This is a genomic window from Microvirga roseola, assembly GCF_020866965.1.
Lineage (GTDB): Bacteria > Pseudomonadota > Alphaproteobacteria > Rhizobiales > Beijerinckiaceae > Microvirga > Microvirga roseola.
This window is the reverse complement of sequence record NZ_JAJATX010000003.1, coordinates 56,107-112,761: the sequence shown is the minus strand read 5'-3', so window position 1 is coordinate 112,761 and position 56,655 is coordinate 56,107. Positions and strand designations below refer to the sequence as shown.

Sequence of the window (56,655 nt, the reverse complement as noted above, 5' to 3'; positions counted from 1 at the left end):
AAGAGCTCGGCCGGCTGGCCGGCGTGCGCCACAAGGGCAGCCATGAATGGACCCAGCGCTTCGAGGATTTCTCCTATCTCCTCGACCAGCATTTCTACCGGGAGGAGCACGAGCTCCTGCCCCTGGCGCAGCAGATCATCGGCCCCGAGGACGCCCAGGATCTGCTGCACGACTTCGCGGAGGAGAAGATCGAGGAGATCCGCGAATCCCGGCCCGGCCTCTTGGGGGCGGTTCCGACCGGCCTGATCGTGGTCGCTCTCCCCGGTGCGGCGGTCGGCGTAGTGGCTTTCACGGCCTGGCGCAGGGGCTCCCTCAACGACCTCATGGTGCGGCCGCCGGTGCGGCGCTATCTGTCCCGCGCTCCGATGCTCAACCGTGTCACGGATTTTTTCCGCAGCGGCGACAGGGGTTCACGCCGGCACGAAACCGATGTGCTCAAGGACATCGCCAAGCGGACCCGCTGCCCGGTCCACGACGTCTCATCCCGCCTGCAGCTTCCCATCGGCCGGACCTATGCCATCGTCGCCAACCTCGAACGCCAGGGCCTCGTGCGCTCCGGCTACGGGGAGGGAGGCAGTCACGAGAAAATGGTGGCGATCACCACCCGCGGGCGCGAGGCGGTGCAGCACTGAGAGGGAGCCGGCGGCTCCGTCGGAATGTCAGGGGAAAGAAGGACTTGGTGGAGCTGAGGGGATTCGAACCCCTGACCTCTGCAGTGCGATTGCAGCGCTCTCCCATCTGAGCTACAGCCCCGGTCTGGAAAAAGACCAAGCGGCGGACTTTTAGGCCCCGGGGCTCCCCTCTGTCAATCGGCCGGAAGGGCGCGCGCTTCGTCTTTTTGGCGGATAAACTTGGCCTTGGAGGGGCTTACGGGTTGTTCCCGGCGTCCTGCAACGCTACATGAGCAACGCCCCATCCTGACAGGTTTCCCATGCGCTCTCTGCTCGAAGTCATCCTGCTGGCCCTGCAGCTCTACACCTATCTCATCATCGCCTCGGCGATCCTGAGTTGGCTGGTGGCCTTCAACGTCGTGAACATGCGCAACGATTTCGTCCGCTCGATCGCCAGCTTCCTCGATGCGGTGACGGAGCCTGCCCTACGGCCGATCCGGAGCATCCTGCCCAATCTCGGCGGCATTGATATTTCGCCGATCATCCTGATTCTCATCATCATCTTCCTCCAGAACATTCTCATCAGGATCGCCCAGCAATATATCCCGCCGGCCCTGCTCTGAAGGATTGCGCCATGCCCTGGCGCAGCCGTCCCGACGGGCTCGAGGTTCGCGTCCGGGTGACGCCGAAGGGAGGGCGGGACGCAGTCGACGGGGTCGAGACCCTCTCCGACGGGAGGCCGGTGCTGAAGCTGCGGGTGCGGGCGGCTCCCGAAGACGGGGCGGCGAACGAGGCCGTCAGGCGCCTTCTGGCCAAGACCCTGAAGGTCCCCGCCTCGGCGGTGAGCCTGGAGACGGGCGCGACCGCCCGGCTCAAGACGTTTTCGATTGCGGGCGAGGCCGAAGCCCTGGCCGCCGCGCTCGCCGCTTTGACAGGACGGACGAACCCATGAGCGCCAACATCATCGACGGAAAAGCCTATGCGGAAGGGCTTCGCGCCCGGATCGCGGATGCGGTCCGCGCCCTCTCTGGCCAGGACGTGACGCCGGGGCTGGCGGTCGTCATCGTCGGCGAGGACCCGGCGAGCCAGCTCTACGTGAAGAACAAGGCCCGCCAGACCGTCGAGGTCGGGATGCGCTCCTTCGAGCACAAGCTGCCGGCCTCCACCAGCGAGGCGGAGCTTCTGGATCTGGTGGCAAGGCTCAACGCCGATCCGGCGGTCGACGGCATCCTGGTGCAGCTGCCGCTGCCGAGGCAGATCGATGCCCAGAAGGTGATCGAGGCCATCGATCCGGCCAAGGACGTGGACGGATTTCATCCGATCAACGCGGGCCGCCTGTTGACCGGCGTGCCGGGCCTCGTCTCCTGCACGCCGCTCGGCTGCCTCCTCCTCATCCAGTCCGTCCGCCGGGATCTCGCCGGGCTCGACGCCGTGGTGGTTGGGCGCTCCAACATCGTTGGCAAGCCGATGGCGCAGCTTCTGTTGGCCCAGAGCTGCACGGTGACCGTCGCCCATTCGAGGACGAAGGATCTCGAGCAGGTCTGCCGCCGGGCGGATATCCTAGTGGCCGCCGTCGGGCGGCCCGAAATGGTGCGGGGCGATTGGGTGAAGCCCGGCGCCACCGTGATCGACGTCGGCATCAACCGTGTGCCGAATCCGGCTGCGGGCGAGGGCAAGACGAAGGTGGTCGGCGACGTGGCCTACCAGGAGGCTTCGCAGGTCGCCGCGGCCATCACGCCCGTCCCGGGCGGCGTCGGGCCGATGACCATCGCCTGCCTTCTGCACAACACGCTGGAGGCAGCCTGCCTTCGGCGCGGGCTTCCCTTTCCTGCGCTATAAGTCAGCCGCGCTCACGGTTTTTCGGCCAGTTCCTTAAGCGCATTGGCCTGCTTGCGCATGAGCTGACGGATGAAGGGGGAGAACAGACGGGCCACCGCTCGGATGAACAGGCCTCCGAACACCGCTGTCAGGCTCTGATCGAGGTGTGTAACTCCCGAAGAGGAGCCTGAGAGACGGCAATCCAGGGTCATGGCCGTGGAGCCCCGCGTCATACGGACCCGCAGGTGCGACGAAGGCTCGTAGGCCAGGATCTCGCCGTCGTATTCGTTGACCTGACGGCCCTCGCGGATCCGCTGCTTGAAACGCGTCCCCACCCCGTGCGGCTCCGGGGTGAGATAGATCCGCTCCTCCGTCCCCTGCGCCCATTGCTTCACCTTGTCCGGATCGCTGAGATGAGCGAATACGCGCTCCCGGGGCGCCTGGATTTCGATGGAATGCGTGAGGATCATGGGCGGCTCGACTGCTTGACCGCCGAATTGAAACACTATTTCGAGACTATTTCCAGCATGACGGGAGGATCGCCGGACGGCGGCTCAAACGCCATCTCGTCGCAAGTGCTCCACCAGCTGCCGCGCCGAGGGGGGCAGCTCCTTCAAGGACCTGATGCACAGGGTCAGGTCGCGGGCGGCCCAGGCATCCTCCAGCGCGACGATGGCGATGGCCGTGGTGCGGGCGGCGCGCTGGGCCGTGGTTTCGGGGACGATGCCGACGCCGACGCCCGCCTCCACCATGCGGCAGACCGCATCGAAGCTGCGCAACTGCACCCGCAAACGCAAGGGGACGCCGATGCGGGCCGCCTTGCCCGCCAGGAACCGCTGCAGGGCGCTCGCCCGATCGAGGCCGACGAAGTCGTGCTCCAGCACCTCGGCGAAGGCGATGCCGGGACGGGCGGCGAGGGGATGGCCCTGCGGTACGACCAGCACGAAGCGGTCGCTGCGGAAGGGGTAGGTCTCGAGCCGGCCGGTATCGACCGTGCCCGCTACGATGCCGATATCGCCCACGCCCTCGGCGATCAGCCCCACGATCTCGTCGCTCAGGCGCTCCTCGAGATCGATGGAGACCTGCGGATGGCCGGCGAGGAAGGCCCCCAGCGCCTCGGGCAGGAATTCGGTAAGGGCGTTGGTGTTGGACAGAATCCGGATCTGGCCGGCAAGGCCCCCTGTGAAGGAGCCCAGATCGTCCCGCAGGCGCTCGGCCTGGGCCAGCATGGCCCGGGCATGCTGGAGCAGGGTGCGGCCTGCGGGGGTGGGCGTCACGCCCTGGCGGTTGCGCAGGAGAAGGGGCGCACCCAGCGACTTTTCCATGTTGCGGATGCGGGTGCTGGCGGCGGCGAGCGCCAGATGGGCCCGCTCCGCCCCGTGGGTGATGCTGCCCGCCTCCACCACGTGGCGGAAGAGGCTCAGATCGGTTAGGTCGAACTGCATGGGACTCCCTTCGTCGTTCGCGAAGGTAGATAAGAATAATTACAAATTGCGTAGAGGGCGAGCTTAACGCACATTTCGCCGCTGACGAAGTGTGCCTGCTGTCGCCCTGTCGTGCGGAAGGCGCATTGCGGTGTTGCCGCGCATCCGATAGGAACCGTTCCAAACTAGGCGCGACACACGGTCGCCGATCAGGAGTAAACCCATGGCTGAGGCGAAAACGGCCCCCAGGCCGCTGTCCCCGCATCTTCAGATCTATCGGTGGAGCTGGACGATGGCCATGTCCATCTTCCACCGCATCACGGGCGGGGCCCTCTATGTCGGCATCGCCCTCCTTGCCGTCTGGCTCGTGGCCCTGGCCTCCGGTCCGGACGCCTTCGAGGCCGTGCAGGACTTCTTCGGCTCGCCCCTCGGGCTCCTGATCCTGTTCGTCTACAGCTGGATCCTGATCCACCACATGCTCGGCGGCATCCGCCATCTCGTGTGGGATTTCGGCTACGGCATGGAAGCCACCCAGCGGATCAACATGGCCCGCTTCACCCTCATCGGCTCGGTCACGCTCACCATCGTGCTCTGGGCCGCCGCCTTCCTGCTCGGCTAACGGGAGACGCACCATGGTTGACAATCGCTACGACACCAGCCGCTCCATGCGCACCCCGCTCGCCCGCGCGAAGGGTCTCGGCGCAGCCGGTCACGGCGTGGAGCATTGGTGGCTCCACCGCATGACGGCGGTCTCCAACATTCCGCTCATCATCGCCTTCGTCTTCATCGTCGCGACTCTCGCCGGCAGCAATTATGCGGAGGCGATCGCCATCGTCTCGCATCCTCTGGTGGCGATCATCCTGATCCTCGCCGTGCTCTCGGTCACGAACCACATGCGGCTCGGCATGCAGCTGCCGATCGAGGACTACATCCACCAGAAGGGGTGGCTGCTTGCGGCGACCATCGCGAACAACTTCTACGCTGCGGTCATCGCGGTTGCCTGCCTCTACGCCATCGTCAAAGTCAGCCTCGGCCGCATCGTTTAAGGAACATCATCATGGCTCAAGCAACGAACGGCGCAGCCATCAACGGCAAGGCCTACACGATCGTCGACCACACCTTTGACGTGGTGGTGGTGGGCGCGGGCGGCGCAGGTCTTCGCGCCACCGTCGGCTGCTCGCAGGCCGGCCTTCGCACCGCCTGCATCACCAAAGTGTTCCCGACCCGCTCGCATACGGTGGCGGCTCAGGGCGGCATCTCCGCATCGCTCGGCAACATGGGCCCGGACGATTGGCGCTGGCACATGTACGACACCGTGAAGGGGTCGGACTGGCTCGGCGACCAGGACGCCATCGAGTATCTCTGCCGCAACGCGCCCGCCGCCGTCTATGAGCTGGAGCACTGGGGCGTTCCCTTCTCCCGCACGGCGGAAGGCAAGATCTATCAGCGCCCCTTCGGCGGCATGACCACCGAATACGGCAAGGGCACCGCCCAGCGCACCTGCGCCGCCGCCGACCGCACGGGCCACGCGATCCTGCACACCCTCTACGGCCAGGCGGTGCGCAACCAGACCAACTTCTTCATCGAGTACTTCGCCCTCGACCTCATGATGAACGACGAGGGCCGCTGCATCGGCGTCGTCGCCCTCAACATGACGACGGGCGAGATCCACCGCTTCCGCGCCCACATGACGATCCTCGCCACGGGCGGTTATGGACGCGCGTATTTCTCGGCGACCTCCGCCCATACCTGCACGGGCGACGGCAACGCCATGGTGCTGCGCGCAGGCCTGCCCCTGCAGGACATGGAGTTCGTGCAGTTCCACCCGACCGGCATCTACGGCGCGGGCTGCCTCATCACCGAAGGCGCGCGCGGCGAGGGCGGTTACCTCACCAACTCCGAGGGCGAGCGCTTCATGGAGCGTTATGCTCCCTCCGCAAAGGACCTCGCCTCCCGCGACGTGGTCTCCCGCGCGATGACTATGGAGATCCGCGCAGGCCGCGGCGTGGGCAAGAACAAGGACCACATCTATCTCCACCTCGACCATCTCGACCCGAAGATCCTGCACGAGCGCCTGCCCGGCATCTCGGAGAGCGCGAAGATCTTCGCGGGCGTGGACGTCACGAAGGAGCCGATCCCGGTCCTGCCGACCGTCCACTACAACATGGGCGGCATCCCCACGAACTATCACGGCGAAGTGCTGACGCTCAAAAACGGCAACCCGGACACGGTGGTGCCGGGCCTGATGGCGCTCGGCGAGGCGGCCTGTGTGTCCGTCCACGGCGCGAACCGTCTCGGCTCCAACTCCCTCATCGACCTCGTGGTCTTCGGCCGCGCGGCGGGCCTGCGCTGCGCCGAAATCGTGGAGCCGAACGCCAAGCACTCCGACCTGCCGAAGGGCGCTGACGAGCTGGCACTCTCGCGCCTCGACAAGTTCCGCTATGCCAACGGCTCGACTCCCACCGCCGAACTGCGGCTCGACATGCAGAAGACCATGCAGAACAACTGCGCCGTCTTCCGCACCGGCGAGGTGCTCGAGGAAGGTAAGCAGCTCATCCACCAGGTCTGGAACAAGGCCGCCGACGTGAGGGTCACGGACCGCTCGCTGATCTGGAACACGGACCTGATCGAGACGCTGGAGTTCGACAACCTGATCGGCCAGGCCGTCGTCACCATGGAAGGCGCGGCCAACCGCCAGGAATCCCGCGGCGCCCATGCGCGCGAGGACTTCGCGGACCGGGACGACAAGAACTGGATGAAGCACACCCTCGCCTGGCTCGACGACACCACCCACAAGGTGACGCTCGACTACCGTCCGGTGCACACCTACACCATGTCGAACGAGATCCAGTACATCGAGCCGAAGGCTCGCGTGTACTAAGGAAGAACGCAACGATGGCTCAGTTCACGCTTCCCAAAAACTCAAAATACACCGAAGGTAAGACTTGGCCGAAGCCGGTCGGGGCTAACAACCTTCAGGAATTCCGCATCTACCGCTGGAATCCGGATGACGGCGCGAATCCGCGCATCGACACCTATTACATCGACCGGGACGATTGCGGGCCGATGGTTCTCGATGCGCTTCTGTGGATCAAGAACAACGTCGATGCGACGCTGACCTTCCGCCGCTCCTGCCGCGAGGGCATCTGCGGGTCCTGCGCCATGAACATCATGGGCAAGAACACGCTCGCCTGCACCCTCGGCATCGAGGATTGCGCGTCGGATTCGATCAAGATCTATCCGCTGCCGCACATGCCGGTGCTGAAGGATCTGGTGCCGGACCTCACGAGCTTCTTCGCCCAGCACGCCTCCATCGAGCCCTGGCTCCAGACGGAGACGGCGGCGCCGGAGACCGAGTGGCGGCAGACGCCGGAGGAGCGCTCCAAGCTCGATGGCCTCTACGAGTGCATTCTCTGCGCCTGCTGCACCACCTCCTGCCCGAGCTACTGGTGGAACGGCGACCGGTTCTTAGGTCCCGCGGCTCTGCTCCAGGCCTATCGCTGGCTCATCGACAGCCGCGACGAGGCCACCGGCGAGCGCCTGGACAACCTGCATGATCCGTTCCGGCTCTACCGCTGCCACACGATCATGAACTGCGCCAACACCTGCCCCAAGGGCCTGAACCCGGCGAAGGCCATCGCCGAGGTCAAGAAGATGATGATCGCGCGGGCCGTGTGACGCTTCCCCGCAACACCTTCTCGAAAAGGCGCCTCGTGCGCCTTTTTTTATGGGCCGCTATCCCATATGTCGAAATTCGGATCTTTCCGCCCTAGGATCCTATTCCGGCGTCTGGAGAAAGGTGCCGCTAGAGGCCGCCGACGACGGCCAAGGATGACGAGGACAATGATGAGAAGCTCGCTCTGGATCGTGACCGCAACGCTCTGCTCCGCCCTGGCGCTCGGCGCATGCTCCTCGAGCCGCCTCGGAGGTTTCGGCGGCTCCCCGACCCGCGGCGCCATGGCCGCTCCCCGCGCCTCCGAGCCCGTCGAGGCGGTGCCGTCCGGGCCGGTCGAGGCCTCTCCGCTGCCGCCCATCGACGGTCAGCCGCTGCCCCCGGTCGCGGGAGCGCCCATGGCCCCGGGCATCATGGATGCGCCTCCCGGCACCGACATCGCCGGTCTGCCCCCTGCCGCTCCCCCTCCGGTCGTCGCCGCTCCGGCTCCCGCCGCTCCCACCAGCCGCACCGCCATGGTCGGCACTTGGACCGCCCGCGAGGCGTCCGGCGGCACCTGCCGCGTCCAGCTGTCGAGCTCTCCTGCGCTCGACCTCTACCGGGCTTCCACCTCTGGCTGCTCCAACCAGGACCTGTCCAAGGTCAACGCCTGGGACTACCGGGACGGCGAGGTCTATCTCTACCAGACCGGCGGCTCGGTCACGGCGCGCCTGCGCGGCTCGTCCTCCTCGCTCAGCGGCGCTCTCTCCAAGTCCGGCGCACCGCTGAGCCTTGGACGATAAGACATTTGAGCCTTGGACGATAAGACATTTGCGCTTGGGTGAGGGGAGCGGTATCGGTCAGTCCGTGACCGAGCCTCATCTCACCTCTCCCCATTCCATCACGGCCCGATACGACGCCCTCGTGGCGTCGGGCGCCATCGAACGCGACCCTGCGCAGGTGGCGCTGCTGAAGCGCCTGGAGGCGCTGGCAGGAAGCCTTGGCTCCTACCGGCTCGCCCGCAAGCCGAGCGCTCTCGGCTGGCTCTTCGGCAAGAAGAATCCCGCGCCGCCCAAGGGGCTCTATGTCTGGGGCTCCGTCGGGCGCGGCAAGACCATGCTCATGGACCTCTTCTTCGAGGCGCTGCCGGTGAGGCGCAAGCGCCGGGTCCATTTCCACGCCTTCATGGCGGACGTTCACGAGCGCATCCACGCCTACCGGCAGAAGCTTAAAGCAGGAGAGGTCAAGGGAGACGATCCTATCGGCCCCGTGGCCGATGCCCTGGCGGACGAGGCCTGGGTCCTCTGCTTCGATGAGTTCACGGTCACGGACATCGCCGACGCCATGATCCTGGGGCGTCTCTTCACGGCGCTCTTCTCCCGCGGGGTCGTGGTGGTGGCGACCTCCAATGTGGAGCCGGGCCGGCTCTACGAGGGCGGTCTCAATCGCTCGCTCTTCCTGCCCTTCATCTCTCTCCTGCAGGAGCGGATGAATGTGGTGAAGCTCGAATCCCGCACGGATTTCCGCCTTGAGAAACTGGCGGGAAGCCCGGTCTTCTATGCTCCGGCCGACGCGCAATCCCACGAGGCTCTGACGAAGGCCTTCAAGCGCCTCACCGGTCGCGAGCACGGCAAGCCCCTGACCCTGACCGTCAAGGGCCACCCGGTCGAGGTGCCCGAAGCCGCGAGCGGCGTCGCACGCTTCTCCTTCGCGGATCTCTGCGCCAAGCCCCTGGGTGCGGCCGACTACCTCGCCGTGGCGGAGGAGTTCCACACGGTCGTCCTCGAGAACATCCCGAAGATGACGCTTGAGCGGCGCAACGAGGCCAAGCGCTTCATCATGCTCATCGACGCACTCTACGACGCCCACGTGAAGCTGCTCGCGTCCGCGGAAGCCGAGGCGCCGGATCTCTACCAGGCCGATACGGGGCGGGAGGCCTTCGAGTTCGACCGCACCGTATCCCGCCTCATCGAGATGCGGTCCGAGGAGTACCTGTCGCTCCCGCATGGAAGGATCGACTCGGCCGATGAGGGGCAAACGACGGGGCTCGTCGAGACATGAGGCGGCCCCGCGGCATCCCTGCCCGCATGGCGGAGGCTGCCGTTCCGGCCGATACCCGGCTTCTCGCCATCGCCGCCGATCAGCTCAAGCGGTTCGGGCCGCGCCATGTGACGGTGGTGAGCATTGCGGATGCGGCCGGCATGACCCATGCCAATGTCTACCGCTACTTTGCATCGAAAGCCGCGCTGATCGATGCCGTCGCGGAGCAATGGCTCCGGCGGCTCGAGGCCATCATCGCCGAGATCGCGGATGCCCCCGATCCGGCCGACGACAAGCTGGAGCGCCTGCTCCAGGCCTGGGCCCGCACCCACCGGGAGCTTCTGGAGGAGGATCGGAACCTCTTCGACGTCTATTGCGCCGCCACGGAAACCTCCCGTCCCCTGATCCGGCGGCACCGGGCCCGGATGCGGCAGCTGATCGAGCGGGTCCTGGACGAAGGCATCGTGACCACCAAGTTCGACCCGCGGGACCGGGAGAGGGCTCTGGCCTTCATCAGCGATGCGGTTTACCGCTTTATCAATCCCCTGACCGTCCGCCTGGATGCGGAGGTGCCGCAGTATATTCTCGGCCAGCGCTTGGCCGCCATGATCCGCGTGATCCTGCGGGCGCTCGCCAATGGCAGTGTCTAGGCCTTGTTACAAATTCTCGAAAATGTAACATGAATTTTCGGAATGGTTAGCATCAGCTAACCCCATGAAGTTCAAGCGCAAACGGAGAGGGTCGGGCCTTCTGGGGGGCTCTCGATGGCCTAAACCCTTGCCGTTTAACCTTTTGTTGGCTTGAAGCGGTCCCATTTCTCGTGTCAAACAGCGCCACCTTTTAGGAAGGCTTGCGCCTCATCAACACCCAAGGACAAACCATGGCCCGGAAAAAGATCGCGCTCATCGGCGCTGGCCAGATCGGCGGAACCCTCGCCCATCTCGTCGGCTTGAAGGAACTCGGCGACGTCGTTCTCTTCGACATCGCGGAAGGCATTCCCCAGGGCAAAGGTCTCGACATCGCGGAATCCGCGCCGGTCGACGGGTTCGACGCCAAGTACAAGGGCGCCAACGACTATGCCGCTATTCAAGGCGCTGACGTGATCATCGTCACCGCCGGCGTGCCGCGCAAGCCCGGCATGAGCCGCGACGACCTCATCGGCATCAACCTGAAGGTCATGGAAGCCGTCGGCAACGGCATCAAGCAATATGCCCCGAACGCCTTCGTCATCTGCATCACCAATCCCCTCGACGCCATGGTGTGGGCGCTCCAGAAGTTCTCGGGCCTGAAGCCTGAGAAGATCGTCGGCATGGCCGGCGTCCTAGACTCGGCCCGTTTCCGTCACTTCCTGGCCGAGGAGTTCAACGTGTCGGTCGAGGACGTGACCGCCTTCGTGCTCGGCGGCCACGGCGACGACATGGTGCCCCTGGTGCGCTACTCCACCGTCGCCGGCGTTCCGCTGCCCGACCTCGTGAAGATGGGCTGGACCTCCCAGGAGAAGCTCGACGCCATGGTCGAGCGGACCCGCAAAGGGGGCGGCGAGATCGTCAACCTGCTCAAGACCGGCTCGGCCTTCTATGCGCCGGCTGCTTCCGCCATCGCCATGGCCGAGAGCTATCTCAAGGACAAGAAGCGCGTCCTGCCCTGCGCTGCCTATCTCACCGGCCAGTATGGCGTGAAGGACATGTTCGTGGGCGTGCCGATCGTGATCGGCGAGAACGGCGTCGAGCGCATCGTCGAGGTTTCGTTCTCCGCCGAGGAGAAGGCCATGTTCGAGAAGTCCGTTGCCTCGGTGCAGGGCCTCGTGGACGCCTGCAAGCAGATCAACCCGGCTCTGGCCTAAACCTGACACGTCATGGCCGGCCTCGTGCCGGCCATCCAGGTCTTCAACCGCTGACGCGGAGAGAAACGAATGAACATCCATGAATATCAAGGCAAAGCCATCCTGAAGGAGTTCGGCCTGCCCGTCTCCAATGGCCGCGCCATCTTCTCCGCCGACGAGGCGGAAGCCGCCGCCAAGGAACTCGGCGGCCCGCTCTGGGTGGTGAAGTCCCAGATCCATGCCGGCGGCCGCGGCAAGGGCAAGTTCAAGGAGCCTGAGGCCGGCGAGAAGGGCGGCGTGCGCCTCGCCAAGTCCGTGGACGAGGTGAAGCTTTTCGCCCAGCAGATGCTCGGCAAGACGCTCGTCACCGTGCAGACCGGCGAAGCGGGCAAGCAGGTCAACCGCCTCTATATCGAGGACGGCTCCGACATCGAGAGCGAGTTCTACCTCTCCATGCTCGTGGACCGCGCCACGGGCCGCGTCGCTTTCGTCGTCTCGACGGAAGGCGGCATGGACATCGAGCAGGTCGCCCACGACACCCCTGAGAAGATCCTGACCTTCTCCATCGATCCCGCCACCGGCGTGATGCCCTATCACGGCCGCAACGTCGCCAAGGCGCTCGGCCTCGAAGGCTCGCTCGCCAAGGAGGCGGGGGATCTCGTGACCAAGCTCTACAAGGCCTTCACCGCGAAGGACATGGAGATGCTCGAGATCAACCCGCTCATCGTCACCAAGGACGGCCACCTCAAGTGCCTCGACGCCAAGATCTCCTTCGACTCCAACGCCCTCTACCGTCACCCCGAGGTGATGGAGCTGCGCGACATCACCGAGGAGGACGAGAAGGAGATCGCGGCCTCCAAGTATGACCTCGCCTATATCGCGCTCGACGGTACCATCGGCTGCATGGTCAACGGCGCGGGCCTCGCGATGGCGACGCTGGACATCATCAAGCTCTACGGCGAGGAGCCGGCGAACTTCCTCGATGTCGGCGGCGGCGCATCGGAGGAGAAGGTGACGGCGGCCTTCAAGATCATCACCGCCGATCCGAACGTGAAGGGCATCCTCGTCAACATCTTCGGCGGCATCATGAAGTGCGACGTCATCGCCCGCGGCGTTCTCGCCGCCGTGAAGGCGGTCGGCCTACAGGTTCCGCTGGTGGTGCGCCTCGAAGGCACGAATGTCGAGGAAGGCAAGAAGATCATCCGCGAATCCGGCCTCAACGTGATTCCGGCGGACGACCTCGACGACGCCGCCCAGAAGATCGTGAACGCCGTGCGCGGCGGAAAGTAAGGTTTCGAGCTGATGTCCATTCTCATCGACAAGAACACCAAGGTCATCTGCCAGGGCTTTACCGGCAAGAACGGGACCTTCCATTCCGAGCAGGCCATCGCCTACGGCACCAAGATGGTCGGCGGCACCTCGCCGGGCAAAGGCGGCTCCACGCACCTGAACCTGCCCGTGTTCGACACGGTGCGCGAGGCGCGCGAGAAGACCGGCGCCGACGCCTCGGTCGTCTATGTTCCGCCGCCGGGCGCTGCCGACGCCATCTGCGAGGCGATCGACGCCGAGATCCCGCTCATCGTCTGCATCACGGAAGGCATTCCGGTGCAGGACATGGTGCGTGTGAAGCGCGCCCTCGACGCCTCGAAGTCGCGCCTCATTGGCCCCAACTGCCCCGGCATCGTGACCGCCGGCGAGTCTAAGATCGGCATCATGCCGGCCAACATCTTCAAGCCCGGCTCGGTGGGCATCGTGTCGCGCTCCGGCACGCTCACCTACGAGGCCGTGTTCCAGACCACCAACGAGGGCCTCGGCCAGACGACCGCGGTCGGCATCGGCGGCGATCCGGTGAAGGGCACCGAGTTCATCGAGATGCTCGACATGTTCCTCTCCGATCCCAAGACCGAGTCGATCGTCATGATCGGCGAGATCGGCGGCTCGGCCGAGGAAGAGGCGGCCGAGTTCATCGCCCGCGAGGCCAAGAGGGGCCGCAAGAAGCCGATGGTCGGCTTCATCGCCGGCCGCACGGCTCCCCCCGGTCGCCGCATGGGCCATGCCGGCGCGATCATCTCCGGCGGCAAGGGCGGGGCGGAAGACAAGATAGCCGCCATGGAGGCTGCGGGCATCCGCGTGTCCCCGTCTCCGGCCCGCCTTGGAAAAACCTTGGTCGAGGTTCTCAAGGGCCGATAACCGACAAAGGGCCGCCCCGGCACAGGGGCGGCCAACTCTCTTTTGGGTAGACATTTGCCATGGCACGCCAAGACGCCAACGAACAATTCCTCAATACCGCTTTCCTCTATGGGGCGAACGCGTCCTATATCGAGGAGCTTCACGCCCGTTACGAAAAGGATCCTGCTTCGGTCGACGCCGAGTGGCAGGCGTTTTTCGGCGCGCTGAAGGATGACAAGCAGGCGGTGGAGAAGGCAGCCAGCGGCCCCTCCTGGGAGAAGCCGAACTGGCCGATCCCTGCCAATGGCGAACTGATTTCCGCCCTCGACGGCAACTGGGCGCAGGTCGAGAAGGCAGTCGGCGACAAGATCAAGGCGAAGGCGCAGGCCAAGGGCGCCGAGATCAGCCAAGCCGACGTGCAGCAGGCGACCCGCGATTCCGTGCGCGCCATCATGCTGATCCGCGCCTATCGCGTGCGCGGCCACCTGCATGCCAAGCTCGATCCCCTCGACATCAATCCGCGCCCGAGCGACGAGGAACTGCATCCCTCCCATTACGGCTTCACGGAAGCCGACTGGGACCGCAAAATCTTCCTCGACAACGTGCTCGGCCTCGAGTTCGGCACGATCCGCGAGATCGTCGGCATTCTCGAGCGCACCTACTGCCAGACGCTCGGCGTCGAGTTCATGCACATCTCCGATCCGGTGGAGAAGGCCTGGATTCAGGAGCGCATCGAGGGGCCGGACAAGGAGATCACCTTCACCAACCAGGGCAAGCGCGCGATCCTCAACAAGCTCGTCGAGGCGGAAGGCTTCGAGAAGTTCCTCGATGTCCGCTACACCGGCACCAAGCGCTTCGGCCTGGACGGCGGCGAGTCGCTCATCCCGGCCCTCGAGCAGATCATCAAGCGCGGCGGCAATCTCGGCGTGAAGGAGATCGTGCTCGGTATGGCCCATCGCGGCCGCCTCAACGTGCTCACGCAGGTCATGGGCAAGCCTCACCGGGCGCTGTTCCACGAGTTCAAGGGCGGCTCCTTCGCCCCGGACGACGTGGAAGGCTCGGGCGACGTGAAATACCACCTCGGCGCGTCCTCCGACCGCTCCTTCGACGGCAACAACGTCCACCTGTCGCTCACCGCCAATCCGTCGCACCTGGAGATCGTGGATCCGGTGGTGCTCGGAAAGGTTCGCGCCAAGCAGGACCAGCACGGCTGCACGCCTGAAAACCGCGGCGCGGTCATGCCGCTCCTGATCCACGGCGACGCGGCCTTCGCGGGCCAGGGCGTCGTGGCGGAGTGCCTGGGCCTGTCGGGCCTGCGCGGCCACCGCACCGGCGGCTCGATCCACTTCATCATCAACAACCAGATCGGCTTCACCACCGATCCGCGCTTCTCGCGCTCCTCGCCCTATCCGTCGGACGTGGCGAAGATGGTCGAGGCACCGATCTTCCATGTGAACGGCGACGATCCGGAGGCGGTGGTCTTCGCGGCGAAGGTCGCGACCGAGTACCGTCAGCGGTTCCAGAAGCCTGTCGTGATCGACATGTTCTGCTACCGTCGTTTCGGCCACAACGAAGGCGACGAGCCGGCTTTCACCCAGCCGCTCATGTACCGCAAGATCCGCCAGCATCCCTCGATCGTCGAGATCTACTCCAAGAAGCTTGTCGCCGAGGGCGTTCTCACCGAGGCCGAGATCGAGGAGGTCAGGAGCAGCTGGCGCTCGAAGCTCGATGCCGAGTTCGACATCGCGAGCAACTACAAGCCCAACAAGGCCGACTGGCTCGATGGCCGGTGGTCGGGCCTCAAGGCCGTGCGCGAGGACCAGGACGATCCGCGCCGCGGTCAGACCGGCGTTGCGGTCGAGACTCTGCAGGGCATCGCCAAGGCCCTGACGAGCGTGCCGGAGGGCTTCAACGTTCACCGCACGATCCAGCGCTTCCTCGACAACCGCAAGAAGATGATGGACACCGGCCAGGGCATCGACTGGGCCATGGCCGAGGCGCTCGCCTTCGGTTCGCTCCTGCTGGAAGGCCACCGGGTGCGCCTCTCCGGCCAGGATTGCGAGCGCGGCACCTTCTCGCAGCGCCATTCCGTGCTCACCGACCAGGAGAATGAGGAGCGTTATACGCCCCTCAACCATATCGCGGAGGACCAGGCCCGCTACGAGGTCATCAACTCGATGCTCTCGGAAGAGGCGGTGCTCGGCTTCGAGTACGGCTACACCCTCTCCGAGCCGAACGCGCTCACCATGTGGGAGGCCCAGTTCGGCGACTTCGCCAACGGCGCCCAGGTGGTGTTCGACCAGTTCATCTCGTCGGGTGAGCGCAAGTGGCTGCGCATGTCCGGTCTCGTCTGTCTGTTGCCGCACGGCTACGAGGGCCAGGGGCCGGAACACTCCTCCGCCCGTCTGGAACGCTTCCTCCAGATGTGCGCCGAGGACAACATGCAGGTGGCGTACTGCTCGACTCCGTCGAACTACTTCCACATCCTGCGCCGCCAGCTGAAGCGCGACTTCCGCAAGCCGCTGATCCTGATGACGCCGAAGAGCCTGCTGCGCCACAAGCGCTGCACCTCGACGCTTGCCGAGATCTCAGAGGGCACCTCGTTCCACCGTGTGCTGCAGGACGATGCACAGCGTGGGGCCGAGGGCGTCAAGCTGGTGAAGGACGACAAGATCCGGCGCGTCGTGATCTGCACGGGCAAGGTCTATTACGATCTGCTCGAGGAGCGCGAGAAGCGGGGCATCGACGATGTCTACCTTCTGCGCGTCGAGCAGCTCTACCCGTTCCCGGCGAAATCGCTGGCCCTTGAGCTGGCGCGCTTCAAGAAGGCCGACGTGGTGTGGTGCCAGGAAGAGCCCAAGAACATGGGCTCCTGGACCTTCGTCGAGCCTTATCTCGAATGGGTGCTCAAGACCGCAGGCTCCAAGGTGGACCGTCCGCGCTATGTGGGCCGCCCTGCCTCCGCCGCCACCGCCACCGGCCTGATGTCCAAGCATCTGGCTCAGCTGCAAGCTTTCCTCGACGAGGCCTTCGCGGGTTAAGCCCCGCGGAGGTTCTCAACCGTTCCAACGGGCGATCTCGCCCCGAAACCGTAAGACGACCATGGCAACCGAAATCCGCGTACCCACCCTCGGCGAATCCGTTTCAGAGGCCACCATCGGCCGCTGGTTCAAAAAGCCCGGCGATCCCGTGAAGGCCGACGAGCCCGTGCTCGAGCTCGAGACCGACAAGGTGACGCTCGAGGTCAATGCTCCCGCGAGCGGCACGCTCGGCGAGATCATCGCCAAGGACGGCGAGACCGTGAGCCCCGGCGCGGTGCTCGGCTCCATCACCGAGGGCGGGGCAGCCGCGGCTCCTGCTGCGGCTCCCAAGGCGGAGGCTCCGAAGGCGGCTGCTGCTCCCGCGCCCGCCGCTCCCGGCGCCGCGAAGGATCACGGTCCGGCCGTTGCCCGCCTTGCGGCGGAAAGCGGCGTCAATCCGGCCAATGTCGGCGGCACGGGCAAGGACGGCCGCGTGACGAAGGGCGACATGCTCGCCGCCATCGCCACGGGCGGCGCTGCCGCCTCCGCACCTTCCGCACCGGTCCAGATGCGCGCCCCCTCCGCTCCGGTCTATGCGGAGCGTGAAGAGCGCGTGAAGATGACGAAGCTGCGCCAGACGATCGCGCGCCGCCTGAAGGATGCCCAGAACACCGCCGCCATGCTCACCACGTTCAACGACGTGGACATGAGCGCGGTGATGAACCTGCGCAGCCAGTACAAGGATGTGTTCGAGAAGAAGCACGGCACGAAGCTCGGCTTCATGGGCTTCTTCACCAAGGCGGTAATCCAGGCGCTCAAGGACGTTCCCGCGGTCAACGCGGAGATCGACGGCCAGGACCTCGTCTACAAGAACTATTACCACATCGGCATTGCGGTCGGCACCGAGAAGGGCCTCGTGGTTCCTGTGGTGCGCGATGCGGACCTGCTCTCGGTCGCCGGCATCGAGAAGACCATCGCCGATTTCGGCCGCCGCGCCCGCGACGGCAAGCTCTCCATCGACGAGATGCAGGGCGGCACCTTCACCATCACCAACGGCGGCATCTACGGCTCGCTCATGTCGACGCCGATCCTCAACGCGCCGCAATCCGGCATTCTCGGCATGCACCGCATCGAGGATCGCCCGGTGGTCCGCAACGGCCAGGTCGTCGTGCGCCCGATGATGTATCTCGCGCTCTCCTACGATCACCGCATCGTCGACGGCAAGGAAGCCGTAACCTTCCTCGTGCGGATCAAGGAGGCGCTGGAGGATCCGGCCCGCCTCGTGCTCGACCTGTAAGAAACACTTCAATCCGCGTCATGGCCGGGCCTGTCCCGGCCACCCACGCCTCCAAACCGAAAGACAAGACGTGCATGCCCGGATCAAGTCCGGGCATGACGTTAAGTGGAGACAAGAAATGTCCTACGATCTCATCGTCATCGGCACCGGCCCCGGCGGCTACGTGGCCGCCATCCGCGCCGCCCAACTCGGCCTCAAGACCGCCGTCGTCGAGAAGCGCAAGACCCATGGCGGCACCTGCCTCAATGTCGGCTGCATTCCGTCAAAGGCGCTGCTGCACGCCTCGCACATGTTCGAGGATGCGCGCGACCACTTTGCTGACCTCGGCATCGGCGTCAGCGCGCCGAGCCTGGATCTGAAGAAGATGCAGGCCTTCAAGCAGGAAGGCGTCGACGGCAACACCAAGGGCGTCGAGTTCCTGCTCAAGAAGAACAAGATCGACGCCTTCATCGGGGCAGGCCGCATCGCCGCTCCCGGCAAGGTGGAGGTGACGGCGGAAGACGGCTCCAAGCAGACGCTCGAGACCAAGAACATCCTCATCGCCACGGGCTCGGACGTGACGCGCCTACCCGGCATCGAGATCGACGAGAAGGTGGTGGTGTCCTCCACCGGCGCGCTGGAACTGGAGAGCGTGCCGAAGCGCCTCGTCGTCATCGGCGCGGGCGTGATCGGCCTGGAGCTCGGCTCCGTGTGGCGTCGTCTGGGCGCGGAAGTGATCGTGGTGGAATATCTCGACCGCATCCTGCCGGGCATGGACGGCGAGGTCGCCAAGAACTTCCAGCGCATCCTCGGCAAGCAGGGCTTCCAGTTCAAGCTGGGGGCCAAGGTGACGAAGGTCGAGAAGACGGGCAAAGGCGCGATACTGACCTTCGAGCCCGCCGCCGGTGGCGCTGCGGAAACCATCGAGGCCGACGTGGTGCTCGTCGCGATCGGCCGCGTGCCCTACACGCAAGGCCTCGGCCTCGACGAGGTCGGCGTCGCGAAGGACAATCGCGGCCGCGTCGTCACCGATGCCCACTTAGCCACCAACGTTCCCGGCATCTACGCCATCGGCGACGTGATCGCAGGCCCCATGCTCGCCCACAAGGCGGAGGACGAGGGCGTGGCCGTGGCCGAGATCCTCTCCGGCAAGGCGGGCCACGTGAATTACGACGTGATCCCGAGCGTGGTCTATACCTTCCCCGAAGTCGCCTCCGTGGGCAAGACCGAGGAGGAGCTCAAGACCGCAGGCATCGCCTACAACGCGGGCAAGTTCCCCTTCACGGCCAATGGCCGCGCCAAGGTGAACCGCACCACGGACGGCTTCGTGAAGATCCTGGCCGACGCCGCGACCGACAAGGTGCTCGGCGTTCATATCGTCGGGCCGGAAGCCGGGAACCTCATCCACGAGGCGGCCATCGCCATGGAGTTCGGCGCTTCTTCCGAGGATATGGCCCGCACCTGCCACGCGCACCCGACGCTTGCGGAAGCTGTGAAGGAAGCCGCTCTCGCAGTCGAAAAGCGCGCCATCCATATGTAACATGGATTCATGGCAAAGCTTCACTTCATCTACTCGGTGATGAATGCGGGAAAGACGACCCATCTCCTGCAGGTTCGCTACAACTACATCGAGAACGGTGGCAACGTGCTGCTGTGCACGAGCCTGATCGACGACCGTTTCGGCGTCGGCAAGGTGAAATCCCGCATCGGCCTTGAGGCCGATGCGATCCCCTTGAAGAAGAGCGACGACATCGGCGCCCTCGTCTCGGCGGAGCATGCCCAGAAGCCGGTGACCGTCGTGCTCATCGACGAGGTCCAGTTCATGACGGCGGACCAGGTCCGCCAGCTGGCCTGGATCGTCGACGAGCTGAAGATCCCGGTCATGGCCTATGGGCTGAAGAACAACGTGTACGGCACGCTGTTCAGCGATGCCATCGCCACCATTATGGCGCTGGCCGAGGATTTCCAGGAGATCAAGCAGCTTTGCCATTGCGGCCGCAAGGCCACGATGATTCTGAAATACGATCCCAACGGCGAGGCGGTCCGCTCGGGGCCTGTCATCGAGATCGGCGGCGAGGGCCGCTACGTCTCCGTCTGCCGCCCGCACTGGACGAAGGGCGATATCGGTCCCGCCGCCCGGCAGCTCCTGGCGCCCGCGGTGGCGGCGGAGTAGGGCGGCGGCAGCTGATTGGAAAAGCAGCCTTGCTCACCCGAGGGCTGGTTTTAAACAGGCCTCAGGAGAAAAAGTCGCAGACAAGCAGGAACGTTTCAGAAGGCCGGTACGGTTACGTTATAATAGTATGACGGAGGAATCGAAAATAGGTCTTTCCTGCTCAGAGCGAATCCTTTTAATGAACAGAATTCCCCGCGTTCTGCACTACTGCTTCGGTCTCACGCCCGATTTCGGTGGCCGTCCCTGGAGCATGGTGCATTACGCATGTGTCGCCAGCGCGATTCACCATCTCAGACCTGATCGTATTTTCTTCTACTGTGAGCACCAGCCGAAAGGGCCATGGTGGGACCTGACGCGGGCGCTCGTGGAGGTTATCCCGGTAAAGGCGCCGACTGAGGTGTTCGGCAATTCCATTCATCATTATGCCCACCGCGCCGACGTTCTGCGTCTCGATAGACTGCTAGAGCACGGTGGCATCTACCTAGACGTTGATGTCATTGTGCACCGTAGCTTTGACGATTTGCTCGGTCATTCGGTTGTCCTGGGACAGGAGGGCGTCGACGGCGCTTACGGCCTCGCCAATGCCGTCATCCTTGCAGAGCCTGACGCGCCTTTCCTGCACCGGTGGCGTGACGAATACCGTTCATTCCGCAACGACGTGCCGGGTGGAAGATATTGGGCGGAGCACTCTGTCGCTCTGCCCAAGCGCTTGGCGCAAGCTTACCCCAGCGACATCATCACCCTTCCGCACAATGCCTTCTACTGGCCTTTATGGGATGAAGAGGCGCTTCGCACATTGTTCACATCTACCTCGCAAGATGAGGTGCAAGGCCTCTACGCCAACCATCTCTGGGAGTCGCTTGCCTGGAATGCCTATCTCGCAGGCCTTACACCTGGGCATGTACGGGCCAGTAACAGCATCTTCTCTCAGTGGCTGCGGCCTTATGTTGCTACTCTTTCCGACAACTATGGAGTCTTGTAGCCAGCCCGCGGATGCGCCGCATTGAACGCATCCATGAGCCGCGCTGCATCCACCTTCGTGTAGAGCTGCGTGGTCGAGAGCGAGGCATGACCGAGAAGCTCTTGGATGCCGCGCAGGTCGCCGCCCTTGGCCAGAAGATGCGTGGCGAAGGAGTGGCGCAGGGCATGAGGCGTGGCGCTGTCGGGGAGACCTAGAGCGCCGCGGAGCTCCTCGACGGCCAACTGGATGATGCGCGGGGAAAGCGGTCCGCCGCGCGCGCCCACGAAAAGCGGCCCCTCCGGTGAAAGCGGGTAGGGACAGAGATGGAGATACTCCTCCACTGCCCGCTGGATCGGCGGGATCACGGGGACGCTGCGCATCTTGCCGCCCTTCCCGGTGACCGTGATCGTGTCGGTTCCATGGATCGGCGCATCGCGCCGCTGGAGGCCGAGCGCTTCGGAAATGCGCAGGCCCGCCCCGTAGAGAAGCGAGAGGACGGCGGCATCCCGCGCCAGGATCCAGGGCTTGCGGCTCTCGTCCGCCCGCGTCTCCCTATCCGTCACGGCCACCGCCGAGGAGGCGGAAAGGGGCCGGGGCAGGTTCTTGTCCACCTTCGGGGTGCGAATCGCCGCAAAAGCCGAGGCCGTGCCATGGCCCTCCCGCTCGAGGTGCCGGGCGAAGGAGCGCAGAGCCGCGAGCTGGCGCATGAGGGAGCGGCTTCCCACCGCATCCATGCGCCGGGCGGCGAGGAAGGAGCGGATGTCGAGAGGCTTCAAGCCGAGCACCGCCTTCACGCCCGGCGGCTCGCCTAAGTGATTCGTCAGGAAGGCGAGAAACTGCCTCAGGTCTCGGGCATAGGCCTCGACGGTCTTGGGGGACAGCCGTCGCTCCTTGGCCAGCGAGGCGAGCCAGGCCATCGTTTCCCGCTGCGTATCCGCCGCACCGGGAAGGGCGAGCTCTGCGGCCATTTTCGAATCGCTGCTTGACATGGTCCCGCTTTATGCAAGGCAGGACCCATAACAGGCACAGGTTAACTCCTTCCGAATGACAGCCCGCATTGCCGATGTCCTCATCCCGCTGGCGCTGGACACGGCCTATTCCTATGCCGTGCCGGATGGCCTCGCCCTCGAGGAGGGGGACGTGGTGCAGGTGCCGCTGGCCACCCGCGAGGTGGCGGGCGTCGTCTGGGGCTTGCGGGAAGGGCAGGGGGGAAACCTCAAGAAGGTGACGGAGGTCATCGACGCGCCGAGCCTGTCGCCCACGATGCGCAAATTCCTGGACTGGGTGGCCTGGTATACTCTGGCGCCCAAGGGTTCGGCGCTCGCCATGGGCCTCAAGCTTCCCGACGGCGACCGTCCGGAGGTGGTCCGAGTCGGGGTAAAGCTCTCCGGCGCTTTGCCCAAGCGCATGACCCCGGCCCGCCAGCGCGTCATCGCGGCGGCCGAGAGCGGGCTGGTGCGCCTCAAGCGCGAACTCGCCCAGGAGGCGGGCGTCAGCGTCGGAGTCGTCGACGGGCTGATCGACGAGGGGACGCTCGAGACGGTCGCTCTGCTCCAGGAACCGGTGGCCGAAAGGCCCGATCCCGATTTCGGCAAGGCGGGCCTCTCGGACGGGCAGCAATCGGCCGCCGACACGCTCGTCGCCGCCCTGGCCGAGGAGCACCCGCCCGTCATCCTGCTTGAAGGCGTCACCGGGTCCGGCAAGACGGAGGTCTATTTCGAGGCGGTGGCCGAAGCCGTGCGTAAGGGCAGGCAGGCGCTGATTCTCATGCCCGAGATCGCGCTCACCGCCCAGTTCCTCGACCGGTTCTCGGCCCGGTTCGGGGTCAAGCCCGCCACCTGGCATTCGGGCGTGACCGGCCGCAAGCGCGAGCGCCTTTATGCCGGCATCGCATCGGGCGAGGTGAAGGTGGTCGCGGGCGCCCGGTCGGCCCTGTTCCTGCCTTACGCCGATCTCGGTCTCATCGTGGTCGATGAGGAGCACGAGACCGCCTACAAGCAGGACGACGGGGTGCATTACCACGCCCGCGACATGGCGGTCGTTCGGGGCAAGATCGAGAATGCCCCCGTGATTCTGGCGTCCGCCACGCCCTCCATCGAGAGCCGGGTCAATGTGGAGCGCGGGCGCTACCGCCATGTGCGCCTTCCCGAACGGTTCGGCGGGCGCTCCCTCCCGCAGATCCGGACCGTGGACCTGCGCAAGGAAACCATCCCGAAAGGGCGCTGGCTCTCGCCCACGCTCGTGACCGCCGTCGAGCAGACGGTGGAGCAGGGTGAGCAGGCGCTGCTCTTCCTCAACCGGCGCGGCTATGCCCCGCTCACCCTCTGCCGGTCCTGCGCCCACCGCTACGAATGTCCGAACTGTTCGGCCTGGCTCGTGGAGCACCGCTTCCGGCGCTCCCTCGTCTGCCACCATTGCGGACATGTGGAGCGGGTGCCTCAGGCCTGCGTCGAGTGCGGCAGCATCGATTCGCTGGTCCCCTGCGGGCCGGGCGTGGAGCGGATCGCAGAAGAGGTGGCTGAGCTCTTTCCCGACAGGCGCTGCATCGTGCTCTCCAGCGATATGCCCGGCGGCACGGAGCGGCTGCGGGCGGAGCTCGCCGCCATCGCGGCAGGCCAGTTCGACATCGTCATCGGCACCCAGCTCGTCGCAAAGGGGCACAACTTTCCGCTCATGACCCTGGTCGGGGTGCTGGACGCGGATATCGGCCTGACTTCCGGCGATCCGCGGGCGGCCGAGCGCACTTTCCAGCTCCTCCAGCAGGTCACGGGCCGCGCCGGGCGCGGCGAGAAGCCGGGGCGGGCCCTGGTCCAGACCTGGCAGCCGGACCACCCGGTCATCGCGGCCCTGGTCTCGGGGGACGCCGAGCGGTTCTATCGAGAGGAGACCCGGGTCCGCGAAATGGCGGGCCTGCCCCCCTTCGGGCGGCTCGCCTCCCTTATCGTTTCCGCTACGGAGCGGGAGGCGGCGGAGGGGCACGCCCGCGCCATGGCCCTTGCGGCGGAGCCGCCGCCCGGGGTCGCCGTGCTCGGCCCCGCCGAGGCCCCGCTCGCCCTGATCCGGGGTCGCTATCGCTACCGGCTGCTGGTCAAGACGGAGCGTGAGGTCGACCTTCAGGGATATTTGCGCGACTGGATGACCCGCTGCCCGAAGACCCGAGGCAACACCCGGGTCGCCATCGACGTGGATCCTCAGAGCTTCCTGTGATCCGAGCGCGTCTTAACCCTGAATCCCACCTCTGCCCGAGATGTTATCGCGCGTAGCGCTCAGGTCGCCTTGCGCCTGCTGAAAACCCATGTTAGTGCACCCCCGCCTGACGGGCGGGACAGTCCTCGCCTGGGCTCACTTCCATCGACCTGACGGGTTTCCCGAAAGCCTTGGCCCCAAGGCTTCTCCGGTCAGAGATCCGTAACTTGAGAGAGACGATTACGTGGCGCAAAGCGGTTCCCAAGAAGGACCCCTCCTGTCGGGCGTGGCACAGCGCTACGCGTCGGCGCTGTTCGAGCTCGCCCGGGAAGCGAATGCCGTGGACGCCGTCGCCGGCGATCTCGATCGCTTCGGCCAGATGATCCGTGGCAGCGAGGACTTGCAGCGTCTGGTCCGCAATCCCATTTTCACGGCTGAGGAGCAGTCCCGCGTAGTGGATGTCCTCCTCGAGAGGGCTGGCATCTCGGGCCTGGCGGGCAATTTCATCCGCCTCGTGGCTTCCAAGCGCCGCCTTTTTGCTCTGCCGGACATGATCCGCGCCTATCAGAACCTGGTGTCCGACGCCAAGGGCATCGTACGGGCTCAGGTGATCCTGGCCGAGGCGCCTTCCGACACCGTTCTCAACGAAATCAAGGCGGCGCTGCGCGACGTCGCCAAGGCTGACGTCTCCGTGGACGTCAAGATCGACCCGAGCCTCATCGGCGGTCTCATCGTGAAGATGGGCTCCCGCATGGTGGATGCTTCGGTGCGCACCAAACTCAATTCCATTCGTCTAGCGATGAAAGAGGTCCGCTGATGGACATTCGAGCCGCTGAGATCTCCGCGATCCTCAAAGAGCAGATTAAGAATTTCGGCACCGAAGCCGAGGTGACCGAGGTCGGTCAGGTCCTGTCGGTGGGCGACGGCATTGCCCGTTGCTACGGCCTCGACAAGGTCCAGGCCGGTGAGATGGTCGAGTTCGAGAGCGGCGTGCGCGGCATGGCCCTCAACCTCGAGACCGACAATGTCGGCGTCGTGATCTTCGGCTCCGACCGCGAGATCGCCGAAGGCCAGACCGTGAAGCGCACCGGCGCCATCGTGGACGTGCCGGTCGGCAAGGGTCTGCTGGGCCGCGTGGTCGACGCTCTCGGCAACCCCATCGACGGCAAGGGCCCGATCCAGGCCACCGAGCGCCGCCGCGTAGACGTGAAGGCTCCTGGCATCATTCCGCGCAAGTCGGTGCACGAGCCGATGGCGACGGGCCTGAAGGCCATCGACGCGCTGATCCCGGTCGGCCGCGGTCAGCGCGAGCTGATCATCGGCGACCGCCAGACCGGCAAGACGGCGATCGCCCTCGACACGATCCTGAACCAGAAGCCGCTCAACCAGGGCAATGACGAATCGCAGAAGCTCTACTGCGTCTACGTCGCCGTCGGCCAGAAGCGCTCCACGGTCGCCCAGTTCGTGAAGGCTCTCGAGGACAACGGCGCTCTGGAGTATTCCATCGTGGTCGCCGCCACGGCTTCGGACCCGGCTCCGATGCAGTTCCTGGCGCCCTTCTCGGGCTGCGCCATGGGCGAGTTCTTCCGCGACAACGGCATGCACGCCGTGATCGTGTACGACGATCTGTCCAAGCAGGCCGTCGCCTATCGCCAGATGTCGCTCCTGCTCCGCCGTCCTCCGGGCCGCGAGGCTTACCCGGGCGACGTGTTCTACCTCCACTCCCGTCTGCTCGAGCGCGCTGCAAAGCTCAACGACAGCCAGGGCTCGGGTTCGCTCACCGCTCTGCCGGTCATCGAGACGCAGGCCAACGACGTGTCGGCCTACATCCCGACCAATGTGATCTCGATCACCGACGGCCAGATCTTCCTTGAGACGGACCTGTTCTACCAGGGCATTCGTCCTGCCGTGAACGTCGGCCTCTCCGTGTCGCGCGTGGGCTCCTCGGCTCAGACGAAGGCGATGAAGAAGGTCGCGGGCAAGATCAAGGGCGAACTGGCGCAGTACCGCGAGATGGCGGCGTTCGCCCAGTTCGGCTCCGACCTCGATGCCACGACCCAGCGTCTGCTGAACCGCGGCTCGCGTCTGACCGAGCTCCTGAAGCAGCCGCAGTTCTCGCCGCTGAAGATGGAAGAGCAGGTCGCCGTGATCTATGCCGGCGTGAACGGCTACCTCGACAACCTGCCCCTCAACCGGGTGCGTGCGTTCGAGGACGGTCTGCTCTCGCTCCTGCGCAGCAAGCACGCCGACATCCTGGAGGCCATCCGGTCCTCGAAGGACCTGTCGAGCGACTCCGAGGCGAAGCTCAAGGACGTCGTCCAGAACTTCGCCAAGTCGTTCTCGTAAGATCCAACCGGGTTTCCGGAGAGGGTAGGGCCGCTCGATGCCGAGCTTAAAAGACCTTCGTAACCGCATCGCCTCGGTCAAGGCGACGCAGAAGATCACCAAGGCCATGCAGATGGTGGCCGCCGCGAAGCTGCGCCGCGCGCAGAGCGCGGCGGAAGCCGCGCGTCCTTACGCGGAGCGCATGGAAGTGGTGCTCGGCAATCTCGCGTCCGGCATCACAGTCGGTCCCGAGACGCCGCGTCTCCTCGCCGGCACCGGTTCCGACCGTGTTCACCTGCTGATCGTCTGCACCGCGGAGCGTGGTCTCTGCGGCGCGTTCAACTCCTCGATCGCACGTCTTGCCCGCGAACACACCAACCGGCTGATGGCCGAGGGGAAGACGGTCAAGATCATCTGCGTCGGCAAAAAAGGCTACGACATCCTTCGCCGCCAGTTCGGCCAGCAGATCATCGAGTTCGTGGACCTGCGCTCTGTGCGTCAGATCGGCTTCGAGCAGGCGGACATGATCGCCCAGAAGGTGCTTGGCCTCTTCGAGCAGGGCGAGTTCGACGTGGCGACGCTGTTCTACTCGCGCTTCCGCTCGGTGATCGCCCAGATCCCGACGGCGCAGCAGATCGTGCCCGCCCAGATCGAGACGACCGCCGCATCGTCCGATGCGGTCTACGACTACGAGCCTGATGAAGGCGAGATCCTGGCGACGCTGCTGCCGCGGAACCTGACCGTGCAGATCTTCCGCGCGCTCCTGGAGAATGCCGCCTCCGAACAGGGCGCGCGCATGAGCGCCATGGACAATGCGACCCGCAACGCAGGCGAAATGATCAAGAAGCAGACGATGACCTACAACCGGTCGCGTCAGGCGATGATCACCAAGGAACTGATCGAAATCATCTCGGGCGCCGAGGCGCTCTGACGACATCCGAGAGGAGCCTCACATGGCTAACACCGCTACCCCCGCCGGCAAGGCCGGCCACATCACCCAGGTCATCGGCGCGGTCGTCGACGTGCAGTTCGAAGGCCACCTGCCTGAGATCCTGAACGCCCTCGAGACCACCAACCAGGGCAACCGTCTGGTGCTCGAGGTGGCGCAGCAGCTTGGCGAGAGCACCGTGCGCTGCATCTCGATGGACACCTCCGAGGGCCTCGTGCGCGGCCAGGAGGTTTTCGACACCGGCGCTCCGATCTCCGTCCCCGTCGGCACCGCCACCCTCGGCCGCATCATGAACGTCATCGGCGAGCCGGTGGACGAGGCCGGCCCGATCGTCGGGGAGGGTACCCGCGCCATCCACCAGCCGGCTCCTTCCTACGCCGAGCAGTCGACCGAGGGCCAGATCCTCGTCACGGGCATCAAGGTCGTCGACCTGCTCGCTCCGTACGCCAAGGGCGGTAAGATCGGTCTCTTCGGCGGCGCAGGCGTCGGCAAGACCGTGCTCATCATGGAGCTCATCAACAACGTCGCGAAGGCGCACGGCGGCTACTCCGTCTTCGCCGGCGTCGGCGAGCGCACCCGCGAAGGCAACGACCTCTATCACGAGATGATCGAGTCGAAGGTGAACGTGGATCCCCGCGAGGCCGGTTCGGCCGCCGGCTCCAAGTGCGCCCTCGTCTACGGTCAGATGAACGAGCCCCCAGGCGCCCGCGCCCGCGTCGCGCTCACCGGCCTGACCGTCGCCGAGAACTTCCGCGACCAGGGCCAGGACGTGCTGTTCTTCGTGGACAACATCTTCCGCTTCACCCAGGCGGGCTCCGAGGTGTCGGCCCTTCTCGGCCGTATTCCTTCGGCCGTGGGTTACCAGCCGACCCTGTCCACCGACATGGGCGCCCTGCAGGAGCGCATCACCACCACCACCAAGGGCTCGATCACCTCAGTGCAGGCCATCTACGTGCCCGCCGACGACCTGACCGACCCGGCCCCGGCCACCTCCTTCGCCCACCTCGACGCCACGACCGTGCTGTCGCGCTCGATCGCTGAGAAGGGCATCTACCCGGCCGTGGACCCGCTCGACTCGACCTCGCGCATGCTCTCGGCGGCCATCGTCGGCGATGAGCACTACAACGTCGCCCGCCAGGTCCAGCAGGTGCTGCAGCGCTACAAGGCGCTCCAGGACATCATCGCGATCCTGGGCATGGACGAGCTCTCCGAAGAGGACAAGCTCACCGTCGCCCGCGCCCGCAAGATCGAGCGCTTCCTCTCCCAGCCCTTCCACGTGGCGGAAGTCTTCACGGGTTCGCCCGGCAAGCTCGTCGCGCTCGAAGACACCATCAAGGGCTTCAAGGGTCTGGTCGAAGGCCAGTACGATCACCTCCCCGAGGCCGCCTTCTACATGGTCGGCACCATCGAGGAAGCGGTCGAGAAGGCCCAGCGCCTCGCAGCCGAAGCCGCTTAATCTGTTCGGCATTGTCCCGAGGCGTGCCTGCACGCCTCGGGACTGCTTTATCAAGCCTGTCTCCAACGATCCCGGCCCGCTCCTCCCAGCGGACGGATGACGAGAAGCTCAAATGGCCACCTTCAGTTTCGAACTCGTCTCTCCCGAGCGTGTGCTGTTCTCAGGCGACGTCGATGCGGTCGTACTGCCCGCCACCGAGGGCGACATGACGGTTCTCGCCGGCCATGCGCCGACCATGACGGCTCTCAAGACCGGCTTCCTCGTCATCACGAACACGCCCGGCAACGGCCGTCGGGTCCTGGTACGCGGCGGCTTCGCCGACATCAATCAGAACGGCCTCACCGTCCTGGCCGAGCGCGCCATGCCGGCCGAGGAGTTGACGCAGGAAATCCTAGATCACGAGATCCTCCAGGCCGAGATGGCCTGGGACGCCACCAGCGACCCGGCCGCCAAGCACGCGGCGGAAGCGGCCATCGCGCAGCTCCGCGAAGCCAAGGCGGCGCTGAACATGTAAGTGGAAACAACCCGGCCCCGAGCCGGGTTTTTCTTTTCATGGACCATGCAGACCCGCTCATCCTGACACTTGCCTTCGACGAGCGCTCCTTCGCCTTCTTCGATGCACAGAGGCGACGCTATTTCCCGCCTAAGCGGAACTTCATCCCGGCGCACCTGACGCTGTTTCACAACCTGCCGGGCGAGCATCTTTTCACGATCCGGCAGGACATCGAGGCGAGCGCCGCGCTCCAGCGCGCGTTTCCGCTCGAAGTCACAGGCCTGCGCCCCCTCGGACGCGGCGTCGCCTATGGGCTGACATCACCCGAACTCGCCGAGATGCGCCGCTCTCTCGCGCTGAAGTGGAACGATTGGCTCAAGCCCCAGGACCGTCAGATCCATCAGCCCCACGTGACGGTGCAGAACAAGGTCCACCCCGCTGCCGCCAGAGCCCTTCTGGAAGAGCTGGGCGGGAGCTTCCAACCGTATCAGGTCACCGGTGTCGGGCTTGACCTGTGGTGGTACCGCGGCGGTCCGTGGGAGAAGGTGCAGGAATTCAGATTCGTCACCACCGATACAGAACCCCTCTCCCGGGCGGGAGAGGGGCAGGGGTGAGGGATTGCGGTTAAGGTGAAGCTCCGTCCCGAATGGGCGACGAGGCAGAGATCACGGCGTCCCATTCGGCAACGGCCTGCCCTCACCCCGGCCCTCTCCCAAACGGGAGAGGGAGTTCGTGCTTACTCCCCCATTGCGATCAGGTTCGCATTGCCGCCCGCAGCCGCCGTGTTGATCGTCACCGTCTGCTCGGTGGCGAATCGCAGGAGGTAGTGCGGACCGCCCGCCTTCGGGCCGGTGCCGGAGAGGCCGTGGCCGCCGAAGGGCTGAACACCGACCACCGCGCCGATCATGTTCCGATTGACGTAGACGTTGCCGACCGACAGAGCCTCGACGACCCGCGCCACCGTGGCGTCTATGCGGGAATGAACGCCGAGCGTCAGGCCGTAGCGCGTGCCCTCGATGGCCTGAAGGATCTCCTCCAGCCGGCCCGCCTTGTAGCGCACCACATGGAGAACCGGGCCGAACACTTCCTGGGCGAGATCGTGCGGCTTGTTGAGCTCGAAGATATGCGGCGCCACGTAGGTGCCGGCGGCCGGGGCCTCGCCTGCGTAATGGACCTTCGCCTGCCGCTTCATCGCCGCGATATGCGCGTCGAGCTTGTCCTTCGCCTCGCGGTCGATGACCGGTCCCACATGGGTCGAAATCTCGCGCGGATCCGCAATCTTCAGCTCACGGGCGTTGCCGGCGATCATCTCGATCATCCGGTCGGCGACATCCTCCTGCACGCAGAGCAGGCGAAGCGCCGAGCAGCGCTGGCCAGCGGAACGGAAGGCGGAAGTCACGACATCGTCCGCTACCTGCTCAGGAAGGGCAGTCGCGTCCACGATCATGGCGTTAATGCCCCCGGTCTCCGCAATCAGCGGCACGACGGCGGCATCCTTGTTCGCGAGCGTGCGATTGATGATGCGCGCCACTTCGGTCGAGCCCGTGAAGACCACGCCTGCCACGTCCTTGTGCTCGACAAGGCGCGCTCCGACACGCCCATCCCCTGGCACGAGGTGAAGGGCGGTCTTCGGCACGCCGGCCTCGTGCAGGATGCGCACGGCGAGATCCGCGATCAGCGGCGTCTGCTCGGCAGGCTTCGCCACGACCGCATTGCCCGCCATGAGCGCTGCGCCGACTTGGCCGAGGAAGATGGCGAGCGGGAAGTTCCAGGGCGAGATCGCCACGAAGACGCCGCGCCCGCGCAGCCGCAGCACGTTGCTCTCGCCGGTCGGCCCCGGCATCGTCTCGCCAACCCCGAAGAGCGTGCGGCCCTGAACGGCATAGTAGCGCAGGAAGTCCACCGCCTCGCGAACCTCGGAGAGGGCATCGTCGAGGGTCTTGCCGGCTTCCAGCTGCAGCAACTGCAGCAGCGCTCCGCGGCGCTCCTCCAGGAGATCGGCCGCGCGCTGCAGCGCCTTGGCGCGGGTGTCGGCCGCCGTCCGGTTCCAAGCCGTGAAACCGGCGCGGGCCGCAGCCATGGCGCGGTCGGCGACTTCCGGCGAGGCCTCCGTCACCTGTCCCGCGACGGTGCTGCCGTCGATGGGGCTTGCGACCGGGCGCGACGTACCGGGGGTCGCCTTGCCGTCGATCAGAGGCTCGGCCCTGAAGCCCTGCTGTGGGCTTTTTGCGATCTCGGCGAGCAGCGCGTCGAGCGAGGCTCGGTGCCCGAACTCGACGCCTCGCGAATTGGCGCGATTCGGGCCGTAGAGATCACGCGGCAGCGGCAGCTTGGGATGCCGCGCCTTATCGGCCGAGACGATAATGTCGGCAGGCCGTTTCAGCAGCGCCTCGACAGGAACGTTAGGGTCGGCCGCAACCGAGACGAAGGAAGAGTTCGCACCGTTTTCCAGCAGGCGGCGCACCAGATAGGCGAGGAGATCGCGATGACCGCCGACCGGCGCATAGGCACGGCAGGCAAGACCCGGCTTGTCCTCGAGCAGGCGCGCATAGAGCGCCTCGCCCATGCCGTGCAGGCGCTGGAACTCGTAGCCCTCCGTGCCGCCCGCCCGCTCGATGATGGAGGCGACGGTCAGCGCATTGTGCGTGGCGAATTGCGGGTAGATGCGCGGGCGAAGCGACAGCATCTTCTCGGCGCAGGCCATGTAGTGGAGATCCGTCATCGCCTTGCGGGTGAAGACCGGATAGTCGTCGAGCCCGCGCTCCTGGGCCCGCTTCACCTCCGTGTCCCAATAGGCGCCCTTCACGAGGCGCACCATGAGCTGGCGATCATAGCGCTCCGCCATGGCGGCGATGGCGTCGACCACGGAGCCCGCGCGCTTCTGGTAGGCCTGAATGGCAAGCCCGAAACCCTTCCAGTCGGTGAGGGACGGATCGGCGAGCACGGCCTCGATCACTTCGAGGGAGAGTTCGAGCCGGTCGGCCTCCTCCGCATCGATGGTGAAGTTGAGGTCGTAGGACTTCGCCTTGCGCGCCAGCCCGATCACGAGCGGCACGAGCTCGCGCATGACCCGCTCCCGGCTCGTGGCCTCGTAGCGCGGGTGGAGCGCGGAGAGCTTCACCGAGATCCCGGGGCGGTTCGGCAGGGGCTCATTGCCGGCGGACCGCCCGATGGCGTCGATGGCGGAGGCATACGAGTCGAAGTAGCGGCGGGCATCCTCGGCGGTGCGGGCGCCTTCGCCCAGCATGTCGAAGGAATAGCGATAGACCCGGCCCTTGGAGGAGCCGGCCCGCTTCAGGGCCTCCTCGATGGTCTGGCCGAGCACGAAATGATTGCCCATGACCCGCATGGCCTGGCGTGTAGCGGTGCGCACGGCGGGAAGGCCGAGCCGCTTGGTGAGCTGGCGCAGGATGCCCTCCGGCGTCTCGCCGGGCTGGATCACCCGCGCCGTGATGCCGAGAGCCCAGGCCGAGGCGGAGACGAGGAAAGCGTCGGACTTGGCCTCGTGACCCGCGAAATCGGCCTGCCCCAGCTTGTCCTCGATCAGGCGGTTGGCGGTGGCCGCATCCGGCACCCTCAGCAGGGCCTCGGCCAGCACCATGAGGGCGAGGCCCTCCTTGGTGGAAAGCGCGTATTCCCGCAGCATCTCCTCGACGCCGCCAAGCCCGCCGCCCTTGGCGCGGATCGCCTCGACCAACCGGGCGGCCTGCTCGTCGACGCGCTTCTCCCGCTCCGGCGAGAGCCGGGCAGTGGCGAGAAGGCGGGCCGCGAGGGCCTTGTCATCCTCTGCGAAAGGAGGGTTGAAGGGCAGGGTCGCGCCAGAAACGGGGCTCATCGGGAATATCCTCTGGGTGTTTTACGGAATATATGGGGGCGCAGACCGTGTTTCGATGGCAAAATATGCGCTCTAGCCTTAATAAGAGCGGCAGAAACATGGGAAAGCCGCGATAATGGCGGAATTGGACCGGATCGATCGCAAGATCCTCAAGCAGCTCCAGAGCGACGGCCGTATCGCCACCGTAGATCTGGCCGAAAAAGTCGGATTGTCGCCGACCTCCACTAGCGAGCGGGTCAAGCGTCTCCAGCGGGAGGGATACATCGCCGGGTATGGTGCGAGGCTCGATCCGCACCGGCTCGGTCTCGAGCTCCTGGTCTTCGTGGAGGTCTCTCTCGACAAGACGACGCCCGACGTCTTCGAAAAGTTCGCTGCCGCCGTGAAGCGCGCACCTGAGGTTCTGGAATGTCACATGGTGGCGGGCGGCTTCGACTATCTCGTGAAAACCCGCGTAGCCGACATGGCCGCCTACCGCCATTTCCTGGGGGAAATCCTTCTGGCCCTGCCGGGCGTGAAGGAAACCCGCACCTATGCGGTGATGGAGGAAGTCAAAAGCGACGGGCTGCTGCCGGTGTGAAGAGTCACCCCCGGCACAGGGCCGGGGATGACAAGGGGAGGCGCTTAGTGGGTGGCGTGCTTACCCTCCGGGATCGGCTCGCCCCGCGTCTTCCAGAGGCTCCAGGCGACGCCGGAGACCAGGATGCCGAAGGTCACGGCAAGCGACACCACGGGCGGGATCTTGGCGAGACCCAGCATGTCGGCTACGAAGATCTTGGAGCCGATGAAGATCAGCACCACGGCCAGCGCGTACTTCAGATAGTGGAAGCGGTGCACCATGGCGGCGAGGGCGAAATAGAGCGCGCGCAACCCCAGGATCGCGAAGATGTTCGACGTGTAGACGATGAACGGGTCGGCGGTGATGGCGAAGATCGCCGGCACCGAGTCCACCGCGAAGATCACGTCGGCGATCTCGATGAGCACGAGCGCCATGAAGAGCGGCGTCATGAACCAGACGAGCTTGCCCGTCTTCGGGTGGGTCTTCTTGACGAAGAAGTGCTCGCCGTGATGCTCGTCCGTCACGTTGAAGTGGCGGCGCATGTACCGCAGCACCGGGTTCTTCGCGATGTCGTAATCCGTGTCGGAGAAGACGATCATCTTGATGCCGGTGCCGATCAGGAACACGGCAAAAAGATAGAGAACCCAGGAGAACTCGGAGATCACCGCTGCGCCGAAGCCGATCATGATCGCGCGCAGGACGATGACGCCGAGGATGCCCCAGAAGAGCACCCGGTGCTGATAGAGGCGCGGCACGGCGAAGAAGCCGAAGATCATGGCGATGACGAACACGTTGTCCATCGCCAGGGCCTTCTCGACGGCGAAGCCCGTCAGGTAGTTCATGCCGGGCTCGGGGCCCAGGTACCACCACACCCAGCCGCCGAACGCGAGGCCGAGGGCGATGTAGAAGGCGCTCATAAAAAGACTCTCCCGGACGCCGATTTCCCGGTTGTTGCGATGAAACACACCGAGATCGAGGACGAGGAGAGCGATGACGAGGGAGAGGAAGGCAAGCCACATCCATAGGGCCTTGCCGAGCCAGCTGATTAGCAGGATCTCGAACATGATGACCGAACCCACTGGTTGAACCGACGTCGGTTCCGACATCACGAACGCCTTTTCGTCCGTCAGAGGGCCCGGTCACCGACGCCATCCGACGTGGGGAGGCCCCTAGCAGGCGTCAAGGGGCATCCGCCGGAAACCCTTCCTGCTCAAATCTGCGTCAGATGTCGCTTCTGAGGGCAGCGGTGCGATGGCAAGAGGCTTGACCCTCCATGCCGTTATGCTTGCATGATGAGGAACAGAGCAAAGGCGCAAAAATGCGCCACAAAATCCGGCTTCGAGACGGCCGGACAGAGAACAGAGGTGACGGTGATGGTTTCGGGTCGTTCGACGAAGAGCGGATGGGTCAGGGGAATCCTTGTGGGGGCGGCGGTCGTTCTGGGCTCCGCAGCCGCCCAGGCCCAGACCCCGGTGCGGTTCTCCCTCGACTGGCGCTGGGAGGGACCGGCTGCCCCCTTCGCGGTCGCCCTGGACAAGGGCTATTTCAAAGCCGAGGGTCTGGACGTCACGATCGATCCGGCGGCGGGCTCCCGCGAGCCGATCTCCCGGGTCGCCTCCGGCACCTACGACGTCGGGTTCGGAGACGTGAACTCCCTGGTGCGCTTCCGGGACGAGAACCCGGAAAGCGGCATCAAGGCGGTGATGGTGATCTATGACCGCCCGCCCTTCGCTCTCATCGGCCGCAAAAGCCGGGGCATCACCAAGGAGGTGTCGAGCCTCCAGGACAAGACTTTCGGCGCGCCGGCGGCTGACGGCGCCTATGCGCAATGGCCGATCTTCAAGGCGGTGAACAAGATCGACGATGCCGGCATGAAGTTCGAGAACGTGGGCTTCCCCGTCCGCGAGCCGATGCTGGCGCAAGGGGAAGTCGATGCGGTCTTCGGCTTCTCGATGTCATCCTATATCAACCTGAAGTCCCGCGGCGTGCCGGCGGACGATATCGTCGTCATGCTCATGAGCGATTACGGCGTCGATCTTTACGGCAACACGATCATCGTTTCGGAGAAGTTCGCTAAGGAAAAGCCGGAGGCCGTGAAGGGCCTGCTGCGCGCCATCATGAAGGGCGTGCAGGACACGGTGAAGGACCCGGCAAGCGCGGTCAACGCCGTCATCAAGCGCAATGACGTGGCCAAGAAGGACGTGGAACTGGAGCGCCTGAAGATGGTGCTGGACCAGAACATGCTCACGCCCTGGGTCAAGGAGAATGGCTTTGGCGGCATCGACAAGGAGCGCTTCGCCAGGGCTCTCGACCAGATCGGCCTGACCTTCACGTACAAGGCAAAGCCCAAGGTGGAGGACGTGTTCACGGAAGAGTTCCTCCCCGCCGCGGACCAGCGGAAAGTGAACTGAACCTGTCGAGCCCGGCCGCACCTGTGGTTGGGCTTCTTTCTTTCTGCCCGGGCGGCACGTTTCATGAAATCCTTTGTCGACATTCACGACGTGACCCACGTCTATGCGCGGGCCGAGGACGGCTTACCGGCGGTCAGAAACCTGACGCTGAAGGTCAATGAGGGCGAGTTCGCCGCCATCGTCGGTCCTTCGGGCTGCGGCAAGTCCACTCTCATGAAACTTGCCACCGGACTGCAGTTTCCCCGCGAGGGGACCGTGATCGTGGACGGCAGGGAAGTGGGAGCGCCGGTTAAGCTCGCCGGCATGGCGTTCCAGAACCCCACCATGCTGCCCTGGCGCACCACCCTCGACAACATTCTCCTGCCGCTCGAGATCGTGGAGCCGCATCGTTCGCGGCTCAGAAGGCACAAAGCTGAGTATGTGGCCAAGGCGGAGGGCCTGCTGGCTCAGGTGGGCCTGAAGGGACAGGGCCATAAGTTTCCCTGGCAGCTCTCCGGCGGCATGCAGCAGCGTGCCTCCCTCTGCCGCGCGCTCATTCACGAGCCGAAGCTCCTGATGCTGGACGAGCCCTTCGGAGCACTGGACAGCTTCACCCGTGAGGAGCTGTGGTGCGTGATGCGCGATCTCCACGCGGCGCAGAAAGTCACGATCATCCTGGTGACGCATGACCTGCGCGAGGCGGCGTTTCTGGCCGACCGCATCTTCTGCATGAGCGCGCGTCCCGGCCGCATAGTGGCCGAGAGGGAGGTGGAGTTCCCGAGACCGCGCGACCTTGAAATCACCTACACCCCAGAATTCGCCGCCCTCGTTCATGAATTGCGCGGCCACATCGCGCAGGCGCGTCAGGCGGCCTGAGATTTCTCATGAAAACCAAGAACCAGCTTGCCCTTGCGCCGTGGGTTTTCACCATCGGGTTCTTTGTGCTCTGGGAGGCGATCTGCCGGGGACTGAAGATCTCGAGCTTCATCCTGCCGGCCCCCTCGACGATTCTTCTGGCTGTCTGGGAGTACCGTAGCCAGCTCGCCTATCATGCCATGCACACCCTCTGGATGACGCTGGCGGGCTTTGCTCTTGCGGTCGGCTTCGGCCTTCTGCTCGGGATGCTGCTCGGCTCCTCGCGGCTCATCAACGCGGGCACCTATCCGCTGCTGGTGGGCTTCAACTCGATCCCGAAGGTGGCGGTGGTGCCGATCCTCGTGTTCTGGTTCGGTGTGGGCTGGGTGCCGCCGGTCATGACAGCCTTCCTGATCTCGTTCTTCCCCATCGTGGTGAACGTCGCCACCGGCATCGCGACCGTGGAGCCGGAGATGGAGGACGTGCTGCGGGCGCTCGGCGCCTCGAAGGGCGACATCGTCTTCAAGGTCGGCGTGCCGCGCGCCATGCCCTACTTCTTCGGCTCGCTCAAAGTGGCGATCACGCTTGCCTATGTGGGCTCCGTCATCGGCGAGCAGAACGCCTCGAATGTCGGCATCGGCAACCTGCTCACGCGGGCTTCCGCTGCCTTCGAGGTGCCTCTCGTCTGGGCCTCTCTCCTGGTGCTCGCGGTGCTCGGCGTCATCATGTATGCGATCACGGCCTATGCGGAGCGCTCGATGACCGGATGGGCGCAGCGCTCGCAGATGGCGGCCTAGCGCCGGAGTGACAGCGGATTGTCCGAGAGCGCCGCCGCATCCGGCTGGTCGACGGCGGGTTGGCCCAGGAAGGCGTTCCAGAGCTTCTCCACGCTCTCCCGCTCCAGATCGTCCACGATGAGAACGATGCGGCTGCGCCGGTCGTCGCTCGGCCAGCGCGGCAGCACGGCCGGCACATGGATCACGTGCTGCACGCCATGGATCACCACCGGATGATCGGGATCTTCGGCCAGGGCGACGAGCCCCTTCACCCGCAGGAGCTTTGCGCCTTGCGACGAGCGCAGGAGGTCGAGGAACATGTCGAGCGTGCCCTGGCGGATCGGCTGATCGCTCGTGAGGCAGAAGGCGCGGATGCGTTCGTCGTGGCGGTTCACGTCGTGATGATGGTGGTGATCGTGACCGTGATGATGATGCCCGTGCTGGTGGGCATGGCTTCGGTGCTCCGCCTCTTCCACGGCCTCTGTCTTCAGCCATTCGGCCACATCGGCGATCTTGCCTTCGAGGTCGAACAGTCCGCCGGCGATGACGGCCTCGGCCGGAGCATCCGGCTCCAGCAGGATCGCGCCGGGATTGAGCTGCTGGAGCCTCTCGCGCAGTTCCGATAGCTTTGCGGCATCCTCCACGAGATCCGCCTTCGTGATGACGATCCGCTCGGCTACCGCCGCCTGTTTCACGGCCTCCCGGTGGGAATCGAGGGTCGCGGCCCCGTTCACCGCGTCGATGACGGTCACCACTCCTTCCACGGCGTAGCGCATGGAGAGATAGGGGTGGTAGAGCACCGCATGGAGGATCGGCGCTGGGTCCGCGAGGCCCGTCGTCTCGATGACCACGCGCTTGAACGGCATGATCCGCCCGTTATCGCGCTTGCGTAGGAGGTCCTCCAGCGTCGCGATCAGGTCCCCGCGCACGGTGCAGCAGAGACAGCCGGCGGACAGCAGCACCATGCCCTCGTCGACCGTCTCCACCAGCAGGTGGTCGAGGCCGATCTCCCCGAACTCGTTGATGATGACCACCGTGTCCTGCAGGGCCGGATCCTCCAGAAGCCTGTTGAGCAGGGTGGTCTTTCCTGCGCCGAGGAAGCCGGTGAGGATCGTCAACGGCAGGGGCGGGGGAGGGGCGAGGGGCTTGTCCGTCATGTCTCAATCCGCAATAGGCACGAGGGGCGCATCCTTATGGCGGCGCTGGTCCAGGAGAACGTTGGTGACGATGGCCGTCAGTACAAGGACTCCGCCGATGATCTGCAGCGGTCCCATGCTCTCGCCGAGAATGAGCGTCGAGGAAACCGCTGCGACCACCGGCTCGGTGCAGTAGATGATTCCGGCCGCGACCGCCGTGATGCGCCCGAGCGCCAGGAACTGCAGCACGAAACCGAAGAGATAGCCCCCGATCGTCATGGCGACGGCGAAGGGAGCGGCCGCCAGGGCCGAGGGAGGAACGAGCTGGCCGGCAGTCCAGCTGATAAGGGCGGCCGTCGGCAGGACGAGGAGGTGGATCCAGAATACCTTCGCCACCACTCCGGTCCGGCGGCAGCGTGCGGCGGCGAAGAATTGCGTCGCCGTTGCGATGCTCGCCCCGAAAGCCAGCGCTAGGCCTCGCCAGTCGAGATCCCCGAAGGCCGGGCCGACCACCAGGGCGACGCCGATGGTCGCGACGGCCACGACGCCGAGCAGGGCCGGGGTGAGCCTTGTCCCCTCCACCAAGGGGCTGGCCAACACGATGAGGATGGGGAAGGTATAGAACACCACCGCCGCCACGGTGACCGGAATGTAGGCCACGGACGAGAGATAGCAGATGCCCACGAGCGCAGTGGCGACGCCGAGCAGGAGCAGCGTGCCGCGCTCCTCCCGGGCCATCTTGAGGGAGCGCCGGGTGACCAAGGCGACGACGGCGACAAGCGCCAGCATCAGGAAGACCCGGTAGACCACGATGGCCGACCCGCTCGCCCCGGCAAACGACGCCATGCGGGCATAGACGATGTTGAAGCCGTAGAGGCTCGCCGAGGCGAGAGCGAACAGCAGGCCGGCATTGGGGGAGGAGCGCGTCATGTCCGGATTCGGTTGTGAGGCGGCACCGTTGGCGCGGATGGGCCCGAAAAGCAAGGGCGGTCGCGCCCTGAGGAGTCCTCTCCGCCGTCAACCATTCCAGCAAGAAAGAGCGCCTTGTCCCAGCGGTAGCTCCCTGTTCGGAGAGTAGCCAGGCCTGAAATCCTCCGCACAAGCTTGACCTTAAGCCGCAGGATCATGCGGTCTGGTAGATGAGCGAAAGGACATCCCGTGGGTACACCACTTCCCGCAGGGCCTGTTTTCAGGATCAGTTCCGTCGATGGATATTCGAACGAGCGCAGCGTCGCGACGCTGAAGGACGGCACTTTCGTCGTCACCTGGGTCGACAGCGTTAGGGTTGAGGTCGCGAAGGGCGTCTTCCAGACCCAGACCACCGTTCGGGGTCAGGCCTTCTACGCCAACGGCGATAAGCTCGGGGAGGAGTTCGTCGTCAGTCCGCCCAAGGCAGGCACGTCCTCCGCTCATCGCGGGCTCCAGGTGACTGCTCTCAAGGATGGCGGGTTTGCCGTCTCATACAGCCATACACCGGATGGCGGCTTCGTGAATGAAGACGTCTGGCTGCGTGTCTATGAAGCGGATCGGAGCGCCAGCGCTGAGATCGTGGCGACGCAAGACGCTACGGGCTGGCAGGGACTGCCTGTGATTACGGCTCTGAATGATGGCGGATTCACGCTGTCCTATCTTTCCAACGTCGAGGGCGTCGGCAGTAGTGTTCTCCAGACCCAGCGATATGACGCCAATGGAGCGCGGCTCGATACCGGCAAGACCGTCGTCAGTCCTTCAGCCGACTTCCAGAATATCGTCACCCTGAGGGATGGCAACGTCGTCATCGCTTATGAGAATTTCGACAGCGGGGAACTGGAAGCTCATATCTACAGGCCCGACGGCTCGGAGATCACGCAGGCAGGTGGCTTCATCATGCCGAACACCTTGGATGGCTATCAGCTCAGTCCCTCTCTGGCAGCGCTCGCGGACGGACGGTTCGTCGCCGTGTGGACCCAGAGCATTCCGACTGGGAATGATACATCCGCCAATTCGATACGCGGGCGCATCTTCAATGCGGATGGAACGCCTGCCGGTGATGATTTCCATATCAACTTCAAAACCGAAGGCGCGCAGAGGCTTGCTACAGTGGCTGCCCTACCGAATGGGGGATTTGCGGTCGCCTATGACGACATGGAAACGACGTCCATAGGCAGCGTCCGGGTCGCCGTGTTCGGCTCCGACGGCGTTCGCGCCGGAGATGAAATCGTGGTCTCTTCGAGCGGGCAGGTCAGGATCAAGGGCGCTTCGATGTCGGCTCTGTCAGATGGCAGGCTGCTGATCTCCTGGACGCAGCTCGATCAGTCGAACAAGCCCTATATCGCCGCCCAAGTCCTGGACCCGCGCGTCGAGGCCCTGAACTGGGCCGGCTCGGACGAGGAGGACAATTATGTCGGAACCCGCTTCGACGACATACTGAAGGGCGAGGCGGGAAAGGACCGACTCTACGGCAGCAGCGGTTCCGATCTTCTCGACGGCGGCAGCGGCGCCGACCGTCTCGACGGCGGCACGGGGAACGTCATCTTCTTCATCGACAGTACCGCGGATGCGGTGATCGAAACGGCCGGCGGCGGATCCGATACGGTCTATGCCCGCACGACCTATTCCCTCGCCAGCGGAGCCGAAATTGAGACCTTGAGGCTGTCGGGCGTGTCGAGCAGTTCGTCCGCGAGCCTGGCCGGTTCGGATACGGCCAAAAAGATCGTCGGCCATGCAGGCCGCAACAGCCTGAAGGGGCAGGGCGGCGAAGACAAGCTCTGGGGCGGAGCGGGCAACGACTCGCTGACCGGCGGCACGGGCAAGGACGTCTTCGTGTTCGACGCCAAGCTCTATTCGGCCAAAACGAACAAGAAGAAGAACCTCGACAAGATTGCCGACTTCAGCACCCGTGACGATACGATCTGGCTCGACAACAAGGTGTTCATGAAGGTCGGCTCGGGCTCGGAGAAGCGGCCGAAGAAGCTGAAGAAGACCTATTTCGAGGTGGGCTTCGAGGCCGACGACCGGAACGACTACATCATCTACGATAAGAAGAAGGGCATCCTCTCCTATGACGCCGATGGCTCGGGCTCGAAGGATGCGGTCGAGTTCGCCCGGCTCAAGAAGGGCGCGGTGCTGAAGTACACCGACTTCTACGTGATCTGACGGCCGCCACATCTCAGAAACGCAAAAGCCCCTCGCCTCATTCAGGCGAGGGGCTTTTCATTGCCTCTCGAGGAAGGTCCTCTTTGTAAAGGCTCAGTTCGTCTTGGTCGACTTTGCGGAGGCATCCGCCTTCTGCGATTTGGGCTTCGCCGCGGCCTTGTTCGTCACCGGCTTCACGCTGATGCTGGCGCGCGGCTCGTTCTTCTTGGTCGTGGCCTTCGAGGTTGTCGCTTTTGCAGGGGCGGCCGAAGCTTTCTTCTTCGTCTGCGTCTTAGGCTTTGTCTTCGCCTTGCGAGCTTTTTCGGCAGCCGCCTCTGCCTCGGCCTGGGCTTTCAGCTCGGCTTCCGTGGGTGGGTTGAGGCCGATCCAGACGCGCTCCGGCTGGACGGCCGTGCGGGGGCCGAGCACCGTGCGCACGGGCTTCTGGGTCTCGCCGGCGAAGGCCATCACGTCGGAGGAGAAGAGATTGGGCACGCCCGTATTTTCCTCAGCCACAGTCGGGCTGTCCTCCTCCTTCGGCATCGGGCCCTTGCGGTCGCAGATGACCGAGCGCATGTCCGGCGGCGTGTGCGTGGACGAGGCCGGCAGGGCCGTCAGCTCCGGATTGGTGAAGTTCAGCTTGGTGTTGAAGCCCCGGTCGAAGAGTTCGGCCGCCTGCATCGTGCGCTCGTTGGCGGACGGCGCACCGAGCACGATCGTGATGAGATGGCGGCCGTTGCGGGTGGCGCTTGCCACCACATTGAACCCCGAGGAGCAGATGAAGCCCGTCTTCATGCCGTCCGCGCCGGGATAGCGGCCGATCAGGCCGTTGGTGTTGCGCATGATCCGGCGGCCGAACTGCACCGCTCCGATGTGGAACAGGTCCTGATGCTCCGGAAAATCGCGCAGCAGGGCGCGAGCCAGGATGGCCATGTCGCGCGCGGTCGTCTGGTTGCGTTCGTCCGGCAGGCCGTGCGGGTTGGCGAAGCGGCTGTCCTTCATGCCCAGCCGCTGGGCGTGGGCGTTCATCAGGCTGGAGAAGCCGTCGATGGAGCCGCCGATATTCTCGGCGATGGTGGCGGCGACATCGTTCGCCGACTTCACCATCATGATCTTGAGCGCATTATCGAGGCGGATCTGGGTGCCCGGCTTGAAGCCCATCTTGGAAGGAGGCAGGGCTGCGGCGCTCTCGGTCACGGTCAGGAGCGTATCCATGCTCATCCGACGGGAGCGAATCTGGTCGAGCGCCACGTAAGCGGTCATCAGCTTGGTGATGGAGGCCGGGTACCAGGGATCGGTCGCGCGCTCCGCGTGCAGAACCCGGCCGGAATCGACCTCGACCACGAGGGCGGGGCCGCCGGCCAGCGCTGAGCCGCTGACAAGCGCGGCCAGAGCAAAAAATGTCACGCGGAGGGCTCGGCTTACGTTCATACGGAACGACTCCTTGCTTCGTTCGACGGTAGGAGAGGGGATCGAACAGCCCCGCTTAGGCCAGCAGGGTTATTTTTAGGTACCAACCGCAGGCTTGGCTAGGGCGGAACCGTGTATTGTTCGTTATCATCAGTCCTTTGTAAGGAAATCCGTGGCAAGAGAGTGGCAAGAGCGGCGCGCTTTGAAGATCGGCTATGAATCTTTCCCTTCTCTGGATCCCCGTGACCCTTGCCGCTGCGGCGGCGCAGACAGGGCGCAACGCTACGCAGCGGCGGCTGACCGAGACGATCGGAACCGTGGGCGCGACCCAGGTGAGGTTTCTCTACGGCTTTCCCTTCGCGCTCCTGAGCCTGACCGGCGTGACGCTTGCGACCGCTGAGGACGTCCCGGGGCCGAACACGGCCTTCTTCGCCTATGTCCTCGCCGGCGCGCTGGCGCAGATCCTCGCCACCGCCCTCATGCTGTCCGCCATGCGGGAGCGCTCCTTCTCCGTGGTGACGGCCTATACGAAGACCGAGCCGGTGCAGGTGGCCGTGTTCGGGCTCCTGATCCTGGGCGATCCCCTGACGCCCGCCATGGCGGGCGCCATCCTCATCGCTACCGCAGGTGTTTTCCTGATGTCGGTCAAGCCCGGCACGAAGCTCACCGCATCCGGTCTCCGGCCCGTCCTCTTCGGGATCGTTTCCGGCGCCTTCTTCGCCCTTGCCGCCATCGGATTTCGCGGAGCCATCCTGTCGCTCGGGGAAGGCACGTCCCTGATGCGGGCCACCACCACCCTGGCCTGGGGACTCGGGCTCCAGACGGCGATCCTGCTCGCCTGGCTCGGCCTTTTCGACCGCAAGGCGCTGCTCGCAAGCTTCAGGGCTTGGCGCCCCTCTCTGGGTGCGGGTTGCCTCGGGGCTCTCGCCTCCCAATTCTGGTTCCTTGGCTTTGCGCTCACCACGGCCGCGAACGTACGCACGCTTGCCCTCGTGGAGGTCCTGATGGCGCAGGCCGTGTCCCACCGTTTCCTGGCGCAGGCCACCACACGCCGGGAGATTGCCGGCATGGTTCTGATCGTGACGGGAGTAGGGCTCCTCCTGATGGCGCACCGATAGCTTGTGACGGAGACAGGTCGATGTTATCGAATGACATTGCATTTGTGGTGTCGGCCTTGGAATTCATTCGATGACCGCTGCTCCTTCCCCCGCGCCGTCGCAGCCTGCCTACCGGATCCTGGAAGCCGGCGATCCCGCTCCCTGGTTCCACCAGAACTCCACGAGCAATCCGAATTTCGCCTTCGACACGGTGGCCGGGCGCTACATCGTGCTCTGCTTCTACGGCACCGGCTCGGACGAGGCCGGGCGCGGCGCTCGCTTCGTTCCAGGAGCAGCACCGCGCTCTCTTCGACGATGACAAGATTGCGCTCTTCGGGGTGAGCTGCGATCCCGCCGACCAGTCCGAGGGCCGCGCCAAGCAGATCGTCCCGGACATCCGCCATTTCTGGGACTTCGGCGGAAAAGTCGGACGCCTCTACGGAACGCTGCCGCACGACGCAAAACCCGGCTCCGCCGGCATTCCCGTCCGGCGGTTCTGGATGGTGCTCAATCCGACTCTGCGTATCCGCGCGGTCTTTCCCTTCGAGGAGGACGGCAGCGACCGGGACGAGGTGATGGCTTACCTGCGCGCCCTGCCGCCCGTCGACCGGTTCGTCGGCTTCGAGGTGCCGGCTCCCGTCATCATCATCCCGGATGTGTTCGAGCCGGAGTTCTGCCGCCACCTGATCTCGCTCTACGAGCAGCACGGGGGCGAGGAATCAGGCTTCATGCTGCGCGAGATCGACGGCAAGACGGTTCCCATGCAGGACCGCAGCCACAAGAGCCGCAGGGATTACACGATCACGGATCCGAACCTGATCCAGCAGGTGCAGAGGCGCATCATCCGGCGCGTGAACCCGGAGATCGAGCGGGTCCACTTCTTCAAGCCGACCCGCATGGAGCGCTACATCGTATCCTGCTACGCGGCAGAGGACGGCGGCCATTTCCGCGCGCACCGGGATAATACCACCAGGGGCACTGCCCACCGGCGCTTCGCGGTCTCTATCAACCTGAACGGCGATTTCGAGGGCGGCGAGGTGAGTTTCCCCGAATACGGCTCGCGCGGCTACAAGGCGCCTCCGGGTAGGGCCGTGGTGTTTTCGACGCCGCTGCTCCACGCGGTGTCCAAGGTCACGAGCGGCCGCCGCTTCGCCTTCCTGCCCTTCATCTACGATGAGGAGGCGGCCAAGGTCCGCGAGGCGAACAACGCCTATCTCGGAGAGGGCGTCGCGGCCTATAAGGCTTAACCGCCCGTCTTGCGGAACGGCGAAGCGAGGTCCATTCTCAAGGACAAAGGAATCTTGAGGAGACATCCATGACAGCCTGCATCGTCGGCTGGGCCCATACGCCCTTCGGCAAACTCGACGCGGAATCGGTCGAGTCGCTCATAATCCGCGTCACCAACGAGGCGCTGGAACATGCCGGGATCGGGCCGGAGGATGTGGACGAAGTGGTGCTCGGCCATTTCAACGGCGGCTTCTCCCCTCAGGAGTTCACGGCCTCCCTGGTCTTCCAGGCAAGCGACAAGTTCCGCTTCAAGCCGGCGACCCGAGTCGAGAATGCCTGCGCCACGGGTTCGGCGGCCGTGCACCAGGCCATCAAGTCCATCGAGGCGAAGCGCGCCAAGACCGTGCTCGTGGTCGGCATCGAGCAGATGACGCGGACCCCGGGCCCTGAGATCGGCAATGTTCTCCTCAAGGCCTCCTACCTGCCGGAGGACGGGGAGACCCAGGGCGGCTTCGCCGGGGTCTTCGGTCAGATCGCCGGCCGCTATTTCCAGCGCTACGGCGACCAGTCCGATGCGCTCGCCATGATCGCCGCCAAGAACCACAAGAACGGCGTCGATAATCCCTATGCGCAGATGCGCAAGGATCTCGGCTTCGACTTCTGCCGCGCCGAGAGCGAGAAGAACCCTTATGTGGCCGGGCCTCTCAAGCGCACCGACTGCTCGCTCGTATCGGACGGGGCGGCGGCCATCGTCATCACCGACACCGAGACGGCCTTGCGCATGCCGCGCGCGGTCGCCTTCCGGGCGGCGGCCCATGTGCAGGACTTCCTGCCCATGTCGAAGCGCGACATCATCCAGTTCGAAGGCTGTGCGGAGGCCTGGCGGCGGGCGCTGGCCCAGGCAGGCGTCCAGCTCTCCGACCTCTCCTTCGTGGAGACCCATGACTGCTTCACCATCGCCGAGCTCATCGAGTACGAGGCGATGGGCCTGACGGCTCCGGGCCAGGGGGCGATTGCGGTCAAGGAAGGCTGGACGAACCGGGACGGCAAGCTGCCCGTGAACCCTTCAGGCGGCCTCAAGGCCAAGGGGCACCCCATCGGCGCGACCGGAGTTTCCATGCATGCGCTCTCCGCCATGCAGCTCTGCGAGGAGGCCGGCGGCATCCAGGTGAAGAACCCGGTGCTCGGCGGCATCTTCAACATGGGCGGCGCGGCGGTAGCGAACTACGTGAGCGTGCTCGAGCGGATCAAGTGACCAAGCGCAAGGTGCCCGGCCATCCCCGCCGAGGCTGAGCGAGGGAAAGGGCGCCTAGGCCCCTTATTCCCCCGGCGCCTTGGCTCGGATGGCCAGGGCGTGCAGTCCTCGATCGAAAGCCTCCTTCAGCGTCGCGTTGACAAGGCGGTGACGCTCGACCCGGCTCTTGCCGGAGAAGGCTTCCGATACGATATGAATGCGGAAGTGAGTTTCGCCGCCCTCCCGCCATCCGCCATGGCCGCGATGCTGCTCTGATTCGTCGGTGACGGTCAGTTCGACCGGGTGCAGGCGCTGCTGCAGAGTCTGTGTGATCCACTGAGTGAGGGTCATGCTGAAAAATGAAACCTTTTTGAACGGGTCTGCGGCGAAAAGCTCTCAGGCCTTGGCTCCGGGCCTCAACCCTCTCATAATCGCTGCATCATGGATCTCAATTCACCTCTTTTCGACCGTATCCGGATCAAGCCTTCCTGTGAGGAGCCGCAGGAGACGAAGGGGCCTGTCTGCGAGCATCCGTCCTGTAAGGCGGCGGGCGAGTTCCGCGCTCCCAAGGGGCGCAGCCATGAAGGGCAGTACTGGCGCTTCTGCCTGCAGCATGTGCGCGAGTACAACGCTTCCTACAACTATTTCGCCGGCATGTCCGACTCCGCGGTCGCAGCCTACCAGAAAGACGCCATCATCGGGCACCGCCCGACTTGGGCCATGGGCGTGAATTCCTCCGGCAAGCCCGAGAGCGAGGACGGAAAGCCCGGGCCGCGCGACTGGGGGTATTTCGATCCGCTGGGGATCCTGAATGGCGAGGACTTCACCCAGGCCCGGAAGGCGCGCCGGGCACCGGAAGCGCCCAGGCGGCCGCGCTACACGGGAGCGGTCCGCCGCGCCCTGGACGTGCTCGGCCTCGACGAGACGGCCGATGGACCGGCCATCAAGGCTCAGTACAAGACCCTGGTGAAGCGCTTCCACCCCGATGCCAATGGCGGCGACCGCTCCTTCGAGGAGCGCCTGCGCGACATCATCAAGGCGCACGACACCCTCAAAAGCGCCGGCCTTTGCTGAGGCGGCTCCGTTTCATGCAGCCCCGCCAAGCATTTTAGGAAATTGCACCATCTCGCCGTGGGGTTTAAGAAACCCATGGCACATCGTAACTCAGACCTATCCGACCGAGAGGCCCCTTATGACGGCACACACCGAGACAGCGTTTCAGACGCCGGACATGAAAGTGTCCGTGCGACAGGTCTTCGGCATCGACTCGGATCTTGAGGTCCCGGCCTTCTCCCAGGCGGAAGAGCATGTGCCCGATCTCGATCCGGATTATCTTTTCGACCGCGAAACGACCCTCGCGATCCTCGCCGGCTTCGCCCGCAACCGCCGCGTGATGATCACGGGCTATCACGGCACCGGCAAGTCGACCCATATCGAGCAGGTAGCGGCCCGCCTGAACTGGCCCTGCGTGCGCGTGAACCTGGACAGCCACGTGTCGCGCATCGACCTCGTGGGCAAGGACGCCATCGTGCTCCAGGAGGGCAAGCAGGTCACCGCCTTCCAGGACGGTATCCTGCCCTGGGCGCTCCAGAACAACGTGGCCCTCGTCTTCGACGAATACGATGCCGGCCGCCCCGACGTGATGTTCGTGATCCAGCGCGTGCTGGAGCAGTCGGGCAAGCTGACCCTTCTCGACCAGAAGCGGGTCATCCGACCTCACCCGTCCTTCCGCCTCTTCGCCACGGCGAACACGGTGGGCCTCGGCGACACCTCGGGCCTCTATCACGGCACGCAGCAGATCAACCAGGGCCAGATGGACCGGTGGTCCATCGTCACGACCCTCAACTACCTGCCGCACGACAAGGAGGTGGACATCGTCCTCTCCAAGGCGAAGCACTACCAGGAAAGCCCGGAGGGCCGGGACACCGTCAACAAGATGGTGCGCGTCGCCGACATGACCCGCAGCGCCTTCATGAACGGGGACCTCTCCACCGTCATGAGCCCGCGCACGGTGATCACCTGGGCCGAGAACGCCGAGATCTTCGGCGATACGGGCTTTGCCTTCCGCGTCACCTTCCTCAACAAGTGCGACGAACTGGAACGCACCCTCGTGGCCGAGTTCTACCAGCGCTCCTTCGGCAAGGAACTGCCGGAAAGCGCCGTGAACATGGTGCTGAGCTAAGCAACGGTCAGGCATCCTCATCCTGAGGAGCGTAGCGTCTCGAAGGATCAGGATGCCTGACCAGAGTTTTCTGGAAGCGCCCTCCTTCGAGACGGCCTGTGGCCTCCTCGGAAAGAGGGCTTATCGGAAGCAACAGGCAAGAATGTCCATCTCGAACCGCAAGCCAGGTGAGAAGAAGGAAGCGCCGGCGGAGCCGCTGAAGCGCTCCATTGCCGGCACCATGAAGGCAATCGCGCGCAAGCCCGATCTCGAGGTCGCCTTCGCCTCCGACCGCCCGGCCCTGATGGGCCAGGACAAGGCCCGCCTGCCGGAGCCGCCCCGGCGGCTGACCTCGCAGGACGTGGCGATCCTGCGCGGCAATGCGGATTCCATGGCGCTTCGCCTCGCCTGCCACGACACTTCGCTCCACCGCAAGCTCGCTCCGGAGGGCCAGGCGGCCCGCGCCGTGTTCGATGCAGTCGAGCAGGCCCGCGTCGAGTCCATCGGCTCGCGGCGCATGGCGGGCGTTTCCTCCAACATTTCGGCCATGCTGGAAGACCGCTATCATCGCGGCGGCAAATACGAGGAAATCACGGACCGCGCCGATGCGCCCATCGAGGATGCGCTGGCGCTCATGGTGCGCGAACGCCTGACCGGCGAGAGGCCTCCGCCGGCCGCCGCCAAGATCGTGGACCTCTGGCGCGATTTCATCGAGGACCGGGCGGGACGCGATCTCGACGGACTTCTCAAGAACATCGAGAGCCAGCGCGACTTCGCCCGCGGCATCCGCGAGATGCTCACCTCCCTCGACATGGCCGATGAATCCTCCCTCGATGCGGAGGACGAGGAGAACGAGGAGGAGAACGAATCCGAGCAGGACCAGCAGCAGCAGGGCGAGGGCGAATCCGAGCAGGATTCGCAAGGCGACCGCGCCGAGGTCGAAGTCAGCGAGGATGCGAGCGAGGATATCGAGGAGGGTGCGACGGAAGACGCCGATGGACCCTCCGGCGAAATGCCCGAGGAGGCCGATGAGGCGGATTCGGAGGATGCCGGCGAGTCCTGGCGTCCGCCGTCCCGGACCAACGAGACGCGCGGGCCGGACTACAAGGCCTTCACGCACAAGTTCGACGAGGTCACCCATGCGGAGGACCTCTGCGATGCGGACGAGCTGACGCGCCTTCGCGCCTATCTCGACAAGCAGCTCGCCCATCTCCAGGGCGTGGTCGGCCGCCTGGCGAACCGCCTGCAGCGCCGCCTCCTGGCGCAGCAGAACCGGGCCTGGGAGTTCGACCTGGAGGAGGGAACGCTCGATCCCGTGCGCCTGCCCCGCATCATCATGGATCCGTTCCAGCCCCTCTCGTTCAAGCAGGAGCAGGATACGAACTTCCGCGATACGGTGGTGACCCTCCTCATCGACAATTCCGGCTCCATGCGCGGACGTCCCATCACCGTGGCGGCGACCTGCGCCGATATTCTCGCCCGCACGCTCGAGCGCTGCGGCGTCAAGGTCGAGATCCTCGGCTTCACGACCCGCGCTTGGAAGGGCGGGCAGTCGCGCGAGATGTGGCTGCAGAGCGGCAAGCCTGCCAATCCAGGCCGCCTCAACGATCTGCGCCACATCATCTACAAGTCGGCGGACGCGCCTTGGCGGCGCGCGCGCAAGAACCTGGGCCTGATGATGCGCGAGGGCCTGCTCAAGGAGAATATTGACGGCGAGGCTCTCGACTGGGCGCACAAGCGCCTGCTCGGCCGGCCCGAGCAGCGGCGCATCCTCATGGTGATCTCGGATGGCGCGCCGGTGGACGACTCGACCCTGTCGGTCAATCCCGGCAACTATCTCGAGCGGCACCTGCGCTACATCATCGAGGAGATCGAGACCCGCTCGCCGGTCGAGCTCATCGCCATCGGCATCGGCCACGACGTGACGCGCTATTATCGCCGCGCCGTGACCATCGTCGATGCGGAGGAACTCGGCGGCGTGATGACTGAGAAGCTGGCGGAACTCTTCGAAGAGAACGGGCCTCAGGCTTCTCGCGCGGGAGCGCCCCGCCGCAGGGCTTACGCTTGAGGCTGACCCGGCGAGGCTTCCTGATTGGTGGTGGCGCGGCCGTCGCCGTGGGGGCTACGGGCGCCGCCATGGCGCAACGGCCGCAGGCCTTCGACGGCGCTACCGCGATCAAGGTCACGGCCGAGCCCATCAGCCGCTTCTCCGTCTCCGATCCGGACCGCAGCCGCTTCGGTGCTCTGCTGTTCCGCTCCGGGCTTAACCTGAAATCCCCCGTCTCGGCTTTCGGCGGCTTTTCCGGCCTGTGGCGCTCGGAGAACGGGCGCGACATCGTCACGCTGGCCGACAATGCGCAGATTCTGAGGGCCCGCACCGAGATATCGGACGGGCAGCTCTCGGGTCTCGCCGATACGGTGATGGCGCCTCTGCTGCTGAGCGGCGGGAAGCCCGTGAGGCGCTCGCGCTTCTACGATACGGAAAGCCTCACGATTGTGGGGCGCACGGCTTTCGTGGGCGTGGAGCGCAACCATGCCGTCATCCGCTTCGAGCGCAGCAGCACAGGCGGGCTCGTACGGGGCGCTCCCATCACCGCGCCCGAGGAACTGAAGGAACTGGCGGGCAATGCGGGACTCGAAGCCATTGGCGTCGCGCCCAAGACGTCGCCGCTGGCAGGGGCTGTCGTGTCCGTCGGGGAGCATGCGCAGGGCTTCATCCTGACGGGTCCGCGCAAGGGCCGGTTCGACGTGGTTCGCTCAGGCGGCTACAACGTGACGGATCTCGCCTTCCTGGATAGTGGCGACCTTCTCGTCCTGGAGCGCCGCTTCTCGCTTTTCGGTTTCGGATGCCGCCTGCGCCGGATCGAGAGGGCCGCCATCCGGCCGGGTGCGCGGGTCGACGGCGAGACCCTCTACGAGAGCGAGCCCTCGCACCAGATCGACAACATGGAAGGGCTTTGCGTGCACCGTGAGGGCGGCGAGACCATCCTGACCCTCATCTCGGACGACAATTTCAGTCCTCTTCAGAAAACCCTGCTGCTGGAATTCGTCCTTTCGGAAGGGTGAGTCGCTGCCGGAGAGGGCCGGTGCCTCTTCCTCCTTGTGCATTTGCGCCTTTTCTCATCTCACGCTGCCTGCCGCCGCTTCCTGAGATCCATTGAAGCCTGCAGCTTCGCTCCCGTAAGCTTTCCAAAGAGGAGCCCGATGCCATTCGGCGCATCGAGGACCCGTTCGGGAGGCTGTTGGACCGGTGACGGCAAGAGCGATCTTCGACGAGATGGACGGCCATGGCGGCCATAGCCGGGACGCCTATCAGGTGCTGCAGGAATGGCTGAACTCCGTCCCGCCCCAGCTTCTGGAGCATCGCAGTGAAGAGGCCGAGCTTTTCTTCCGAAAGGTCGGCATCACCTTCGCAGTCTACGGCAATGCGGAGGCGGAAGAGCGGCTCATTCCCTTCGACATCATCCTGCGCATCCTGTCGGCACGGGAATGGGCACATCTCGCCCGCGGGCTCGAGCAGCGGGTCAGGGCGCTCAACCTGTTCCTGAAGGACATCTACGGCGCGCGGGAATCGTTCCGCCCGAGCTCGTCTATCTCAATCCCTATTACCGCCCGCAGATGAATGGCCTGCCCCTGAACGGGGGCGTCTATGTACAGGTCGCCGGCGTCGACGTGGTGCGGGTCGACGATCACGATTTCTATGTGCTCGAGGACAATCTGCGCACGCCCTCAGGTGTCTCCTACATGCTTGAGAACCGGGAGGTCATGACAAGGCTCTTTCCCGATCTCATGGCGATGCAGCGTATCCGCCCCATCGAGAACTATGTCGACGAACTTCTGGGAAACTTGAAATCCGTTGCGCCCGCGAGCAGTCCTTACGATCCCACCGTCGTTCTTCTCACGCCGGGATCCTTGAACTCCGCCTATTACGAGCACAGTTTCCTTGCCGACCGCATGGGCGTCGAGCTGGTGGAAGGCCGTGACCTCTTCGTGCGCGACGAGATCGTCCATATGCGCACCACCGAGGTGCCGAAGCGGGTCGATGTGATCTACAGCCGCATGGACGACGATTTCATCGTTCCTCTCGTCTTCCGCCCCGATTCCGCGCTCGGGGTGCCGGGGCTGCTTGCAGCCTATCGCGCTGGCAATGTCGCCATCTGCAATGCGCCGGGAACGGGCGTGGCCGACGACAAGGCCATGTACAGCTACGTGCCCGACATCGTGCGCTACTACATGGGCGAGGAGCCGATCCTGAAGAACGTGCCGACTTGGCGCTGCCGCAAGCCGGAAGCCCTGTCCTATGTGCTCGATCACCTGCATGAGCTCGTCGTGAAGGAAGTGAATGGCTCGGGCGGCTACGGCATGCTGGTCGGCCCCCATGCGAGCAGAGAAACGAGGGGGCATTTCCGCAGCCGGATCCTGGCGCGCCCCGACAACTACATCGCGCAGCCGACGCTGGCCCTGTCCACGAGTCCCGTCTGCACCAAGAGCGGTCTTGCGCCGCGCCACGTGGATCTCCGCCCCTTCGTGCTGACGGGGCGCAACGGCGTCAGGCTGGCCAGGCGGGCTGACCTGCGTAGCGCTGACGGAGGGCTCTCTGGTGGTCAACTCGAGCCAGGGCGGAGGCACGAAGGATACCTGGGTCCTGAGCGAATGAGCATGGAGTCTTTGTCGTGCCAATCCGTGATGCAGACTCTACTGGCTCTCGCGCTATGTGGAGCGGGCCGAGAATACGGCGCGTATTCTCGATGTAGCCTATCGCATGGCGTCGATGCCGATTGCGTATAACGGCGCGAACAGCAACGAATGGGAGTCGGCTCTTATCAGCGCCGGCGGCGTGGATCAGTTCCGCGCCGTCTACGATGAGATCACGCCCGAACGGGTGATCGAGTTCCTGGCCTTCTCGGAGGCCAATCCGTCGAGCATTCAGTGCTGCTTCGAGACGGCCCGGCAGAACGCCCGCTCCGTACGCTCCGCGCTCACCTCCGAGATGTGGGAGGCCATCAACTCCGCCTGGCACGATCTGCGCCGCTTCAGGTCGCAGAAGATTCGCGTCGAGGATCTGCCTCGGTTTCTCAACCTCGTGAAGCAGGCTTCCCTCCTTTACGACGGTTCCGCCATGCGCACCATGCTGCGCAACGATGCCTTCTGGTTTTCGCGGCTCGGTGTTTATCTCGAGCGGGCGGACAATACGGCGCGTGTGCTCGACGTGAAATACCACGTGCTCCTGCCGAAGGATGCGGAGGTGGGCGGCGGCATCGACTATTATCAATGGGCCGCCATTCTCCGCTCGGTGTCAGCGCTCGTCAGCTACCAGTGGGTCTATCACCAGAACCTGCGGCCCTGGCTGGTGGCGGATCTCCTCATCCTGAGGGAGGAAATGCCGCGCTCTCTCGCGGCCTGCTATGCGGCGCTCTCTCGCCACCTCGACGACATCGCCCATCGCTACGGCGTGTCGGGCGCAGCCCAGCGGCAGGCGCGGTCCGCCCATGCGCGCCTCACGAACCGGACCGTCGAGGAGATTTTCCGGCATGGCCTGCACGAGTTCCTGCAGGACTTCATCGCCGACAATAGCCGGCTCGGCCTTGCCATCACGAACCAGTACCTGGCCTGACCATGCGCATCCGCATCACCCACGAAACCATCTACCGCTACAGTGAGCCGGTGAAATCCGCGATCCAGCTTCTGCGGCTGACGCCGCGTGGCCATGCCGGGCAGGCGGTGTTGGCCTGGGCCATCGACACGGATTGCAACGCCCGTCTCATCCGGCGGGAGGACTGGGACGGGAACATCGCGCACAGCCTTTTCGTGGCAGGTCCCGTGGAGCAGATCAGCCTCAGGGTCGAAGGAGAGATCGAAGTCACGGATACATCGGGTGTCATCCGGGGCGGGGTCGAGCGGTTTCCGGAGATCTTCTATCTCAGGGAAACGCCGCTCACGACAGCCGACGCCCCCATTCGCGACTTCGCCATGGCGGCGGCAGGCTCGCTCGTCAGTCCGCTCGATCAGGCCCATACCCTTATGGAAGCGATTCATGGGCGCCTGCGTTTCGACATGGAGGCCACGCACGCGGCTACCACCGCCTCCAATTCCTTCACGGCGGGCCACGGGGTGTGCCAGGATTTCACGCATGTCTTTCTGACCGCGGCGCGGCACCTGCGGATCCCGGCGCGCTATGTGTCCGGCTATCTGCACAAGCCGGGCGAGGCTGTTCAGGATGCGGGCCACGCATGGGCGGAGGCCGCTATTCCGGGGCTCGGCTGGGTCAGTTTCGACGCGGCGAACAATGTTTCCACAACGGAAAACTATGTCCGGCTCGCCACCGGGCTCGACTATCTTGATGCAGCCCCTGTCCGAGGTAGCTATTACGGGGTCTCCCGCGAAGCGCTCGATGTTCGTCTGAGGATTGAAAGCGCCCGCCAAGCGCAGGCGTAATATGGCCCCGACCCGGCAGTTCGACCAGAAGGCCCCTGGAGGAACCCCTATGACCTATTGTGTCGGCATTCTCGTCCGGGAAGGCCTCGTGATGATCGCGGATACGCGCACCAATGCGGGCGTCGACAACATCGCAACCTTCCGCAAGCTTCACCTGTTCGAGAAGCCCGGCGAGCGGGTCGTCATGCTGGCGACTGCGGGCAACCTCTCTGTCAGCCAATCCGTCCTGTCGCTCCTCTCCGACGGCGTCGAGAACCCCGAGACCGGAGAGCTCGAGACGCTGTTCACGGTGTCCAGCATGTTCAGGGCGGCCCGGCTCGTCGGGCGCGCCATCCGTCAGGTCTATGCCATCGATGGTGCTGAGATGGAAAAGCGCAGCATGACCTTCGATGCCACCATGCTGGTCGGGGGGCAGATCGGGCACGGCGAGATGCGGCTCTACCAGGTCTATTCGGCTGGGAACGCCATCGAGGCGACCCTCGACACGCCGTTCCTGCAGATCGGGGAGCCGAAATACGGAAAGCCCATCCTGGACCGGGCGATCTCCCACGACATCGAACTCGTGGAGGCCCTGAAGCTCGGTCTCATCTCCATGGATTCGGCGCTCAAGTCCAATCTCGGCGTGGGCCTTCCCATCGACATCGTGGTCGCCAAGCGCGACGAGCTGAAGGCCGGGATCAATCACCGGATCCAGGAGGACGAGCCTTATTTTCGCGATCTGCGGGAGCGCTGGTCCGCGGCTCTGCGGGCGGCGCATCAGGCCATTCCCCACCCGCCTTATGCGGAGAAGGCCCTCTGATCGCCCGCTCGGGCGGGGAGGTGTCTCTTCAGGCCGTCCGCTGGAGGCGGGGGCGCATGATCGTCAGGATGGCCCCGTAAGGCGCGATGGCGAGCGCAGCCAGCGCCAGCTTCACCAGATAATCGGCGACGGCGAGGTTCACCCAGGGGAGGGCGATGCACTGATCGGCGATGCCGACCGCCGCCAGGATCTGGTCGATGGTCAGGCCGAGGCCCGGCACCGCGCCGCAATAGAAGGCGACGGAGAAGAAGATCG

Annotated in this window: 52 protein-coding genes, 1 tRNA gene and 1 pseudogene (2 of these 54 cut by a window edge); 43 read left to right on the top strand and 11 right to left on the bottom strand. The window is 65.0% G+C overall.

The features are described from left to right. On the top strand, positions 1-632 hold the 3' portion of the coding sequence (locus LG661_RS03260) for a hemerythrin domain-containing protein (protein WP_230530435.1). Its footprint begins 235 nt before the window's first position; only the last 632 of its 867 coding nucleotides appear in the window; the start codon falls outside the window, past its left edge; it ends in the stop codon at positions 630-632. 45 nt (positions 633-677) lie between these two features. Here LG661_RS03260 and LG661_RS03255 read toward each other — a convergent pair. Next, positions 678-753 (bottom strand) — tRNA-Ala (locus tag LG661_RS03255). A 178-nt stretch (positions 754-931) separates the two neighbouring features. On the opposite strand from LG661_RS03255, the gene LG661_RS03250 reads away from it, so the two are divergent. From LG661_RS03250 to folD, 3 genes are read left to right on the top strand one after another with little or no spacing between them, the layout of a single operon-like run. After that, positions 932-1,234: a YggT family protein gene (locus LG661_RS03250; protein WP_230530434.1), complete on the top strand. Its 303-nt coding sequence runs from the start codon at positions 932-934 to the stop codon at positions 1,232-1,234. Between the two features lie 11 nt (positions 1,235-1,245). Next, positions 1,246-1,563 (top strand): DUF167 family protein, encoded by a 318-nt coding sequence (locus LG661_RS03245; RefSeq protein WP_230530433.1) that lies wholly within the window; start codon positions 1,246-1,248, stop codon positions 1,561-1,563. Then, positions 1,560-2,450, top strand: a complete 891-nt coding sequence (folD, locus tag LG661_RS03240; RefSeq protein ID WP_230530432.1) for a bifunctional methylenetetrahydrofolate dehydrogenase/methenyltetrahydrofolate cyclohydrolase FolD — start codon at positions 1,560-1,562, stop codon at positions 2,448-2,450. Before LG661_RS03245 ends, folD begins: the two co-directional genes overlap by 4 nt. Before the next feature lie 11 nt (positions 2,451-2,461). On the opposite strand, the gene LG661_RS03235 is transcribed toward folD, so the two are convergent. Both LG661_RS03235 and LG661_RS03230 read right to left on the bottom strand, forming a co-directional pair. Further along, positions 2,462-2,899: an SRPBCC family protein gene (locus LG661_RS03235; RefSeq protein ID WP_230530431.1), complete on the bottom strand. Its 438-nt coding sequence runs from the start codon at positions 2,897-2,899 to the stop codon at positions 2,462-2,464. Between the two features lie 84 nt (positions 2,900-2,983). Beyond that, positions 2,984-3,874 (bottom strand): LysR family transcriptional regulator, encoded by an 891-nt coding sequence (locus LG661_RS03230; protein ID WP_230530430.1) that lies wholly within the window; start codon positions 3,872-3,874, stop codon positions 2,984-2,986. A 202-nt stretch (positions 3,875-4,076) separates the two neighbouring features. Here LG661_RS03230 and sdhC point away from each other — a divergent pair, with 202 nt between their 5' ends. The 15 genes from sdhC to LG661_RS03155 all read left to right on the top strand — a co-directional run bounded on the left by sdhC (position 4,077) and on the right by LG661_RS03155 (position 20,987). Further along, entirely contained in the window at positions 4,077-4,472 is a 396-nt protein-coding gene (gene sdhC, locus LG661_RS03225; RefSeq protein WP_230530429.1) for a succinate dehydrogenase, cytochrome b556 subunit, read from the top strand. 13 nt (positions 4,473-4,485) lie between these two features. Next, positions 4,486-4,899, top strand: coding sequence for a succinate dehydrogenase, hydrophobic membrane anchor protein (gene sdhD, locus LG661_RS03220; RefSeq protein ID WP_230530428.1), 414 nt, complete (start codon positions 4,486-4,488; stop codon positions 4,897-4,899). 11 nt (positions 4,900-4,910) lie between these two features. Further along, complete coding sequence (gene sdhA, locus LG661_RS03215) at positions 4,911-6,734, top strand: succinate dehydrogenase flavoprotein subunit (RefSeq protein ID WP_230530427.1); 1,824 nt, start codon at positions 4,911-4,913, stop codon at positions 6,732-6,734. 14 nt (positions 6,735-6,748) lie between these two features. Continuing rightward, positions 6,749-7,531 (top strand): succinate dehydrogenase iron-sulfur subunit, encoded by a 783-nt coding sequence (locus LG661_RS03210; RefSeq protein ID WP_230530426.1) that lies wholly within the window; start codon positions 6,749-6,751, stop codon positions 7,529-7,531. A 165-nt stretch (positions 7,532-7,696) separates the two neighbouring features. Then, on the top strand, positions 7,697-8,308 hold the full coding sequence (locus LG661_RS03205) for an AprI/Inh family metalloprotease inhibitor (protein ID WP_230530425.1): 612 nt from the start codon (positions 7,697-7,699) through the stop codon (positions 8,306-8,308). A 64-nt stretch (positions 8,309-8,372) separates the two neighbouring features. Next, positions 8,373-9,566 carry a cell division protein ZapE gene (gene zapE / locus LG661_RS03200; RefSeq protein WP_230530424.1) on the top strand — a complete coding sequence of 398 codons (1,194 nt, stop codon included), beginning with the start codon at positions 8,373-8,375 and terminating at the stop codon, positions 9,564-9,566. Beyond that, entirely contained in the window at positions 9,563-10,195 is a 633-nt protein-coding gene (locus tag LG661_RS03195; RefSeq protein WP_230530423.1) for a TetR/AcrR family transcriptional regulator, read from the top strand. The genes zapE and LG661_RS03195 overlap by 4 nt, the downstream gene beginning before the upstream one ends. 230 nt (positions 10,196-10,425) lie before the next feature. Further along, positions 10,426-11,388, top strand: a complete 963-nt coding sequence (gene mdh / locus LG661_RS03190) for a malate dehydrogenase (protein ID WP_230530422.1) — start codon at positions 10,426-10,428, stop codon at positions 11,386-11,388. A 69-nt stretch (positions 11,389-11,457) separates the two neighbouring features. Continuing rightward, positions 11,458-12,657, top strand: a complete 1,200-nt coding sequence (sucC, locus tag LG661_RS03185) for an ADP-forming succinate--CoA ligase subunit beta (RefSeq protein WP_230530421.1) — start codon at positions 11,458-11,460, stop codon at positions 12,655-12,657. Positions 12,658-12,669: 12 nt separating this feature from the next. Next, entirely contained in the window at positions 12,670-13,557 is an 888-nt protein-coding gene (sucD, locus tag LG661_RS03180; protein WP_230530420.1) for a succinate--CoA ligase subunit alpha, read from the top strand. A 59-nt stretch (positions 13,558-13,616) separates the two neighbouring features. Further along, entirely contained in the window at positions 13,617-16,577 is a 2,961-nt protein-coding gene (locus LG661_RS03175; protein ID WP_230530419.1) for a 2-oxoglutarate dehydrogenase E1 component, read from the top strand. Between the two features lie 61 nt (positions 16,578-16,638). Next, a complete protein-coding gene (gene odhB / locus LG661_RS03170; RefSeq protein WP_230530418.1) occupies positions 16,639-17,853 on the top strand; it encodes a 2-oxoglutarate dehydrogenase complex dihydrolipoyllysine-residue succinyltransferase in 1,215 nt (404 codons plus the stop codon). 118 nt (positions 17,854-17,971) lie between these two features. Beyond that, positions 17,972-19,372, top strand: coding sequence for a dihydrolipoyl dehydrogenase (gene lpdA / locus LG661_RS03165; RefSeq protein WP_230530417.1), 1,401 nt, complete (start codon positions 17,972-17,974; stop codon positions 19,370-19,372). A gap of 9 nt (positions 19,373-19,381) precedes the next feature. Beyond that, entirely contained in the window at positions 19,382-20,005 is a 624-nt protein-coding gene (locus tag LG661_RS03160) for a thymidine kinase (protein ID WP_230530416.1), read from the top strand. Between the two features lie 178 nt (positions 20,006-20,183). Next, the gene (locus LG661_RS03155; RefSeq protein WP_230530415.1) at positions 20,184-20,987 is read left to right on the top strand and encodes a glycosyltransferase family 32 protein; all 804 of its coding nucleotides are present in this window, start codon (positions 20,184-20,186) and stop codon (positions 20,985-20,987) included. Here LG661_RS03155 and LG661_RS03150 read toward each other — a convergent pair. Continuing rightward, entirely contained in the window at positions 20,972-21,934 is a 963-nt protein-coding gene (locus LG661_RS03150; protein WP_230530414.1) for a tyrosine recombinase XerC, read from the bottom strand. The two genes, LG661_RS03155 and LG661_RS03150, sit on opposite strands and share 16 nt — an antisense overlap. Before the next feature lie 76 nt (positions 21,935-22,010). Between LG661_RS03150 and LG661_RS03145 the strand changes: the two genes are divergently transcribed. The 7 genes from LG661_RS03145 (at position 22,011) to LG661_RS03115 (ending at position 29,989) form a co-directional block, all read left to right on the top strand. Beyond that, positions 22,011-24,173, top strand: a complete 2,163-nt coding sequence (locus tag LG661_RS03145; RefSeq protein ID WP_230530413.1) for a primosomal protein N' — start codon at positions 22,011-22,013, stop codon at positions 24,171-24,173. 223 nt (positions 24,174-24,396) lie between these two features. Continuing rightward, on the top strand, positions 24,397-24,969 hold the full coding sequence (locus tag LG661_RS03140) for a F0F1 ATP synthase subunit delta (protein ID WP_230530412.1): 573 nt from the start codon (positions 24,397-24,399) through the stop codon (positions 24,967-24,969). Beyond that, on the top strand, positions 24,969-26,498 hold the full coding sequence (atpA, locus tag LG661_RS03135; protein ID WP_230530411.1) for a F0F1 ATP synthase subunit alpha: 1,530 nt from the start codon (positions 24,969-24,971) through the stop codon (positions 26,496-26,498). Before LG661_RS03140 ends, atpA begins: the two co-directional genes overlap by 1 nt. 37 nt (positions 26,499-26,535) lie before the next feature. Further along, the gene (locus tag LG661_RS03130) at positions 26,536-27,408 is read left to right on the top strand and encodes a F0F1 ATP synthase subunit gamma (RefSeq protein ID WP_230530410.1); all 873 of its coding nucleotides are present in this window, start codon (positions 26,536-26,538) and stop codon (positions 27,406-27,408) included. 22 nt (positions 27,409-27,430) lie between these two features. Then, a complete protein-coding gene (atpD, locus tag LG661_RS03125; protein ID WP_230530409.1) occupies positions 27,431-28,882 on the top strand; it encodes a F0F1 ATP synthase subunit beta in 1,452 nt (483 codons plus the stop codon). Positions 28,883-28,994: 112 nt separating this feature from the next. After that, entirely contained in the window at positions 28,995-29,396 is a 402-nt protein-coding gene (locus LG661_RS03120; RefSeq protein WP_230530408.1) for a F0F1 ATP synthase subunit epsilon, read from the top strand. 38 nt (positions 29,397-29,434) lie between these two features. Further along, complete coding sequence (locus tag LG661_RS03115) at positions 29,435-29,989, top strand: 2'-5' RNA ligase family protein (protein WP_230530407.1); 555 nt, start codon at positions 29,435-29,437, stop codon at positions 29,987-29,989. Between the two features lie 122 nt (positions 29,990-30,111). On the opposite strand, the gene putA is transcribed toward LG661_RS03115, so the two are convergent. After that, complete coding sequence (putA, locus tag LG661_RS03110) at positions 30,112-33,210, bottom strand: bifunctional proline dehydrogenase/L-glutamate gamma-semialdehyde dehydrogenase PutA (RefSeq protein ID WP_230530406.1); 3,099 nt, start codon at positions 33,208-33,210, stop codon at positions 30,112-30,114. A gap of 115 nt (positions 33,211-33,325) precedes the next feature. On the opposite strand from putA, the gene LG661_RS03105 reads away from it, so the two are divergent. After that, positions 33,326-33,787 carry an Lrp/AsnC ligand binding domain-containing protein gene (locus LG661_RS03105; protein ID WP_230530405.1) on the top strand — a complete coding sequence of 154 codons (462 nt, stop codon included), beginning with the start codon at positions 33,326-33,328 and terminating at the stop codon, positions 33,785-33,787. A 44-nt stretch (positions 33,788-33,831) separates the two neighbouring features. Here LG661_RS03105 and LG661_RS03100 read toward each other — a convergent pair whose 3' ends face one another. Then, positions 33,832-34,872: a TerC family protein gene (locus tag LG661_RS03100; RefSeq protein ID WP_407666625.1), complete on the bottom strand. Its 1,041-nt coding sequence runs from the start codon at positions 34,870-34,872 to the stop codon at positions 33,832-33,834. 267 nt (positions 34,873-35,139) lie between these two features. Between LG661_RS03100 and LG661_RS03095 the strand changes: the two genes are divergently transcribed. The 3 genes from LG661_RS03095 (at position 35,140) to LG661_RS03085 (ending at position 37,808) form a co-directional block, all read left to right on the top strand. Then, positions 35,140-36,177 carry an ABC transporter substrate-binding protein gene (locus LG661_RS03095; protein WP_230530404.1) on the top strand — a complete coding sequence of 346 codons (1,038 nt, stop codon included), beginning with the start codon at positions 35,140-35,142 and terminating at the stop codon, positions 36,175-36,177. A gap of 63 nt (positions 36,178-36,240) precedes the next feature. Next, positions 36,241-37,032 (top strand): ABC transporter ATP-binding protein, encoded by a 792-nt coding sequence (locus LG661_RS03090; RefSeq protein WP_230530403.1) that lies wholly within the window; start codon positions 36,241-36,243, stop codon positions 37,030-37,032. 8 nt (positions 37,033-37,040) lie between these two features. After that, on the top strand, positions 37,041-37,808 hold the full coding sequence (locus LG661_RS03085) for an ABC transporter permease (RefSeq protein ID WP_230530402.1): 768 nt from the start codon (positions 37,041-37,043) through the stop codon (positions 37,806-37,808). On the opposite strand, the gene LG661_RS03080 is transcribed toward LG661_RS03085, so the two are convergent. Next, positions 37,805-38,944 (bottom strand): CobW family GTP-binding protein, encoded by a 1,140-nt coding sequence (locus LG661_RS03080; RefSeq protein ID WP_230530401.1) that lies wholly within the window; start codon positions 38,942-38,944, stop codon positions 37,805-37,807. The genes LG661_RS03085 and LG661_RS03080 overlap by 4 nt on opposite strands. A gap of 3 nt (positions 38,945-38,947) precedes the next feature. Then, a complete protein-coding gene (locus LG661_RS03075; RefSeq protein WP_230530400.1) occupies positions 38,948-39,853 on the bottom strand; it encodes a DMT family transporter in 906 nt (301 codons plus the stop codon). Between the two features lie 228 nt (positions 39,854-40,081). On the opposite strand from LG661_RS03075, the gene LG661_RS03070 reads away from it, so the two are divergent. After that, on the top strand, positions 40,082-42,058 hold the full coding sequence (locus tag LG661_RS03070; protein ID WP_230530399.1) for a calcium-binding protein: 1,977 nt from the start codon (positions 40,082-40,084) through the stop codon (positions 42,056-42,058). 93 nt (positions 42,059-42,151) lie between these two features. Here LG661_RS03070 and LG661_RS03065 read toward each other — a convergent pair whose 3' ends face one another. Further along, a complete protein-coding gene (locus LG661_RS03065) occupies positions 42,152-43,468 on the bottom strand; it encodes a D-alanyl-D-alanine carboxypeptidase family protein (RefSeq protein WP_230530398.1) in 1,317 nt (438 codons plus the stop codon). Between the two features lie 194 nt (positions 43,469-43,662). Between LG661_RS03065 and LG661_RS03060 the strand changes: the two genes are divergently transcribed. From LG661_RS03060 to LG661_RS03045, 4 genes are all read left to right on the top strand, one after another. Next, positions 43,663-44,565, top strand: coding sequence for a DMT family transporter (locus tag LG661_RS03060; RefSeq protein ID WP_230530397.1), 903 nt, complete (start codon positions 43,663-43,665; stop codon positions 44,563-44,565). A gap of 70 nt (positions 44,566-44,635) precedes the next feature. Further along, on the top strand, positions 44,636-44,863 hold the full coding sequence (locus LG661_RS03055; protein WP_230530396.1) for a hypothetical protein: 228 nt from the start codon (positions 44,636-44,638) through the stop codon (positions 44,861-44,863). 19 nt (positions 44,864-44,882) lie between these two features. After that, on the top strand, positions 44,883-45,791 hold the full coding sequence (locus tag LG661_RS03050; protein ID WP_230530395.1) for a 2OG-Fe(II) oxygenase family protein: 909 nt from the start codon (positions 44,883-44,885) through the stop codon (positions 45,789-45,791). Between the two features lie 68 nt (positions 45,792-45,859). Then, entirely contained in the window at positions 45,860-47,026 is a 1,167-nt protein-coding gene (locus tag LG661_RS03045; protein ID WP_230530394.1) for an acetyl-CoA acetyltransferase, read from the top strand. 63 nt (positions 47,027-47,089) lie between these two features. Here LG661_RS03045 and LG661_RS03040 read toward each other — a convergent pair whose 3' ends face one another. Further along, on the bottom strand, positions 47,090-47,356 hold the full coding sequence (locus LG661_RS03040) for a BolA family protein (RefSeq protein ID WP_230530393.1): 267 nt from the start codon (positions 47,354-47,356) through the stop codon (positions 47,090-47,092). A 90-nt stretch (positions 47,357-47,446) separates the two neighbouring features. Between LG661_RS03040 and LG661_RS03035 the strand changes: the two genes are divergently transcribed. From LG661_RS03035 to LG661_RS03000, 8 genes and pseudogenes are all read left to right on the top strand, one after another. Beyond that, entirely contained in the window at positions 47,447-48,079 is a 633-nt protein-coding gene (locus LG661_RS03035; RefSeq protein ID WP_230530392.1) for a J domain-containing protein, read from the top strand. Positions 48,080-48,197: 118 nt separating this feature from the next. Next, a complete protein-coding gene (gene cobS, locus LG661_RS03030) occupies positions 48,198-49,187 on the top strand; it encodes a cobaltochelatase subunit CobS (RefSeq protein WP_230530391.1) in 990 nt (329 codons plus the stop codon). Between the two features lie 142 nt (positions 49,188-49,329). Beyond that, complete coding sequence (cobT, locus tag LG661_RS03025) at positions 49,330-51,234, top strand: cobaltochelatase subunit CobT (protein WP_230530390.1); 1,905 nt, start codon at positions 49,330-49,332, stop codon at positions 51,232-51,234. Continuing rightward, the gene (locus LG661_RS03020) at positions 51,231-52,232 is read left to right on the top strand and encodes an esterase-like activity of phytase family protein (protein ID WP_230530389.1); all 1,002 of its coding nucleotides are present in this window, start codon (positions 51,231-51,233) and stop codon (positions 52,230-52,232) included. The genes cobT and LG661_RS03020 overlap by 4 nt, the downstream gene beginning before the upstream one ends. A gap of 211 nt (positions 52,233-52,443) precedes the next feature. Further along, positions 52,444-53,823, top strand: a pseudogene (locus tag LG661_RS03015) (circularly permuted type 2 ATP-grasp protein). 57 nt (positions 53,824-53,880) lie between these two features. After that, positions 53,881-54,780, top strand: coding sequence for an alpha-E domain-containing protein (locus tag LG661_RS03010; RefSeq protein ID WP_230530388.1), 900 nt, complete (start codon positions 53,881-53,883; stop codon positions 54,778-54,780). Positions 54,781-54,782: 2 nt separating this feature from the next. Further along, the gene (locus LG661_RS03005) at positions 54,783-55,601 is read left to right on the top strand and encodes a transglutaminase family protein (RefSeq protein WP_230530387.1); all 819 of its coding nucleotides are present in this window, start codon (positions 54,783-54,785) and stop codon (positions 55,599-55,601) included. Positions 55,602-55,650: 49 nt separating this feature from the next. Continuing rightward, positions 55,651-56,400, top strand: coding sequence for a peptidase (locus LG661_RS03000; protein ID WP_230530386.1), 750 nt, complete (start codon positions 55,651-55,653; stop codon positions 56,398-56,400). Positions 56,401-56,428: 28 nt separating this feature from the next. Here LG661_RS03000 and LG661_RS02995 read toward each other — a convergent pair whose 3' ends face one another. Continuing rightward, positions 56,429-56,655: the end of a queuosine precursor transporter gene (locus tag LG661_RS02995; RefSeq protein WP_230530385.1), read on the bottom strand. The gene runs 397 nt beyond the window's last position; only the last 227 of its 624 coding nucleotides appear in the window; the start codon falls outside the window, past its right edge — the gene reads right to left on this strand; its stop codon occupies positions 56,429-56,431.

Bases quoted from the DNA above. Each gene is read 5' to 3' on its own strand.
- LG661_RS03210 (WP_230530426.1), top strand. From the start codon at position 6,749: ATGGCTCAGTTCACGCTTCCCAAAAACTCAAAATACACCGAAGGTAAG.
- LG661_RS03145 (WP_230530413.1), top strand. From the start codon at position 22,011: ATGACAGCCCGCATTGCCGATGTCCTCATCCCGCTGGCGCTGGACACG.
- LG661_RS03235 (WP_230530431.1), bottom strand. From the start codon at position 2,899: ATGATCCTCACGCATTCCATCGAAATCCAGGCGCCCCGGGAGCGCGTA.
- mdh (WP_230530422.1), top strand. From the start codon at position 10,426: ATGGCCCGGAAAAAGATCGCGCTCATCGGCGCTGGCCAGATCGGCGGA.
- LG661_RS03105 (WP_230530405.1), top strand. From the start codon at position 33,326: ATGGCGGAATTGGACCGGATCGATCGCAAGATCCTCAAGCAGCTCCAG.
- LG661_RS03115 (WP_230530407.1), top strand. From the start codon at position 29,435: ATGGACCATGCAGACCCGCTCATCCTGACACTTGCCTTCGACGAGCGC.
- LG661_RS03150 (WP_230530414.1), bottom strand. From the start codon at position 21,934: ATGGCCGCAGAGCTCGCCCTTCCCGGTGCGGCGGATACGCAGCGGGAA.
- LG661_RS03155 (WP_230530415.1), top strand. From the start codon at position 20,184: ATGAACAGAATTCCCCGCGTTCTGCACTACTGCTTCGGTCTCACGCCC.
- LG661_RS03130 (WP_230530410.1), top strand. From the start codon at position 26,536: ATGCCGAGCTTAAAAGACCTTCGTAACCGCATCGCCTCGGTCAAGGCG.
- LG661_RS03080 (WP_230530401.1), bottom strand. From the start codon at position 38,944: ATGACGGACAAGCCCCTCGCCCCTCCCCCGCCCCTGCCGTTGACGATC.
- LG661_RS03040 (WP_230530393.1), bottom strand. From the start codon at position 47,356: ATGACCCTCACTCAGTGGATCACACAGACTCTGCAGCAGCGCCTGCAC.
- LG661_RS03095 (WP_230530404.1), top strand. From the start codon at position 35,140: ATGGTTTCGGGTCGTTCGACGAAGAGCGGATGGGTCAGGGGAATCCTT.
- LG661_RS03075 (WP_230530400.1), bottom strand. From the start codon at position 39,853: ATGACGCGCTCCTCCCCCAATGCCGGCCTGCTGTTCGCTCTCGCCTCG.
- LG661_RS03120 (WP_230530408.1), top strand. From the start codon at position 28,995: ATGGCCACCTTCAGTTTCGAACTCGTCTCTCCCGAGCGTGTGCTGTTC.
- folD (WP_230530432.1), top strand. From the start codon at position 1,560: ATGAGCGCCAACATCATCGACGGAAAAGCCTATGCGGAAGGGCTTCGC.
- LG661_RS03035 (WP_230530392.1), top strand. From the start codon at position 47,447: ATGGATCTCAATTCACCTCTTTTCGACCGTATCCGGATCAAGCCTTCC.
- LG661_RS03085 (WP_230530402.1), top strand. From the start codon at position 37,041: ATGAAAACCAAGAACCAGCTTGCCCTTGCGCCGTGGGTTTTCACCATC.
- LG661_RS03005 (WP_230530387.1), top strand. From the start codon at position 54,783: ATGCGCATCCGCATCACCCACGAAACCATCTACCGCTACAGTGAGCCG.
- LG661_RS03065 (WP_230530398.1), bottom strand. From the start codon at position 43,468: ATGAACGTAAGCCGAGCCCTCCGCGTGACATTTTTTGCTCTGGCCGCG.
- LG661_RS03250 (WP_230530434.1), top strand. From the start codon at position 932: ATGCGCTCTCTGCTCGAAGTCATCCTGCTGGCCCTGCAGCTCTACACC.
- LG661_RS03045 (WP_230530394.1), top strand. From the start codon at position 45,860: ATGACAGCCTGCATCGTCGGCTGGGCCCATACGCCCTTCGGCAAACTC.
- LG661_RS03000 (WP_230530386.1), top strand. From the start codon at position 55,651: ATGACCTATTGTGTCGGCATTCTCGTCCGGGAAGGCCTCGTGATGATC.
- LG661_RS03245 (WP_230530433.1), top strand. From the start codon at position 1,246: ATGCCCTGGCGCAGCCGTCCCGACGGGCTCGAGGTTCGCGTCCGGGTG.
- LG661_RS03055 (WP_230530396.1), top strand. From the start codon at position 44,636: ATGACCGCTGCTCCTTCCCCCGCGCCGTCGCAGCCTGCCTACCGGATC.
- cobS (WP_230530391.1), top strand. From the start codon at position 48,198: ATGACGGCACACACCGAGACAGCGTTTCAGACGCCGGACATGAAAGTG.
- sucD (WP_230530420.1), top strand. From the start codon at position 12,670: ATGTCCATTCTCATCGACAAGAACACCAAGGTCATCTGCCAGGGCTTT.
- atpD (WP_230530409.1), top strand. From the start codon at position 27,431: ATGGCTAACACCGCTACCCCCGCCGGCAAGGCCGGCCACATCACCCAG.
- LG661_RS03060 (WP_230530397.1), top strand. From the start codon at position 43,663: ATGAATCTTTCCCTTCTCTGGATCCCCGTGACCCTTGCCGCTGCGGCG.
- LG661_RS03100 (WP_407666625.1), bottom strand. From the start codon at position 34,872: ATGTCGGAACCGACGTCGGTTCAACCAGTGGGTTCGGTCATCATGTTC.
- odhB (WP_230530418.1), top strand. From the start codon at position 16,639: ATGGCAACCGAAATCCGCGTACCCACCCTCGGCGAATCCGTTTCAGAG.
- cobT (WP_230530390.1), top strand. From the start codon at position 49,330: ATGTCCATCTCGAACCGCAAGCCAGGTGAGAAGAAGGAAGCGCCGGCG.
- sucC (WP_230530421.1), top strand. From the start codon at position 11,458: ATGAACATCCATGAATATCAAGGCAAAGCCATCCTGAAGGAGTTCGGC.
- lpdA (WP_230530417.1), top strand. From the start codon at position 17,972: ATGTCCTACGATCTCATCGTCATCGGCACCGGCCCCGGCGGCTACGTG.
- LG661_RS03230 (WP_230530430.1), bottom strand. From the start codon at position 3,874: ATGCAGTTCGACCTAACCGATCTGAGCCTCTTCCGCCACGTGGTGGAG.
- atpA (WP_230530411.1), top strand. From the start codon at position 24,969: ATGGACATTCGAGCCGCTGAGATCTCCGCGATCCTCAAAGAGCAGATT.
- LG661_RS03160 (WP_230530416.1), top strand. From the start codon at position 19,382: ATGGCAAAGCTTCACTTCATCTACTCGGTGATGAATGCGGGAAAGACG.
- sdhD (WP_230530428.1), top strand. From the start codon at position 4,486: ATGGTTGACAATCGCTACGACACCAGCCGCTCCATGCGCACCCCGCTC.
- sdhA (WP_230530427.1), top strand. From the start codon at position 4,911: ATGGCTCAAGCAACGAACGGCGCAGCCATCAACGGCAAGGCCTACACG.
- putA (WP_230530406.1), bottom strand. From the start codon at position 33,210: ATGAGCCCCGTTTCTGGCGCGACCCTGCCCTTCAACCCTCCTTTCGCA.
- LG661_RS03195 (WP_230530423.1), top strand. From the start codon at position 9,563: ATGAGGCGGCCCCGCGGCATCCCTGCCCGCATGGCGGAGGCTGCCGTT.
- LG661_RS03205 (WP_230530425.1), top strand. From the start codon at position 7,697: ATGATGAGAAGCTCGCTCTGGATCGTGACCGCAACGCTCTGCTCCGCC.
- LG661_RS03175 (WP_230530419.1), top strand. From the start codon at position 13,617: ATGGCACGCCAAGACGCCAACGAACAATTCCTCAATACCGCTTTCCTC.
- sdhC (WP_230530429.1), top strand. From the start codon at position 4,077: ATGGCTGAGGCGAAAACGGCCCCCAGGCCGCTGTCCCCGCATCTTCAG.
- LG661_RS03090 (WP_230530403.1), top strand. From the start codon at position 36,241: ATGAAATCCTTTGTCGACATTCACGACGTGACCCACGTCTATGCGCGG.